A 55,231-nucleotide genomic window follows, 5' to 3' on the forward strand; every position below is an offset into this window, starting at 1 on the left:
CCACGCCGGGCGAGACCACCAGCTTGTCGTAGGCGATGGTGGCGCCGCGGGCCAGCGTGACGGTTTTCTTCGCGGTGTCTATGGCGCTGGCGTAGTCCTTCACCACGGTGATACCGTGGGCGCGCGACAGGCCCGCATAGGAAGTCGTGAGGTCGGCGATCTGCTTGCCGCCGCTGAGCACGAGATTGGAAATCGGGCAGGAGACAAAGGCGTCCTGCGGCTCGATCAGCACCACGTCGATCTGGTGGTCGGACAGCAGGCGCGCGTATTTGGCGGCGGTGGCGCCGCCGTAGCCGCCGCCTATCACCACCACCTTGGCCTTGGACGGAACGGCGGTGCTGGCGCAGCCGGCCAGGCCCAGCAGGCTTAGCGCGGCCGTGGACTGCAGGAAGGAGCGGCGCTTGAAGCCGGCCGGGGAAGCGGAGGGAGATTGGAGAAAGGTATTCATGGTGTTCTTTCGTCCTTACTTCTTTTGCGCGGCAAAGTAGCCGGCCAGCGACTCGATCTGCGCGTCGTTAAAGCCCTTGCTGATCTGGTGCATCACGGTGGCCGGCCGCGTGCCGGTCTTGAAGGCATTCATCTGCGCGACGATATAGCCCTTGTCCAGGCCCGCCAGCGAGGTGACCGTGGAGCCCTCCACCACTTTGCCGTTGGTGCCGTGGCAGTTGGCGCAGGTGGCGGCCAGGCTTTTGGTGTAGAGGGCTTCCTTGCTTTGCGCCTGGGCCAGGGGACTGAGCGCAAGGCAAAGCAGCGGCAAGGCGAGTCGTGGGATTTTCATGTGGGTCTCTCCTGCGGGTTGAACCGGCGGTGATATCTCTTGTTGAACTGACAATTTAACGCGGCGCCCCCGGCACCGAATAGGGAGTATCCAGTACTTTGGCGCGCCGCGTCATGCCGGCGTTACAAGCATTGCGCATGTGCTTAGAACCTGTTCACTGCTGGCGGCCTTGCAGTCAGAAAATCGCATCGGGCCGCGTCGCCAACCCGTCCTGCGTGGACAGCGCCGCCATGGGCCTGCCGTAGATCTCGAAGATGCGCGCCGCAAGCGGCGGGTGGCTGGCAAACCAGCGCCCCCTGTCGCTGGCATCGACCAGCAGCATGTGCTGCACCGCAGGGTGCAGGCTGCGCGCAGGTGCCATGCCTAGCTCTTCCTCGCCGGCCACCTTGCGCAGCACGCCGCCCAGGCCTTCGCGGCTGCGCGTGAACTGCACGGCGCGCGCGTCGGCCAGGAACTCGCGCTGGCGCGAGATCGCCGCCTTGAGCGCGCGCCCCGCCAGCCAGCCCAGCGAACCGCTGACTAGGATGGGAAAACCTGGCAAGGCGAGAAAAGAGCGCTGGCCGTTCGCGTCGGCGCTGCACATGCTGCGGCCCAGGTTGAAAATCATCTCGAGCCCGAAGACCATGCCCGCCAATCGCATGTTCAGTCGCGTGTCGCCTTCGCGCAGGTGGCTCAGTTCATGGGCCACCAGGCCTTGCAGTTCGTCGCGCGTGAGCTTGTCGAGCGCGCCCTGCGTGACGGCGATGACGGCGTCGTCCTCGCCCCAGCCCGCCGCGAAGGCATTGATCGCATCCAGGCGCGGCAGGACCATGGCCAGGGGCGGCTTCATGCTGGCGGCAATGGCCAGCTCGTCCATGATGTTGCAGAGCTTGTGTTCGGCCTCCCAGCTGGCGGGCCAGGCCTCGCGCGCGCCCACGCGGCGCGCCAGCGCTTCACCGCCGCTGCTGAGCGTGGAGGTCTCCAGCCACCAGCCGCCCAGCACAAACAGCAAGGTGACCGAGGTGTTGACGCTGAAGAAGTAAGCCGGGTAGCCGCTAAAGCCCGGCGTCACCAGCCGCCAGGCCAGGGCCAGCGCACCATTGACGCCCAGCAACAAGGCCACCAGGGTCAGGGCGAAGAGCAACAGTAGCCGCAGTGTCTGGGCACGGGCGGTTTCCTGCCGTTCAAAAAAACGCATCAGCGGCGGACCGGAAAAGAGCGGACCATCTGGCGGCCGCTACATTTGAATACGTACAGCCTGCCGCTCGGCATCATTCTCGGTCGCGCGCAGCATGGCCGAGGGCGCGAAGCCAAAAGTGCGCGCAATCAGTACGGCCGGGAACTGGCCCTGCGCATTGTTGTAGTCGAGCACGGCGTCGTTATAGGCCTGGCGCGCGAAGCCGACCTTGTTTTCGGTGCTCGTGAGTTCTTCGCTGAGTTCACGAATCGTCTGGTCGGCCTTGAGCTCGGGATAAGCCTCGGCCACCGCGAAAAGGCGTCCCAGGCTGCCATCGAGCGACTGCTCGGCGGCAGCCAGCGCGGTCACGGCGCCGGCGTTGGCGGGCCGGCTGCGCACGGCATCGCTGGCGCTGCGCGCCTGGTTGCGCGCCAGCATCACGGCCTCCAGCGTGCTTTGCTCGTGCTGCAGGTATTTCTTGGCGGCTTCCACCAGGTTGGGAATCAGGTCGTAGCGGCGCTTGAGCTGCACGTCAATCTGGCCGAAGGCATTGGCAATGATGTTTTTGTGCCGCACCAGCCGGTTGTAGGCGCCCACGGCCCAGAAGACCAGCAAGGCGAACACGACGATGGCGACAAGCGTACTGAGGGACATGGGGCTCCTTGGTGCGGGGATCCCGTAAACCGGGAAACGAGCGAACAGGCGAACAGGCCGGAAGGCTGCCGCGAGGTTAACTGCTTTTGGGCCGGATCGGCAAGCCGGCCGTCCACCCGGTGTGGCGCCCGCGCGGCAGGCGCCCAAAAAAAAGCCCCACACCTTTGCAGGGTGTGGGGCCGGGCGCCTTTCAGGGCGCCGCGAGCTTGCCGGCGGGCTTACTCGGAAGCGGCGCTGTCGCCACCGGTTTCAGCCGCGGCGGGCATGGCTTCCAGTTCGGCGGCTTCGGCTTCGGCGATGGCGCGGCGCTCGGCGTCGTCCATCTGGTCCTTGGCCTTGCGTGCCTCGTGGTAGGCCATGCCGGTGCCGGCAGGGATCAGACGGCCGACGATCACGTTCTCCTTGAGGCCGCGCAGCTCGTCGCGCTTGCCCATGATGGCAGCCTCGGTGAGCACGCGGGTGGTTTCCTGGAAGGAAGCCGCGGAGATGAACGAATCGGTCGACAGCGAAGCCTTGGTGATACCGAGCAGCAGGTTGCTGTAGGTAGCCGGGACCTTGCCTTCGGCGCGCAGGGCGTCGTTGCTGTCCAGCATGGCGGAACGCTCGACCTGCTCGCCGGCGATGTAGCTGGAGTCGCCGACGTTTTCAACGACCACTCGGCGCAGCATCTGGCGAACAATCACTTCGATGTGCTTGTCGTTGATCTTCACGCCCTGCAGGCGGTAAACGTCCTGCACTTCGTCGACGATGTAGCGGGCCAGCTCTTCCATGCCCAGCAGGCGCAGGATGTCTTGCGGGTCGGCCGGGCCGTCCACAATCGATTCGCCCTTGTTGACCACCTGGCCTTCGTGCACCAGGATGTTCTTTTCCTTGGGAACCAGGTCTTCCCAGACCTTGCCGTCAGGATCGGTGATCTGCAGGCGAACCTTGCCCTTGGTCTCCTTGCCGAAGGACACGGTGCCGGTCATCTCGGCCAGCGTACCCTTGTCTTTCGGCGTACGGGCTTCGAACAGCTCGGCCACACGCGGCAGACCGCCGGTAATGTCGCGGGTCTTCTGGCCTTCGATGGGGATACGGGCCAGCACTTCGCCGGGACCCACGTCCTGGCCGTCACGCACCTGGACCAGCGCGCCCACCTGGAAGCCGATGGTCACCGAGTGGTCGGTGCCGGGGATCTTGACTTCGTGGCCGGAAGCGTCGATCAGCTTGACCTGCGGACGGATCACCTTGGTGGCGCCGCGGCGTTTCGGGTCGATCACCACCAGGGTGGACAGGCCCGTCACATCGTCGACCTGCTTGGCCACCGTCACGCCTTCTTCCACATTCTCGAAGGCCACCTTGCCGGCGAACTCGGTAATGATGGGGCGCGTCAGCGGATCCCAGTTGGCCAGGATGGCGCCGGCCTTGATGGTCTGGTCGGCCTTGACGGTCAGCGTGGCGCCGTAAGGCACCTTGTGGCGCTCGCGCTCGCGGCCGTGCTCGTCGTGGATGATGATTTCGCCGGAGCGGGCGATCACGACCAGCTCGCCCTTGCTGTTGGTCACATAGCGCATGGGCGCGTTGAAACCGATCACGCCGTTGGACTTGGCCTCGACGCTGGAAGCGATGGCAGCGCGCGACGCGGCGCCGCCGATGTGGAAGGTCCGCATCGTCAGCTGGGTGCCGGGCTCGCCGATCGACTGGGCGGCGATGATACCGACCGCCTCACCGATGTTGATCAGGCCGCCGCGGCCCAGATCGCGGCCGTAGCACTTGGCGCACAGGCCGAAGCGGGTTTCGCAGGTCAGCGCGGTGCGCACCTTGACTTCGTCCACGCCGGCCGCTTCGAGCTCCTCGATCAGGTCTTCGTCCAGCATGACGCCGGCCTTGACCAGCACCGAGCGGTTCTCGGGGTGCAGCACGTCTTCGACCGAGGTGCGGCCGAGGATACGGTCGCGCAGCGATTCGATGACTTCACCGCCTTCGACGATGGCGCGCATGAGCGAGCCTTCCTGGGTGCCGCAATCCTCTTCGGTCACGACCAGGTCCTGCACCACGTCGCACAGGCGGCGCGTGAGGTAGCCGGAGTTGGCGGTTTTCAGCGCCGTGTCGGCCAGGCCCTTACGGGCGCCGTGGGTGGAGATGAAGTACTCCAGCACGTTCAGGCCTTCGCGGAAGTTGGCGGTGATCGGCGTTTCGATGATCGAGCCGTCGGGCTTGGCCATCAGACCGCGCATACCGGCCACCTGGCGAATCTGCGCGGCGGAGCCGCGGGCGCCCGAGTCGGCCATCATGTAGATGGAGTTGAAGGACTCCTGCTCGACTTCCTTGCCGTTGCGGTCGATGACCTTCTCTTTCGAGAGCTGGGACATCATCACCTTGGACACTTCGTCGCCGGACTTGCCCCAGATGTCCACCACCTTGTTGTAGCGCTCGCCGGAGGTCACCAGGCCCGAGACATACTGCTGCTCGATCTCTTTGACTTCCTTCTGGGCGCGCGCAATGATGGCGGGCTTTTCCTTGGGGATCAGCATGTCGTCGATGCAGATCGAGATGCCGGCCTTGGTCGCCAGGCGGAAGCCCGACTGCAGCAGCTTGTCGGCGAACACCACGGTCTCTTTCAGGCCGCACTTGCGGAAAGACACGTTGATGAGCTTGGAGATTTCCTTCTTCTTCAACGCCTTGTTGATGTTGGAGAAGGGCAGGCCCTTGGGCAGGATCTCGGAGAGCAGCGCGCGGCCGCCGGTGGTTTCCCACAACTTGGTCGAGGGCACGAACTCGCCGGTGGCCTTGTCCTTGGTGTACTCGGTCAGGCGCACGCTGATGCGGGCGTTCAGGTCAAGCTCGCCCGCGTCGAACGCGCGGCGGACTTCACCGGTGTCCGAGAACACCAGACCTTCGCCCTTGCCGTTGGTGCGGTCGCGGGTCGTGTAGTACAGGCCCAGCACAACGTCCTGCGAAGGAACGATGGAGGGCTCGCCGTTGGCGGGGAACAGGATGTTGTTCGAAGCCAGCATCAGGGTGCGGGCTTCCATCTGCGCTTCCACCGACAGCGGCACGTGGACGGCCATCTGGTCGCCGTCGAAGTCGGCATTGAAGGCCGAGCAGACCAGCGGGTGCAGCTGGATGGCCTTGCCTTCGATCAGGATGGGCTCAAAGGCCTGAATGCCCAAACGGTGCAGCGTAGGCGCACGGTTCAGCATCACGGGGTGCTCTTTGATGACCTCTTCCAGGATGTCCCACACCACCGGCGTGCCGGATTCGACTTCCTTCTTGGCTGCCTTGATGGTCGTGGCAATGCCGCGCGATTCGAGCTGCGCGAAGATGAAAGGCTTGAACAGTTCCAGCGCCATCAGCTTGGGCAAGCCGCACTGGTGCAGCTTGAGCGTCGGGCCCACGGTGATCACGGAACGGCCGGAGTAGTCGACGCGTTTGCCCAGCAAGTTCTGGCGGAAACGGCCCGACTTGCCCTTGATCATGTCGGCCAGCGACTTCAGCGCGCGCTTGTTGGCGCCCGTCATGGCCTTGCCGCGGCGGCCGTTGTCCAGCAGCGAGTCGACGGCTTCCTGCAGCATGCGCTTTTCGTTGCGCGCGATGATTTCAGGGGCCTTCAGCTCCAACAGGCGGCGCAGGCGGCTGTTGCGGTTGATGACGCGGCGGTACAGGTCGTTCAGGTCGGAGGTCGCGAAGCGGCCGCCGTCCAGCGGCACCAGCGGACGCAGGTCCGGCGGCAGCACGGGCAGCACGTCGAGCACCATCCAGCCCGGCTTGATGCCGGACTTCTTGAACGCTTCCATCAATTTCAAGCGCTTGGCGTTTTTCTTGATCTTGATTTCGGAGCCGGTCAGGTCGTTGCGCAGCTTCTCGATTTCGACGTCCAGGTCCAGCCCTTCGAGCAGGTCCTTGATGCCTTCGGCGCCCATCTTGGCGGTGTATTCATCACCGTATTCCTTGCGCTTGGCGTCGTAGTCGTCTTCCGACATGATGCTGAACTTCTTCAGCGGGGTCATGCCGGGGTCGGTCACCACGTATGCTTCAAAGTACAGCACGCGTTCGATGTCGCGCAGCGTCATGTCGAGCACCAGGCCCAGGCGCGACGGCAGCGACTTCAGGAACCAGATGTGCGCGCACGGCGCGGCCAGGTCGATGTGACCCATGCGCTCGCGGCGGACCTTGGTCTGCGTGACTTCAACGCCGCACTTCTCGCAGATGACACCGCGGTGCTTCAGGCGCTTGTACTTGCCGCACAGGCACTCGTAGTCCTTGATCGGGCCAAAGATCTTGGCGCAGAAAAGACCGTCGCGCTCGGGCTTGAAAGTGCGGTAGTTGATGGTTTCAGGCTTCTTGACTTCGCCGAAAGACCACGAACGGATCTTCTCGGGCGAGGCCATGCCGATCTTGATGGCATCGAAATGCTCATCCGGCGTGAATTGCTTGAACAGGTCGAGTAACGATTTCATGAGTTAAATCCTTTTCTTTCCTGTTGAATTAGCTGCGTTCCAGCTCGATGTCGATACCGAGCGAACGGATTTCCTTGACCAGCACGTTGAACGACTCGGGCATGCCCGCCGTGATCGCGTGCTCGCCCTTGACGATGCTCTCGTACACCTTGGTACGGCCTTGCACGTCGTCGGACTTGACGGTGAGCATTTCCTGCAGCGTGTAGGAGGCGCCATAGGCTTCCAGCGCCCAGACCTCCATCTCGCCGAAACGCTGTCCACCGAACTGCGCCTTGCCGCCCAGGGGCTGCTGCGTGACCAGGCTGTAGGGGCCGGTCGAGCGGGCGTGCATCTTGTCGTCCACCAGGTGGTGCAGCTTCAGGACGTGCATGTAGCCGACCGTCGTGGTGCGCTCGAACTGGTCGCCCGTGCGGCCGTCGTACAGCTGGGCCTGGGTGCGCGTCGCCGTCAGGCCCTTGGCCTTGGCGATCTCGTCCGGGTAGGCCAGCTTGAGCATGGTCATGATGTCTTCTTCCGAAGCGCCGTCGAACACCGGCGTCGCGAAGGGTACGCCGCTGGCCAGGTTGCCGGCCATCTCGAGCACGTCGGTATCCGACAGCTTGGCCAGGTCTTCCCCGCGGCCCGACTTGTTGTACAGCGTTTCCATGAACTTGCGCAGCTCGGCCACCTTGGCTTCGGCCTGCAGCATGTCGCCGATACGCTGGCCCAGGCCCTTGGCGGCCCAGCCCAGGTGGACTTCAAGCACCTGGCCCACGTTCATGCGCGAAGGCACGCCCAGCGGGTTCAGCACGATGTCGCACGGCGTGCCGTCGGCCATGTAGGGCATGTCTTCGACCGGAACGATCTTGGACACCACGCCCTTGTTGCCGTGGCGGCCGGCCATCTTGTCGCCGGGCTGCAGGCGGCGCTTGACGGCCAGGTAGACCTTGACCATCTTGAGCACGCCGGCCGGCAGTTCGTCGCCCTGCGTGAGCTTCTTGCGCTTTTCTTCAAAAGCCAGGTCGAAGCTGTGGCGCGTCTGCTCCATGGCGTTCTTCACGCTTTCGAGCTGCGAAGCCACTTCGTCGTCCGCCGGGCGGATGTCGAACCAGTGGTACTTCTCGACGTCGGCCAGGTAGGCCTTGTCGATCTTGCTGCCCTTGGCGAGCTTTTTCGGGCCGCCGTTGGCGACCTTGCCGACGAGCAGCTTTTCGATACGGTCGAACGCGTCGGCCTCGACGATGCGCAACTGGTCGTTCAGGTCCAGGCGGAAGCGCTTGAGTTCGTCGTCGATGATCTGCTGGGCGCGCTTGTCGCGAACAATGCCTTCACGGGTGAAGACCTGCACGTCGATCACGGTACCCTGCGAGCCCTGGCTCACGCGCAGCGAGGTGTCTTTCACGTCGCTGGCTTTTTCGCCGAAGATGGCGCGCAGCAGTTTTTCTTCCGGCGTCAGCGTGGTCTCGCCCTTGGGCGTGACCTTGCCGACCAGCGTGTCGCCCGGCTGGACTTCGGCGCCGACATAAATAATGCCGGACTCATCGAGGCGGTTGAGCTGCTGCTCGGACAGATTCGGAATGTCGCGCGTGATTTCTTCGGAGCCCAGCTTGGTGTCGCGGGCCATCACCACGAGTTCTTCGATGTGGATCGAGGTGTAGCGGTCTTCGGCCACCACGCGCTCGGAGATCAGGATCGAATCCTCGAAGTTGTAGCCGTTCCAGGGCATGAAAGCCACCAGCATGTTCTGGCCCAGGGCCAGCTCGCCGATGTCCGTCGATGCGCCGTCGGCGATCACGTCGCCCTTGGCCAGCTTGTCGCCCATCTTGACGATGGGGCGCTGGTGGATGTTGGTGTTCTGGTTGGAACGCTGGTACTTGATCAGGTTGTAGATGTCCACGCCGACTTCGCCGGCCAGGGCTTCCGCATCGTTGACACGCACCACGATGCGGGTGGCATCGACGTAATCGACCACGCCGCCGCGGTTGGCCGTCACCACGGTGCCGGAGTCGACCGCGGAAACGCGCTCGATACCGGTGCCGACGAAGGCCTTCTCGGGACGCAGCACAGGCACGGCCTGGCGCTGCATGTTGGCGCCCATCAGCGCGCGGTTGGCGTCATCGTGCTCCAGGAAGGGCACCAGCGATGCAGCGACCGAGACGATCTGCGCGGGCGACACGTCCATGTACTGGATGCGCTCGGCGCCGACCAGCACGGATTCGCCGTTTTCACGGGCGGACACCAGGTCACCGGTCAGCTTGCCGGATTCGTCCAGCGCGGCATTGGCCTGGGCGATCACGTACTTGCCTTCTTCGATGGCCGACAGGTAGTCGATCTGGTCGGTGATCTTGCTGTCCACCACGCGGCGGTACGGGGTTTCGATGAAACCGTACTCGTTGAGGCGGGCGTACAGGGCCAGCGAGTTGATCAGGCCGATGTTCGGGCCTTCGGGCGTTTCAATCGGGCAGACGCGGCCGTAATGGGTCACGTGCACGTCGCGCACTTCGAAACCTGCGCGTTCGCGGGTCAAACCGCCCGGGCCAAGGGCCGAAACACGGCGCTTGTGGGTGATCTCGGACAGCGGGTTGGTCTGGTCCATGAACTGCGACAGCTGCGATGCGCCGAAGAATTCCTTCAGGGCGGCGGAGATCGGCTTGCTGTTGATCAGGTCGTGCGGCATCAAGGGCTCTTGCTCTGCCTGGCCCAGACGCTCCTTCACGGCTTTTTCGATACGTGCCAGGCCGGTGCGGTACTGGTTCTCGGCGAGTTCGCCGACGCAGCGCACGCGGCGGTTGCCGAGGTGGTCGATGTCATCGACTTCGCCGTTGCCGTTGCGAAGGTCGACCAGGATCTTGACGACCGCGAGGATGTCCTCGTTGGTCATGACCATGGGGCCGGTGGAAGAATCGCGGCCGACGCGGGCGTTGAACTTCATGCGGCCCACGCGCGAGAGGTCGTAGGTGTCCGGGTTGTAGAACAGGCGCTGGAACAGGGCCTGCACCGCATCTTCCGTCGGCGGCTCGCCGGGGCGCATCATGCGGTAGATGGCGACACGGGCGGCGAACTCGTCGGCCGTTTCGTCGGCGCGCAAGGTTTGCGAGATGTACGCGCCCTGGTCGAGTTCGTTGGTGTACAGCACCTGCAGGTCCTGCACGCCGGCCGCGCGCAGCTTCTTGAGCAGCACTTCGGTCAGCTCGTCGTTGGCCTTGGCGATGATTTCACCGGTTTCGGCGTCAACAATGTTCTTGGCGACCACGCGGCCGACCAGGAAGTCTTCCGGCACGCTGATGGTGGTGGTGTTGCTTTGCTCGAGCTCACGCGTGTGGCGAACCGTGATGCGCTTGTCTTTCGCGACCACGACCTTGCCGTTCTTGTCGGTGATGTCGAAACGCGCCACTTCGCCGCGCATGCGCTCGGCGACGAATTCCATCTGCGCGCCGCTGTCCATCAGGCGGAAGTTGTCGAACACGAAGAAGTTCGCGAGGATGGATTCCGGGTTCAGGCCGATGGCCTTGAGCAGGATGGTGACCGGCATCTTGCGGCGGCGGTCGACGCGGAAATACAGCACGTCCTTCGGGTCGAACTCGAAGTCGAGCCAGGAGCCGCGGTAAGGGATGATGCGGGCGGAGAACAGCAGTTTGCCCGAGCTGTGGGTTTTACCCTTGTCATGCTCGAAAAACACGCCGGGCGAGCGATGCAACTGGGACACGATCACGCGTTCGGTCCCGTTGATCACGAAGGAGCCCTTGTCGGTCATCAGGGGCACTTCGCCCATGTAGACTTCCTGCTCTTTCACTTCCTTGACCACCTTGGACTGCGACGTGGAAGATTCGCGGTCGTAAATGATCAGCTGCACCTTGGCGCGCACGGCCGAGGCGAAGGTGAGTCCACGGGTCTGGCACTCGCGCACGTCGAAGGCGGGCTTGGCCAGGTTGTACTCGATGAATTTCATCTCGACAAAACCATTGTGCGAGACGATGGGGAATGCGTTGTCAAACGCCGCCTGCAGGCCTTCGATGGTGCGCTTCTGGGGCGCACGGTCGGCTTGCAGGAACGCTGTGTACGCGTCTTTCTGCATTTGCAGCAAATAGGGAACAGTCAACACGCTTTCGCGGTTGCCGAAGCTTTTGCGGATGCGTTTACGTTCGGTGTAGGAATAGGCCATGAGTTCTCCGCGTTGATGGGCTCTGGCGACTCTCGTGCCCGGATACACCACGTATCCAGGCAGCTTGGTGGTTGGCCACTACCAACCATGGCGGACGGCGACGCATTGCACGTCACCCGAACCAAGGCGTTTTCTGCAGTCGGGGTCAGAAAACACTGGAAAGCAGACGGTTCAAGTCTGCTTTCCAGTGTTTCTACAAAACACGGGTCAGGCGGTAGGCTTGCCAGGATTCGGAGAATCCTGACAGGCTGAAGGCCTGCCAGTTTTTGAAGAAAACCGATAGGCGGTATGCCTATAGGGGTTCGAAGAAAACTGAAAAAAGGACGGTTTAGATCCTCTTTTCAGTGTGCTCCTTGAAGCACGAAAGGCTGGAAGCCCGACTACGGTCTTCCAGCCTTCTCGAACACCAAGAATTACTTGAGTTCGACTTTCGCGCCGGCTTCTTCGAGCTTCTTCTTGGCGGCTTCTGCGTCGGCCTTGGGAGCGCCTTCCTTGACGTTCTTCGGAGCACCGTCCACCAGGTCCTTGGCTTCTTTCAGGCCCAGACCGGTGATTTCGCGCACGGCCTTGATGACCGACACCTTGTTCGCGCCGGCTTCAACCAGCACGACGTTGAAGTCGGTCTTCTCTTCAGCAGCAGCTGCACCGCCGCCACCGCCACCGCCGGCAGCGGGAGCAGCCATGGCGGCTGCGCTCACGCCAAATTTCTCTTCGATGGCTTTCACCAGGTCGTTGAGTTCGAGGACCGTCATGCTATCCAGCGCGGTCAGAAATGCGTCTTTATCGAATGCCATTTTGATTTCCTAAAAAAGTTGGGTAATTACGCTGCTACAGGTTCAGCTGCTGCGGGGGCTTCGGCTGCGCCGCCGCCCTTTTTCGCCGCCAGGGCGCCCAGCACAACGGCCGTACGCGACATGGGCGACATCAGCAAGCCACACACCTGGGCCAGCAACACTTCCTTGGAAGGGATGTTGGCCAGTTGCTTCACGCCGTTCACGTCCAGGGTCTTGCCACCGAATGCACCACCGCGAATGACCAGCTTGTCGTTGGTCTTGGCGAAGTCAGATACCACTTTCGCGGCAGCTACTGCATCTGTGGAAAAGCCGTAGATCAGCGGACCGGTCATCTGGTCGGACACGACTTCGAATGCGCTACCGGCCACGGCGCGGCGAGCCAGGGTGTTCTTCAGAACACTCAGGGTCACGCCTTTGTCGCGGGCTTGGCTGCGCAGACGGGTCATGTCGGCGACCGTGATACCACGGTATTCCGCCATCACGAGCGTTTGAGCTTTAGCGGCGAGGCCGGTCACTTCATCAATGACGGCTTGTTTCTCACTGCGGTTGAGACTCAAGGTCTACTCCTTAAAAATGTGCCGTCGGGTTCCGGCCGGCTTGCGCCGGCCTTCAACCCTTCAACACGCTCATGTTCAGCGACCAACTGTTTTCAGATTCTTTGCAAAACCATTCAAGCAGCGGGACCGCCATCTGCGTTGGCTGTCTTTCGATTAAGCGGCGAGCCCAAAAGCCTGCCGCGCCAACGGTCTTGGATGACCTGCCGGAGCGAACCCCGGCAGCCCACCACATCGGGCAGCCCTTGCGAGGCCGTCCAAATTTTCGCGATTACGCTGCGATGGTTTGCGTGTCGACGCGAACGCCCACACCCATCGTCGACGAAACCGCCACCTTCTTCAAATACACACCCTTGCTCGAAGCCGGCTTGGCTTTTTGCAGCGCATCGATCAGCGCGGCCAGGTTGCCCTGCAGCTTGGCCGTGTCGAACGAGCGGCGGCCGATGGTGCCGTGCACGATACCAGCCTTGTCGACGCGGAACTGGACCTGGCCGGCTTTCGCGTTCTTGACGGCGGTGGCGACGTCAGGCGTCACGGTGCCGACCTTGGGGTTGGGCATCAGGCCGCGGGGGCCGAGCACCTGGCCCAGGGTACCCACGATGCGCATCGCATCGGGGGAAGCGATCACCACGTCGAAGTCCATCTTGCCGGCCTTGATTTCGGCGGCCAGATCGTCCATACCGACGATGTCGGCACCGGCAGCTTTGGCTTCTTCAGCCTTGGCGCCTTGTGCGAACACGGCCACACGCTTGGTCTTGCCGGTGCCGTTAGGCAGAACAACCGCGCCGCGAACGACCTGGTCGGACTTCTTGGCGTCGATGCCGAGCTGCACAGCCACGTCGATGGACTCATCGAATTTGGCGACGGCGAACTCTTTCACAAGGCCCAGGGCCTCGGGCAGCGCGTACAGCTTGTTGCTGTCGATTTTGTCGCCAATGGTTTTTTGACGTTTGGTCAGCTTGCTCATACAACACCCTCCACCGACACACCCATGGAACGGGCCGTACCGGCAATCGTGCGAACTGCTGCGTCGAGGTCAGCAGCCGTCATGTCTTTCATTTTGGTCTTGGCGATTTCTTCCAGCTGTGCGCGGGAAATCTTGCCAACCTTCACCGTGTGCGGCGTGGACGAACCCTTGTCGAGCTTGATGGCCTTTTTGATCAGAACGCCTGCAGGAGGCGTCTTGATCACAAAGGTGAAGCTCTTGTCGGCAAATGCCGTGATCACCACGGGCAGTGGCAGACCTGGCTCGACACCCTGGGTCTGCGCATTGAATGCCTTGCAGAATTCCATGATGTTCAGGCCGCGCTGACCGAGCGCGGGGCCGATCGGGGGGGATGGGTTGGCCTTACCAGCTGGCACTTGCAGCTTGATGAAGCCGACGATTTTTTTCGCCATACTTTTCTCCTTGCGGGTCATAACGCCTGGGCGCCGCCATCAAGGCAGGCCCGGGCTCCCCGGGGGTTACACAACTCAAAAACAGTCCCTGGGGACCGTTTCGCGCCGAGTTGCAAGGCGCGAAATGACTTGCCCGATCGAAATTACGTTTTTTCGATCTGGCTGAATTCCAGTTCCACGGGCGTGGCGCGGCCGAAAATCGTGACCGACACACGCACCTTGTTCTTGTCGTAGTTGACCTCTTCCACCGTGCCATTGAAGTCGGTGAACGGGCCGTCCTTGACGCGCACATATTCGCCGGCCTCGAACTCCACCTTGTGGCGAGGCTTCTCGGTGCCGACCTGCATCTGGCTGACGATCTTCTGGACGTCTTCTTCAGAGATGGGCGCCGGGCGGTTCTTGGCGCCGCCGACAAAACCGGTCACCTTGTTGGTGTGCTTCACCAGGTGCCAGGTTTCGTCGTCCATGACCATTTCGACCAGGACGTAACCCGGGAAAAAGCGACGTTCCGTCGTCTTCTTCTGGCCGTTCTTGATTTCGACCACTTCTTCGGTGGGCACCAGGAAACGGCCGAACTTGGACTGCATGCCCGCGCGGTTGATGCGCTCGACGATATTGCGCTCGACCGCTTTTTCCATGCCGGAGTAGGCATGGACGACATACCACTGCATGCCTGGCGTCGGCGTGAGGGACGTACCCGCCGCCACTTCGCTGACTACCGTGCCATTCAGATCGCTCATTATCGTTTCCATCCCAGGATCAGGTCGTAAAACACCCACTCGAGCGTCTTGTCCGTAAACCACAAAAAGAGCGCCATGATCACCACAAAACCGAACACGTAGGCCGTCATTTGGATGGCCTCCCTGCGGGCGGGCCAGACAACCTTCCTGACTTCGCGCCAGGAATCACGGCCGAAAGCCACGAACTGTTTACCCGGCTCGGACAGCAGGAACACCGCCACGGCCGCCGCCAACCCGAGGACCAGAGCGCCCCACTGAACCACTTGGCCTTGTTTGGCCAGCAGGTAAAAGCCCGCCAACGAAACCAGCACCAGAGCAACGGCCGCGCCCAGCTTGGCCTTGTCGGCGCTGGTACTGACGGTTTCAACTTGAGAAGTGGCCATGGTCGGCGGATTTCCTGTTCAATCTTCGGGCGCCTTTTCAGACGCTTAAGCCCACCTGGAGTTTTAACTCCCGGCGGGCTTGCTTTTTAACTTTTCAAACCACCCTCAGCGCTGATACACATCAACCATCAGGTGGCAGGGGCAGTAGGAATCGAACCTACAACCTTCGGTTTTGGAGACCGACGCTCTGCCAATTGAGCTATACCCCTCCATCAAACCTCACAAATCAGGCAATGATCTTGGCCACGACGCCGGCGCCGACGGTCTTGCCGCCTTCACGGATGGCGAAGCGCAGGCCTTCTTCCATGGCGATCGGGTTGATCAGCTTGACGGTGATCGACACGTTGTCGCCTGGCATGACCATTTCCTTGCCTTCTGGCAACTCGATCGCACCGGTCACGTCCGTCGTGCGGAAGTAGAACTGGGGACGGTAGTTGTTGAAGAAAGGCGTGTGGCGGCCGCCCTCGTCCTTGCTCAGAACGTAGATCTCGCCGGTGAAGTGCGTGTGCGGCTTGATGGAGCCGGGCTTGCACAGCACCTGGCCGCGCTCGACGTCTTCGCGCTTGGTGCCGCGCAGCAGGATACCGACGTTGTCGCCGGCCTGGCCCTGGTCCAGCAGCTTGCGGAACATTTCCACGCCGGTGCAGGTGGTCTTTTGCGTGTCCTTGATACCGACGATTTCGATTTCCTCGCCGACCTTGATCACACCGCGCTCGACACGGCCGGTCACGACGGTGCCGCGGCCGGAGATCGAGAACACGTCTTCCACGGGCATCAGGAAGGCGCCGTCAACAGCGCGCTCTGGCAGGGGGATGTAGGTGTCCAGGGCTTCGGCGAGCTTGAAGATCGCGCCTTCGCCGAGTTCGCCCTTGTCGCCTTCCATGGCCAGCTTGGCCGAGCCGTGGATGATGGGGGTCTTGTCGCCGGGGAAGTCGTACTTGTCCAGCAGTTCGCGCACTTCCATTTCAACGAGCTCGAGCAGTTCGGCGTCGTCGACCATGTCGCACTTGTTCAGGAACACGATGATGTAAGGAACACCCACCTGGCGGGCCAGCAGGATGTGCTCACGGGTCTGGGGCATGGGGCCGTCAGCGGCCGAGCACACCAGGATAGCGCCGTCCATCTGGGCGGCGCCGGTGATCATGTTCTTCACATAGTCGGCGTGGCCTGGGCAGTCCACGTGGGCGTAGTGGCGATTGGCCGTTTCGTACTCGACGTGGGCGGTGTTGATCGTGATGCCGCGCGCTTTTTCTTCCGGTGCCGCGTCAATTTGGTCGTAGCCCTTGGCTTCGCCGCCGAACTTCGATGCCAGAACCGTCGTGATCGCCGCCGTCAGCGTCGTCTTGCCATGGTCCACGTGGCCAATCGTGCCTACGTTGACGTGCGGCTTGGTCCGCTCAAATTTGCCTTTTGCCATTTTTTCAACTCCAGAAATTTATAAAGAGTTACAAAACCAGTGAATCACTACCGCCGGCCGCAGCACCTTGCATGCTGCGCCGGCTCAAAATTGGTGCCCTTTGCGGGAATCGGACCCGCGACCTCTCCCTTACCAAGGGAGTGCTCTACCACTGAGCCAAAAGGGCTTAAATTCTTCAAAAAGTCAAACGACTTCAATCCCACCGCAATCCAACGCAAGACCAACCAACAGAGCCCGTAAACACCACAAAACCGCGGCTTTGTGGAGCGGGAGACGGGAATCGAACCCGCGTCATTAGCTTGGAAGGCTAGGGTTCTACCATTGAACTACTCCCGCGCAGCTCTGCCAATTCAACTCACATCAAACCACTCACAGCTCAAAACCCGCTTTTTGCGACTGCCTTGCACTGTCCGCTTGCCAAAAATCAACAAAAATCTGGTGGATGAGGCTGGATTCGAACCAGCGTAGGCGTTAGCCAACAGATTTACAGTCTGCCCCCTTTAGCCACTCGGGCACCCATCCTTCAAGCGAACCTCGGATTATGCCACGGTTTTATGTCGGACGGAATCCCCGGGTATCGCAAAAAGCATTAAAAATACCTCATGAGCACCCCGCCCCCAATCCCCTCGCCGCCCGACCCCTCCTCCCAGCGCCGGGTCAACCTGGCCTTGCAGGGCGGCGGCTCCCACGGCGCCTTCACCTGGGGCGTCCTGGACGCCCTGCTGCAGGACGAGCGCATCCAGTTCGACGGCATCAGCGGCGCCAGCGCGGGCGCGGTCAATGCCGTGGCGCTGGCGCACGGATTTGCCGTCGCCGCGCACAAAGACAGCGGAACGCCCAATCCCCGGGAGGCGGCCCGCGCCTCGCTGGCCCGGATCTGGCAGGGCGTGGCCGCCATGGGCAGCCTGGGCTCCATGGCCGACGGCATCAGCAAGATGCTTCTGGGGGGTTGGCCTTCCGATAAAGTGGGCGCTAACTTTTTTGGCAACGCCATGAGCCAATGGCTGTCGCCCTACCAGTCCAACCCGCTGGACATCAATCCCCTGCGCAAGCTGCTGCAGGCGGAAATCGACTTTCCCGCCGTCGCCGCCCTGCAACTGCCCAAGGCTTTTGTGTCCGCGACCCATGTCAACACAGGCCAGGCCGAAATCTTTTCGGGCAAACGCCTGACATTGCAGGCGGTGATGGCTTCCACCTGCCTGCCCACGCTGTTCCAGGCGGTGGAAATTGACGGCCAGTCTTATTGGGACGGTGGATTTTCCAGCAATCCCTCCCTGCTGCCCCTGATCAGCGAATGCAGCAGCCGCGACATCATCGTGGTGCAGATCAACCCGTTGCGGCGGCCCGAGGTGCCCCACACGCCGCTAGACATCATGGACCGGGTGAACGAGCTGACCTTTAACGCCAGCCTGCTGTCCCAGATGCGCACCATCGATTTCATCAACCGCCTGCTGGCGGACGGGCGCCTGCAGGAAGGCGTGAAGTACAAAAGCCTGCTGCTGCACCGCATCGACGGCGGCGAGGCCCTGGAAAACCTGCCCTCGTCGAGCAAGATGTCGGCCGACGGCGCCATGATCGAAAAACTGTTTGAAATGGGCCAGGGCGCGGCCAAACGCTGGCTGCGCCGCCACTTTGAAGCGCTGGGCCAACAAAGCACGGTCAATATCCGGCGCGACTATGTCGGCAGCCTCCCCCAGGAGTTCTAGGGCGCCCGCTCACAGCCCCTTATTAAATTAGTGCTTGCCGTCCAACGCTAGGGTTTCGGGTGCGCGTCGCGCCATTCCCGCGCCTGCGAGAAATGGCCGCAACCGATAAAAGGCAAGGGCGGGCGCAGGGCCGACAGCGGCGAAGGGTGGTTGGCCACCAGCACCTTGTGGCGCTTGGCGTCAATCAGGGCCCGCTTGCTCTGGGCATGGGAGCCCCACAGCATAAAAACCACCGGGTGGTCGCCGTCGGCGACCTGGCGGATCAGCGTGTCGGTCAACACTTCCCAGCCTTTGCCTGAATGGCTGGCCGGCTGGCTTTCTTCCACCGTGAGGCAGGTATTGAGCAGCAGCACACCGTGCGTGGCCCATTTCACCAGGCTGCCGCCGGGCACCGGGAACTTGGGCGGCGGCGTGCCCAGGTCGCGCTGCAGTTCCTTGAAGATGTTGCGCAGCGAAGGCGGCAAGGCCACGCCGGGCGCGACGGAAAAGGCCAGCCCCTCGGCCTGGCCCCGGCCGTGGTAGGGGTCCTGGCCCAGGATCACGACGCGCACCTCTTCGGGCGGCGTAAGTTCCAGCGCGCGCAGCGGCTGGGGCGGAAAGATCACCGCGCCTTGCGCGAGCCGGCCCTGCAGGAAATCCAGCAGCTTGCCGCCGGTGGGGGACGCGAAGAAGGCCTCGGTGGTGGGACGCCAGCCGGGTGCCACCGGCCAGTCCGCGGGGTCCGCGCTCAGCAGCTGGTCCGGAGAGTTCATCTGCACCGCCTCCTGGTTTACTTGCCGCTAAACAGCTGCGCCAGCGCCAGGCCCGGCTCATCGGCGCGCATAAAGGCCTCGCCGACCAGGAAGGCGTTGATGCCGGCGTCGCGCATGCGTTTTACGTCGGCCGGCGTGGCGATGCCGGACTCGGTGACCAGCAAGCGGTCCGCGGGAACCTGGCCCAGCATGCCCAGCGTGGTGTCCAGCGAGACCTCGAAGGTTTTCAGGTTGCGGTTGTTGATGCCGATCAGCGGCGTTTTGAGCTTGAGCGCGCGTTCCAGTTCAGCCTTGTCGTGCACCTCGACCAGCACCGCCATGTCCAGCGACATGGCCAGCGCCTCCAGCGACTTCATCTGCGCATCGTCCAGGCAGGCGGCGATCAGCAGGATGCAGTCGGCGCCCATGACACGCGCCTCATAGACCTGGTAAGGGTCGACCATGAAGTCCTTGCGCAGCACCGGCAGGCTGCACGAAGCCCTGGCCTGCTTGAGGTAGTCGACGCTGCCCTGGAAGAACTGCTTGTCGGTCAGCACCGAGAGGCATGCCGCGCTGAGCGTGCCGTCGCCCTCGGCATAACTTTGCGCGATGTCGGCCGGGATGAAGTCGGCGCGCAGCACGCCCTTGGACGGGCTGGCTTTTTTGACTTCGGCGATCACCGCGGGCTGGCCCGCCGCGATCTTGGCGCGCAGCGCGCCCACGAAGTCGCGCGTCAGCACGCGCGATTCGGCGTCTTCACGCATCACGGCCAAGGGTTTCTTGCGAATCGCCTCGGCGATTTCCTGGCGCTTGACGGCGATGATTTTGTCGAGGATGTCGGACATGGTGTTCAGGCCGCAAGTTGTTGGGTGGTGGAAACCAGCTGCTGCAGGCGCGCCTTGGCCGCGCCCGAGGCCAGCGCCTCGCGAGCCAGGCCTATGCCGGCCTTCATGGAGTCGGCCACATTGGCGGCGTACAGCGCCGCGCCGGCATTGAGGATCACGATGTCGCGCGCCGCGCCGGGCTGGTTGTCCAGCACGCCCAGCAGCATGGCCTTGGACTGCTCGGGCGTTTCCACGCGCAGCGCGCGGTTGCTGGCCATGGGCATGTCGAAGTCTTCGGGGTGGATTTCGTATTCGGTGATTTCACCATTTTTGAGTTCACCGACAACGGTGGCCGCGCCCAGGCTGACCTCATCCATGCCGTCCTTGCCGTAGACCACCACCGCATGCTCGGCACCCAGGCGCTGCAGGGCGCGCACCTGTATGCCCACCAGGTCGGAATGGAACACGCCCATGAGGATGTTGGGCGCGCCGGCCGGGTTGGTCAGCGGGCCCAGGATGTTGAAGATGGTGCGCACGCCCAGTTCCTTGCGGATGGGGGCGACGTTTTTCATCGCCGGGTGGTGGTTGGGCGCGAACATAAAACCCACGCCGACCTGTTCTATGCACTTGGCGATGGCCTCGGGCTTCAGGCCAATATGGATGCCCAGCGACTCGATCACGTCGGCGCTGCCCGACTTGCTGCTCACGCTGCGCCCGCCGTGCTTGCTGACCTTGGCGCCGGCCGCCGCCGCCACAAACATGGAGCAGGTGGAGATATTGAAGGTGTGCGAGCCGTCGCCACCGGTGCCGACGATGTCGACCAGGTGGGTTTTGTCGGCCACGTGAACCTTGGTGGAAAACTCGCGCATCACCTGCGCGGCGGCGGTGATCTCGCCTATGGTCTCTTTCTTGACGCGCAGGCCGGTGATCAGCGCGGCCATCATCACGGGCGACATCTCGCCGCTCATGATGAGCCGCATGATATGCAGCATCTCGTCGTGGAAGATCTCGCGGTGTTCGATGGTGCGCTGCAGCGCTTCCTGCGGGGTGATTTTGTGGGTATGGGGCATGGCGTGTCTCGCTTGTTTGTTCCGAGGCTGGAGTAAGGCTCAATTCGCGGGATTATCGGTAAAGGCAAGCTTGAGGCCAAACGCGATGAACATGGCGCCGGCCGCACGGTCCAGCCAGTGCATGCCGCGCTGCACGGCGTCGCGCCTGGCCATCCAGGCGGCCGCCACGGCCCAGCCCGAATTGACCGGAATGGCGTTCAGGTTGAACAGCATGCCCAGCAGCACAAAGGCCAGCGCCTTGTTTTCAGTGCCCGGTGCGATGAACTGCGGCACAAAGGCGAGGAAAAAAATCGCCACCTTGGGATTGAGCACATTGGTCCAGAAGCCGCCCATAAAAATCGCCTTCAGGGGCTTGGGCGCTTCGGCGGCGGCGACCGCGGCGAGGTCGGTCGTGGCCTGCGGCGCCCTGGACAGCAGGATCTTCGCGCCTATCCACAGCAGGTAGGCCGCGCCTATCCACTTGAGCACGGTAAAGGCGATGGCCGATGTGGCCAGCAATGCGCCCACGCCCACGGCCGCCGCGAAGATGTGGACAAAGCAGCCCGCGGTGATGCCCAGGCCGGCCACGATGCCGGCGCGCGCGCCCGAGCGCAGCGAGTGGGTCACGATGTAAAGCACGTCGGGGCCCGGCGTCAGGTTGAGCAGCCAGCCGGCCGCGATAAACAGCAACAGGTGTTGGAAATCTGGCATGGCGGCTCCTCAGCGACGAAAGAATTCCCGGATGGCGGCCGCCGCGCGGTCCACGCCGGCGGCATCCACATCCAGGTGAGTGACAAAACGCAGGCGGTACAGGCCCGTGGCCTGTATGCCCCTGCCAGCCAGGTGCTCGAGCAGGGCCGCGGACTGCTCGCGCGCCGCGCCCGTCAGGTCGACAAACACGATGTTAGTCTGCGGCGCTTCAACCTGCAGGCCTTCAATGCCGGCCAGGCCGTCAGCCAGCTGCCTGGCCAGCGCGTGGTCCTGGGCCAGGCGCCCCACATGATGGTCCAGCGCAAACGAAGCCGCCGCCGCCAGCATGCCGGCCTGGCGCATGCCGCCGCCCGCCATCTTGCGGATGCGGTGCGCCCGCGCGATGAACTCGCGCGAACCGCACAACGCCGAACCGACAGGCGCGCCCAGGCCCTTGCTGAAGCAGACAGAGACGCTGTCAAAGCATCCGGCGATGCGTTTGGCCTCGGCCAGCGCGCTGCCGCCTGTTTGCGCGGCCTGCGCGACGGCGGCATTGAACAGCCGCGCGCCGTCCAGGTGGCGGCCCAGGCCGTGCTTTTCCGCGAGCGCGGTGGCCCGCTGCACATAGTCAAAAGGCAGCAGCTTGCCGCCCAGGGTGTTTTCCAGCGCCAGCAGGCGTGTGCGCGCGAAATGCGCGTCGTCGGGCTTGATGGACGCCTCGATCTCGGCCAGGGCCAGCGTGCCGTCGCTATGGTGGTTCAGCGGCTGCGGCTGCACGCTGCCGAACACCGCCGCACCGCCGCCTTCCCAGCGGTAGCAATGCGCCATCTGGCCGACGATGTACTCGTCGCCGCGCTGGCAATGGCTCAGGATGGCGCAGAGATTGCTCTGCGTGCCGGTAGGCACAAACAGCGCGGCCTCAAAGCCCAGCAGGCCCGCGATTTTCTCCTGCAGCCCATTGACGGCGGGATCGTCGCCGAACACGTCGTCGCCCAGCGGCGCGGCCAGCATGGCCTCGCGCATGGCGGCGGTCGGCCGGGTCACGGTGTCGCTGCGTAAATCCACAAACGCCTGGCTCATGCGCTTTGCTCCAGGAAGTTTTTCAGCATGGCGTGGCCGTGCTCGGTCAGTATCGATTCGGGGTGGAACTGCACGCCCTGGATGGGCAGCTCCTTGTGGCGCACGCCCATGATCTCGCCGTCGTCCGTCCAGGCCGTGACGGCCAGGGCCTTGGGGCAGGACGATTTTTCAATCGCCAGCGAGTGGTAACGGTTAACGACGAACTGCTCGGGCAAATTGGCGAACACGCCCTCTTGCGTGGTGGTGATCACGCTGGTCTTGCCGTGCATGAGCTGCTGCGCACGGATGATGTTGCCGCCGAAGGCCGCGCCTATGCTCTGGTGGCCCAGGCAGACGCCCAGGATGGGCAGCTTGCCGGCGAAATGCTGGATCGCCGCGACCGAGATGCCGGCCTCGGCCGGCGAGCACGGCCCGGGCGAGACCACCAGCAGGTCGGGCGCGCGGGCGGCGATGTCCGCCACGCTGATTTCGTCATTGCGAAACACCTCGACCTCCGCGCCCAGTTCACCGAAGTACTGGACGATGTTGTAGGTAAAGCTGTCGTAGTTGTCGATCATCAAGAGTTTGCTGCGCTTCATGTTCAGGCCTCCTGGCGCAGGCGTTGGAATTCGCCGCGCTCAAAATCAATGGATGCGGCGATCATGGCGCGGTAGGCCGCTTCCAGGACAGCCTCGGGGGCGCCGGCCGCGCGGGCCTGGGCGCGCACGCGGTCCACGATGAATTCGATGCGCGCGTTGTCGACGATCTCGCCGGCGCTTTGTTTGATGCGCGCGGCCTGCGCGACGTAAGCGCTGCGCTCGGCGACCAGCGCCACGATGCGGTCGTCAAGCGCGTCGATGTTGCGGCGCACGTCGGCCATGGTATGGCAGTGCTCCACGGTTGGGCGGATGGTCGTGCTCATTCCAGGCCCTCCTCGACAAGCTCGGACGCCCGCAGCAGCGCGCGCGCCTTGGCTTCGGTTTCCTTCCATTCGAGCTCGGGCACCGAGTCGGCCACCACGCCAGCCGCCGCCTGCACATACAGCGTCTGGTCCTTGATGATGCCGGTGCGTATGGCAATCGCCACGTCCATGTCGCCGGCATAGCTGAGGTAGCCGCAGGCGCCGCCGTAGAGGCCGCGTTTGGTGGGTTCGAGCTGGTCGATGATTTCCATGGCGTGGACCTTGGGCGCGCCGGTCAGCGTGCCGGCCGGGAAAGTAGCTTTGAGCACGTCCATGCTGGTCATCCCATCCAGCAGCACGCCCTCGACGTTGCTCACGATGTGCATCACATGGCTGTAGCGCTCGACCGCGAAGGCCTCGGTGACCTTCACCGTGCCGGTCTTGGCGATACGGCCTATGTCGTTGCGCGCCAGGTCAATCAGCATGACGTGCTCGGCGCGCTCCTTGGGGTCGTTGACCAGTTCCTGCTCGACGGCCTTGTCGGCCTCGGGCGAGGAAGCGCGCGGGCGGGTGCCGGCCAGGGGCCTGATGGTGATCTTCTGCCCCTCACTGACTTGTTCCTGCCGCACCAGAATTTCGGGGGAAGCCCCCACCACATGGAAGTCGCCGAAGTGGTAGTAATACATGTAGGGCGAGGGGTTGAGCGAGCGCAGCGCGCGGTACAGGCTCAGCGGCGACTCGGTGTAGCGTTTCTTGATGCGCTGGCCGACCTGCACCTGCATGAAGTCGCCGGCTTCGATCAGGCGCTTGGCCTTCTCCACGGCGGCGATGTAGTCGGCCTTGGCGAAGTCGCGCTCGGCCGGATAGCTTTGCGAGGGTTTGACCACCGGGGCGCTGACCGAGTACTTGAGTTTTTCCCTGAGTTCGCGCAAGCGCTTCTTGGCGTTGGCATAGGCTTCGGGCTGGGCCGGGTCGGCATAGACGATCAGGTAGAGCTTGCCCGAGAGGTTGTCGATCACCGCCAGCTCTTCGCACTGCAACAGCAGGATGTCGGGGCAGCCCAGGGTGTCGGGCGGACAGCTGGCTTCGAGTTTTTTCTCGATGTGGCGCACCGCGTCGTAGCCGAAATAGCCGGCCAGGCCGCCGCAAAACCGCGGCAGGCCCGGCCGCAGCGCGACCTTGAAGCGCTTTTGGTAGTCAGCGATGAAGTCCAGCGGGTTGGCCGCCGAGGTTTCCACGACGCGGCCGTCCGTCACCACCTCGGTGACCCGGTCGGCGCCAAAGCCCGAGGCGCGCACCAGCGTGCGGGCCGGCAGGCCGATGAAGCTATAGCGGCCGAAGCGCTCGCCGCCGACGACGGACTCCAGCAGAAAGCTGAATTTGCCGCCGTCCTTGGAATGCGCGAGCTTGAGGTAGAGGGAAAGCGGCGTTTCAAGGTCGGCAAACGCCTCCGCCATCAGGGGAATGCGGTTGTAGCCCTGGCCGGCCAGGCTTTTAAATTCGAGTTCAGTGATCACGGTAAATCCTTCGCTGGGAGGCAAAGCGCAAAGAGGCGCCGCCGCCGGTCATTCAAAACGCCCCGAGGACCGGGGCCGGGATGCACCTCTCGGGAGGGCATCGATGAGAAAGGGGGGTGTCGCAGAACCTGCGGCAGTTGCGCGGGCCGATGGCAGCGTGGTAACGCGCCGGCCCGCATGCGCCTCAGGCGTGCGAGAAATGACAGGTACGCCAGGGCCAGGCTCCCCGGTCGCCACAACCTGTTTGAATGATGCGATGAATGAACATGTAGGGCAAAGTGTAGCAAAGACCGGGACCGGCCCGCACCGGGCAAGCATGGCCGGGACAAACTAGTACTAATGCTTATCTCGCAAACCCTCTTGCGAGAGGCCGCCCCTGAACTCGAGAATGGTGACATAAAAAAAGAACGCTCGTTCTATTTCAACCCTTCTTTGGAGACAGCCCATGACTTTGACAGCGCGATGCATCGCGGGCCTGACCAGCCTGTTGCTCTCATTCGGCATTCTTGCCGCACCTATGGAAGTGGCGGGCGTCAAACTCGACGACCCGGTGGAGCTTCACGGCACCAAGCTCCAGCTCAATGGCGCGGGCATTCGCTACAAGGCCGTTTTCAAAGTCTACGTGGCGGGCATGTACCTGCCCAAAAAGGCCTCCACCCCCGAAGAGGTCTACACCATGGCCGGCCCCAAGCGCATCAGCATCACCCTGCTGCGCGAGATTGACTCCAACGAACTGGGCAAAAGCTTTACCACCGCCTTCACCGAAAACGCGCCCAAGGCGGAAATGTCCAAGCTGATCCCCGGCCTGATCAGGATGGGCCAGCTTTTTGCCGACCAGAAGAAACTGGTGGCCGGCGAAGGCTTCACCATCGACTGGATTCCCGGCACCGGCACCGTGATTTCCGTCAAAGGCAAACCGCAAGGCGAGCCCTTCAAGGAAGCCGAGTTTTTCAACGCCCTGGTGCGCATCTGGCTGGGCCCGCAGCCCGCTGACTGGAAACTCAAGGACGCGCTGCTCGGTAAATAAGGCCTGCGGCTTTCGGATGATCAACGGGGCGCAAGCCCCGTTGCCGTTTTCACCGCCCCAGTGCTATTTCTGGAAGCGCAGTTCGGCCAGCGAGTCGACAAAGCCGTCGGCATCGACCTCGCGCACCGGCTCGCCGTGGTTGTAGCCGTAGGTCACCAGCAGCACCGGGCAGCCCGCCGCCCGCGCGGCCCGCGCGTCGTTGCTGGAGTCGCCGATCATCAGGGTGCGCGCGGGCGCACTGCCCAGCGCCTCGCAGGTCTTGAGCAGCGGCAGAGGGTCGGGCTTTTTGCGCGCGAAGGAGTCGCCGCCAAAGACCTCGCTGAAAAAACCGTCCAGGCCCTTGAGTTTGAGCAGCTGGCGCGCCATGGCCAATGGCTTGTTGGTCAGGCAGGCCAGCTTGAGCCCGGCCTGCTGCAGGGCGCGCAAGCCTTCCAGCCCTCCGGGATACACCGCCGAGTGCAAGCCGTTGATGGCGGCGTAATGCCGCTGGTAGCTCGCCATCGCTTCGGCGTAGCGCGCCGGCAGGTCCTCACCGGCATGCGCCAGCACCGTCCTCACCAGATTCTCGGAGCCCTTGCCGACCATGCGGCCCACGGTCGCCGCATCCAGCGCCTGCGCCTGGCCCGGCCTGCCCAGTTCGGCCAGCATGGCGTTCACGGCGGCCACGAAATCTCCCAGGGTGTCCACCAGCGTGCCGTCCAGGTCCACCATGGCGGCGTCGAAATGGGTGAGCGTCAGAACAGCAGGATTCATGCAAAACAGCCGGTGAAAGGTGGCAAGCGGAGCGGCGATCATGCCAGAACCCACTGCCTGGCGCCCGGCTTTCTGCGCTACGCTAGGCCTGCGCTTTTTCAATTGCCGCCACCGACCTTCCAGGAATGCCATGAATGCTTTTTCTCAAGACCGATGCCGCAACAAAGCACTGCGGCGGCTGGCCGCGGCCTGTGCCGCACTGTTTGCCGCGGCGACGCCGGGGCCCACGCTGACCCAGCCTGCACCTGCACCTGCACCTGCACCTGCACCTGCACCTGCACCTGCACCTGCACCGCTTGCCGCGGTGCCGCCCGGCGCCAACACCTTTGAACGGCTGGCGACAGGGGCCGGGATCACCAGCTGCTCCAAGGCCCTGCGCACCCTGGGCCCGGTGCTGACCGGGCCCGAGGGCGGCTATGCCGTGATGCTGATGGCCAACCGCGTGGCGCCGGCCGCCTCGGCCTTCTCGGCCTCGATTGAAAAAAGCGGGCCCGCGGGCACCACCTTTGTCAGCGCGTTTTTCAGTCCCGGCCTGATGGGCGGCTGCGACGTCGGCTATGACACCGTCAGCACCTGGAACAAGTCCTGCCAGGACGTTGCCCTGCAAGACTTCCGCTATGCGCAGCCGCTCAACGTGATAGGGCGCAATATCAGCGTGCTGCCGTATTCGCCCACCCACCATGTGTACCTGATCCGCATGCCAGGCGGCTGCATCAGCATCAACAAGGAAATGCTCTACCCCTGAACGGCGCTCAAGAGGCGGCGCGGCGCCTGGCCTGGATCGCGCGGTCCAGGCTGCCCAGCAAGCGCTGCTCGTCGAGGGGTTTTTCCAGCCAGCCCGAGATCCCCAGCGTCTGGCTGCCGGGCTGCTGCCGCGCCTCCGCGGCGGTGACCGATAACACCAGCACCGGCAGGCGCGCGGTGCGCTTGTTCGCCCGCAACTCGCGTATCAGCGAGAACCCGCTCTCATAGGGCTGCCTGACGTCCACCGTCATCGCCGCGTAGGACTCCATCTTGAGGTGGTCGCGCGCCTGCTCGGTGGTGTGCGCCATGTCCACGGCATAGCCGCCGTTGTCCAGCATCATGCCGATGAGCTGGGCCACGTCGGGATCGTCTTCGTACACCAGCACGCGCGGGCGCGCCACACCGTCAAGCTCCATGGGCGCCGTGACCGGCGGCGCTTCCCGCCATACGGGCAGCTCGAAAAAGAAGGTCGTACCCACCCGGCTTTCCGTGCTGAAGCCTATGTTTCCGTCCATACGCTCGATGATGGCCTTGGAGATGCTCAGGCCCAGGCCGGTTCCGCCTTTTTGCCGCGTGTCGGATGAGTCGGCCTGCGAAAACTTCTGGAAGATGCGCTGGCGGAATTCATCCGGAATGCCGGGGCCGCTGTCGGTAATCTCCACGCGCGCGCGCGCCGCGTCCGTGCGCAGCGACACCTGCACGGCGCCTCCCGGCGGCGAGAACTTGATGGCGTTGGACAGCAGGTTGGTCACCACCTGGATCAACCGGTCGCTGTCGACGCAGACCTGCACGGGCGCCTCCATCCTGCCCAACGCCAGCGTCACGCCGTGCTGCTCCGCGAAGCCTTCATTGGCGGCCAGGGCCTGCTCCAGCAAGGGCTCCAGCTCCATGGGCCGCAGCTCAAAACTCATCTTGCCGGATTCGATTTTTTCGCTGTCGAGAATGTCGTTGATGAGCCGGATCAGCCGCTCGCAGTTGCTCTTGGCGATGCCCACCAGGTTTTTGGCCTGCGCCGGCAGCTCACCGGTCACACCGCCCCAGACCAGCCCGAGTGAGCCGCGTATCGAGGTCAGCGGCGTGCGCAGCTCATGACTGACGGTGGAGACGAACTCACTCTTCATGCGGTCTATGCGCTTGAGCTCGGTCACGTCATTGCCCAGCGAGGAAAAACCGATGACCGTGCCCTGCTCGTCCCCTTCGCCGTAGCGCGGAAAATGGCTCATGACATACTCGCGCCGCTCACCGCCGGGCGTCACCTGCACGCACTCGTAGCGAACCGAATAGCCCGCCAGCGCCTCCTGAACATGGCCCTTGACCTGCTCGTACAGCTGCGGCCCCATGACCTCGAACAGGGTCCGGTTCTGTATCTGTTCGGACACAAGGCCGAAGGCCTCTTCATAGGCCCGGTTGTGGAACCGGAAGCGCTCCTCCCTGTCGACATAGGCGATCAAGGCCGGAACGGCGTCGGTCAGCTCGCGCAGCTGGGCTTCGCTGCTGCGCAGGGCGTCGCTGATGCGGTTGCTTTCGGTGATGTCGTGGATGATCGCGGTGAACAGGCGGCGGCCGCCGACATTGACGTCGCCGAAGGACGCGTTCACCGGGAACTCGGTGCCGTCGTGGCGCAGGCCCAGGACCTTGACGTCCCATTCGCGAAAGCCGCGCTGGCGCCCGCCCAGGCTCGCGAAGAAGGCCTGAAAGCCCATGCGGTAACGCGTGGGCAGCAGCATGGTCACTTCCCGGCCCACCAGGTCGTCGAGCCGGTAGCCGAAGAGATGGCGGGCGGCGCTGTTGGCGTTGACAATGATGCCCTCCTGGGTGGCCGTCACCAGCCCTTCGGCCATGCTCTCGGTCACGGCCCGGCTCATGGCCTCGCTGTCGGAAAGCCTGGCCTCGATGCGGCGGCGCTTTTCCTGCGCCCTGACAATCATCTGGATGGCCCAGCCGAAAACACTCAGGCACAGCATGCCGCCCAGCAAGATCAATTGCTTGACGGTCTGCGCGGTCCGGCGCGTTTCCTCCTTGGAGTGCTCCAAGGTCTGGGTTTCAGCCACCTTGATGCGGGCCACCAGCGACTCTATTTCGTCATGAAGCCGGCGATTGGGCGCGTTGCCGACGATGGCCGCCGCCGCGTCCAGCCCAGCCTGCTGCCGGGCGGCGATGGCCAGCTCCATGAGATCGAAGCGGCGCGTCATGGCCTCGCTCAGGGCGCGCCAATCCTGGCTTGTGGCGGCCTGCGCATGCACGCGCTGCAGCGCCTGCTGGCTCAGCGAACGGCCCCGCTGGTAGGCGGCGAGGTCGCCGGGCACGTTGGTCAGCAGGTAGCGCCGCTGCGAAGACTCCGCCGCCTGGAACTCCGAGACGACCTGCTCCAGCAGCAGCACCGTTTCGCGGGCCTCGGTTTCGCTCTGCGTGCCGCTGATCAGTGAATTGATCGTGAAATAGGAAGCCGCGATGCTCAGGATGATCAGGATCATCCCGGCGCCCAGCGCGACGTTGATGGTGGCGCGAAAAGGCAGCCTCATGGCACTTGAGCCGGCAGGCCTGGTTGACCAGAAAAGCGGCTCATCTCGCCATGCTCGCGCGCTACTGCGAGCCCAGCACGGTGCGAACCGCCTGGATCAGCGATTCGGTCTCCACGGGCTTGGTAATGTAGCCGTCGGCGCCGCTGGCCAGACCCTTGAGCACCGCCTCGCGCGTTGCCTTCGCCGTGAGCATGATCACGGGAATGTCCTTGAGCTGGGGGTGCGAGCGGATGCGCAGCAGGATGTCAAAACCGTCGGCATCGGGCAGCATCACGTCCAGCAGCACCAGGTCGGGAATCGGCGCCTTGCGGAACTCGGCTACCACTTCCGCGCGCGAGCCCGCCACCCGCACGTCGAAGCCCTCGAAGGTCAAGTAGTGGTTCAGGAACTTGGCCAAGTGCTCATCGTCGTCCACGATGATGGCTGACTGGCGCTCGCCGGGCGCGCGCTGGCGCGGCGAGCCGCGCTTGCGGGCAATGCGGACGTAGTAGTTGGATTTCTTGAGCGTGGCCGCGCAGAGATCGGCTTCGGCGCCCGCCTCCGTGAGCGCCGCCGGGCTCAGCTGGAACTGCAGCGAAGCGGCGAACGGGTCCGGCGCGACCTGCGTCACTAGCCCCTTGGCCAGCAGCAGTTTCAAGGTGTGGTCCAGCGTGGCGCTCACGGCATCTCCCACACTCTGGCGTATTTGGGCCATGGACAGGATGCCGTCGAGCCGCACCAGCAACTCCACCTCGGGCGGTGAAATCGTGGTGGCGGCGCTTCGCAGCTCCTGCTGGCCTTTGGGCGTAACTGCGTAGATGTCGTTGTACTGCACGGTGTAGCTCCTCTCTGTGGGTAAGGGGCATGACATGCGCCTGGGCGCCCTGCCTGATGATTCTAAGGGTCCAGGGCCGGCCCGAATGGCGTACGCCCGCAGTAGGAAGATACACCAAGCGGGACGGCCCGGGTGCTCACGGCGGTTTCACGGGATCGGGCGGCGGCAAGGCCGAGCGCAGCGCCTCCATCAGTTCACCGAGCGACTCCTCCATGCGCAGCAGCAGCTCGTCGATGCCCTCACGCGGCGCGTTGTCGCGCAGCGCCTGCTCCAGCGCCTCGGCGTCCTGCGGCAGTTGCGTGGCGCCTATCTGCGCCGAGACGCCGCGCAGCGAGTGGCTCAGCAACTCCGCCGCCTTCGGGTCGCCGGCCGCCAGGGCCTCGCGTATGCGTGCCGGCGTGTCCGCGCGGCCGTCCATGAAGCGGCGCAGCATCGAGATGTAAAAGCCCTTCATGTTCATCGCCCGGCTCAATCCCACCGGCAGGTTGATGCCGGCAATGCTGTCCGGCAGCGTTTCATCGCCGGCTCCCGCCGCATCCGCCGCCTGCACGGCGGCAAGGCGGGAGGCCTGCGTGCCGGCATCGGCCGCGGGTGCGGGTGCGGGTGCGGGTGCGGGTGCGGCGGCGCTCGCGACGGCCTGCGGCGCGGGCTCCAGGCTGTCCAGCGCCCTGCGCAGCTCGGCGGCGGCGTCCGCGCGCTGCGCGGGCGTGAGGCGGCCCGGGTCCAGTTCCAGGCGCAGGCCGGGCCGGTCGCACTGGATCACCCCCGCCGCCGCGGCCGGCGGGACCGGGGTCTTGCGGACCGCGTAAACCGTGATGGGCTCGGAAAACCCTTTGGCGATCACCGGCTCGCGTTCCTCGACCTCAATGTCGCCCTGCACCAGGTCGTGGGTGTCCCTGGAAATCAGGATGCCGCCGGGCTCGGCGGCCTGCTCCAGCCGGGCAGCGAGGTTCACCTCCCGGCCGATGATGGTGTAGTCCATGCGCAGGTTGCTGCCGAAGTTACCGACGTCGCAAAATCCCGAGTTGATGCCTATGCGTATCTCGAAAGCCTTGGGGATGCCCATGGCCTTCCAGCGCTGCCGCAGCTCGGCCATGCGCTGCTGCATGGCGACGGCCATCCTGACGCACTGCACCGCGTCCTGGCGCGGGCCCAGGGTGTGGGGGTCGCCGAAAAAGATGACAATGGCGTCGCCGATGAACTTGTCCAGGGTTGCGCCGTACTCGGCGGCGATCTGCGACATCTCTTCAAAGTAACTGTTGAGCAAAAACGTAACTTCCTCGGGCTGCCACTGCGCCGTGGAAGCGGTGAAGTTCTTGATGTCCGAGAAAAACACCGTGAGCCGCTTGCGCTGGGTCTGGATCTCTGCCTGGCGGGATCCATCAAACAGCGACTGGTAGACCTGCGGCGCAAGATAGCGCGACAGCTGCTCGGACAGGGTCTTCAGGCGCTTGGCATTGGCGCTGCGCTCCAGGTGCAGCCTCACGCGCGCCAGCAGCACGGGCGGGCTGATCGGTTTGGTGATGTAGTCGGTGGCGCCCAGGTCCAGCCCGAACTGCTCTTCCTCCACACTGCTCAGCGCCGTGAGGAAGATGACGGGAATGTCGGCCGTGCGCGGGTCGCGCGCCAGTCGCCGCATGACTTCGTAGCCGTCCATGCCGGGCATCATCACATCCAGCAGGATGATTTCAGGGCGCCGCTCGGACAGCGCCACCTGCAGGCCCTCTTCGCCCGACTCGGCGGCCTCCACCTCATAGTCGTCGCGCAGCAGGGCGACCAGGAAAAACCGGACGTCCGCCGTGTCGTCCACCACCAGGATGCGGGCTCGGCGCGCGGGGCGCTGCCCGTCTTGCTGGCTTACAGCTTCAGTCATGCGGCTCCTCCATGTGTGGCGGGGGGCCGGCGTCCGGCCTGGCCGGTTACCGGGGTTGGCGCGCGGGTCGGCGTCGTCGCGTGCCGGCCTATTTCACCAGTTCCGCCCGCATGGCGTCAATGACCGCCTTGTAGTCGGGTTTCCCGAAAATGGCGCTTCCGGCCACAAAGGTGTCGGCGCCGGCAGCGGCCACGCGCGCGATGTTGTCGGCCTTGATGCCGCCGTCGACTTCGAGGCGGATATCCTTGCCCGAGGCTTCGATGCGCTTGCGCGCCTGTTCGACCTTGCGCAGCGCCGAGTCGATGAAGCTTTGCCCGCCGAAGCCGGGGTTGACGCTCATGATCAGGATCAGGTCGATATCCTCGATCATCCAGTCCAGCACATCCAGCGGCGTGGCCGGGTTGAACACCAGCCCGGCCTTGCAACCCTTGGCCTTGATGGCCTGCACGCTGCGGTGCACGTGGCCGGAGGCCTCGGGGTGAAAGCTGATCAGGTCGGCGCCGGCGTCGGCAAAAGCCGCGGCCAGCGCGTCGACGGGCTGCACCATCAAGTGCACGTCCACGGGCACCGGGGTGCCGTCGGCCTTTTTGGCGTGCGGCTTGAGCGCCTGGCAAATCATGGGCCCGAAAGTCAGGTTGGGCACATAGTGGTTGTCCATCACGTCGAAGTGGATCCAGTCGGCGCCGGCGGCGATGACGGCCTTGACCTCATCGCCCAGGCGGGCGAAATCGGCGGACAGGATGGAAGGGGCGATCCGGTAGGTGGGCGGCTGGTTTTTAGGCATGGCAGGATTGTCGCAGCAAGCCGCGGCCCCCGCGTGCCCTTGGTGTTGCCCGCTGTTTCGCCGGGCCAACAGCAACGGCAGGCGGTTAACATGGTCGCCAACAGTTCCAGCCATGCCCAAATACCAATTTTCCTGCGAAGTCGTCCCCCAGTACCTGCCCGAACAATCGGCGCCGGAAGACCATGTCTACGGGTTTTCCTATACCGTCACGGTCACCAACACCGGCGAAGTGACGGCCCAGCTGATCTCGCGCCACTGGGTCATCAGCGACGCCAACGGGCACAACGAGGAGGTCAAGGGCCTGGGCGTGGTCGGCCACCAGCCGCTGCTCAAGCCGGGCGAATCCTTCCAGTACACCAGCGGGTCGCGCCTGCGCACGCCCAGCGGCACCATGCACGGCAGCTATTTTTGCGTCGCCGAGGACGGCGAACGCTTCGAGGCACCCATCCCCATGTTCGTGCTGGAGGCGCACAACGGCAATGGCAGCGTCCCGCCCGGCCGCGTCCTGCATTAGGCCCCCGGTCCTGACCGCCCGATGAAAGACCTGGCATCCCTGCTCAAGGCGCTGGATCCGGACGCCGGCCTGGCCCAGCGCCATGTCTGGCTGATCAAGCTCTTCGAATGGATACGCGGCGATGAGACGTCCGTCCCGGCCGCGGTGGCGCGGGTGCAGGCCTTCATCGATGCCGTCGAGATGCAGCCCGAGCTGCGCGCGCGCCTGCAGGCCTGGTGGCAGACGCTGATCCAGACAGTCGACATCACCACCTTGCTGGCCGATTTCGGCTTCGCGCCGCGCACGGCCTTCGTCAGTGAACTGGCCGAGCGCCTGCGCCGCAAATGGCTGCCCGGCACGCCCGAGACCGTCGACGCCTCCGAGCTGTTTCCCTTAGTGGCGCCCACCCGCTTTGACGCGCAGTGGATGGGCGCGCTCGAGGAGCCCCAAATCGCCCGGCTCACCCTGCTGCTGTCGGCCAGCCCCGACATGGACACGCTGCACTGGCATTACAGCCTGATGGACGCGCTGGCCTATTGCACGGCGCAGATCCGCGCCACCGGTTTCGCCCCCGAGCTGCGCCTGCGCATGAACCGCGCCACCCCGCACGCGCGCGCCTTTCATGCGCTGCCGGCCGACATCGATGGGCTGCGCAACGCTTTCTTCAAGCCCGAACGGGACGAGGCGCAATTGCAGGCTGCGATCGCGCAATACCGCGAGCGGCTGGACGCCTGCCGCCAGGCCGTCAACAGCATCTACACGCACCTGGAGGAAAACGGCATTTCGGTCGGCATGGTGTTTCGCCTGCGCCAGCTGCGCGAGCGCATGCTGCGCGTGCGCGAGCTGCTCGACAGCCTGGTCTCGCCCAAGCCGGCCATGGCGGCCGTCAAGCTGCTGGGGCGCCGCGTCATCACCGCGCAAGAGGGCAAAAGCATCAGCGCGCTGATCAGCGCCAACTCCACGCTGCTGTCGGCCAAGGTGGCCGAGCGCAGCGCCGAGACCGGCGAGACCTACATCACCCGCACGCGCGGCGAATACCGTGAAATGCTGGGCAAGGCCATGGGCGGCGGCGCCGTCACGGCCCTCACCACGCTGCTCAAGTTCATGATCGTCGCGGTGGGGCTTTCGGCCTTCTGGGGCGGCTTCTGGTCCGGCCTCATGTATGCCGCCAGCTTCATCCTGATCCAGCTGCTGCATTTCACGCTGGCCACCAAGCAGCCGGCCATGACGGCGCCGGCCATGGCGGCCAAGCTCAAGGACCTCGGCTCGGCCGATGCCGCCAGCACCATCGAAGCTTTTGTCGACGAGGTCACGCACCTGGTGCGCTCGCAGGTGGCGGCGGTCTTCGGCAACGTGTTCATGGTGGTGCCCGCGGTGCTGCTGGTCAACACGCTGGTGCTGTTGCTGCTGGGCCGGCCCATGATCAGCCCCACCGAGGCCGAGCATGTGCTGGGCACGCTGACCTTGCTGGGCCCCACGCTGATGTGGGCGGGCTTTACCGGCGGCATCCTGTTCGCGGCCAGCATGATCGCGGGCTGGACCGAAAACTGGTTCGTGCTGCACCGCCTGGACTCGGCCATGCGCCACAACCCGCGCATCACCGCCGTGCTGGGCAGCGAGCGCGCGGCCCGCTGGTCAAGCTTCATGCGCGACAACATCTCGGGCTTCGCCTCCAACATCGCGCTGGGCTTCATGCTGGGGCTGATCCCGGCCTTCACCGGCTTCTTCGGCGTGGAACTCCAGGCACGCCACGTCACGCTGTCCACCGGCCAACTGGCCGCGGCCGGCGCCTCGCTGGGCCTGGAGGCCTTCAAGCACCCCACCATCTGGTGGTGCGTCGCGGCCATTCCGCTGATAGGCGCGCTCAACCTCGGCGTGAGTTTTTACCTCGCGTTCCGACTGGCCCTGCAGGCGCACAACGTGAGCAATGTGGACCGCGCCCGCATTCGCGCCGCGATCTGGGCGCGCTGGCGCAGCCATCCGCGCAGCTTCTTCATGCCTGGATAGGCTCACCCCTGTCCAGGCTCACTGCGTGTAGCCTGTTCTCCCCTCGAGGGGACGGCGCCTGCGGTCTGGCAAAGCCAGTCCCGCGGCCCCCGATGGTGACACCCCCATTTGGTTTGCGCCGTTGAACTCTTCACCCAACACGCATCGGGCGGCATTTCCGGCCTTGTCCTACAGGCCTGCACCGGAGGCCCCTGTAAATTAATGCAACAAGTTTCGTTTCGCGCAAACCCACCGGGCCCCAGGCCGTAAAGGCCGGCCGACCAACGCGCAACAGGCCGCCTCCAGGGGCCTGTCTGCAGAAGTTCCCATCAGAGTGGAGACCCATCCCCCATGAATGACATCCTGGCCATCTGGGCCGAATGGATCAAACCTTCGGCAGGCTTGCCGACCGTGCAGTGGTCCATCCTTCTCGCTGTGGCCACCGCCGCGGGCCACCTGCTGAACCGCTACACCGGCCTGCCCAAGGTGGTCGGCTATTCGCTGGTCGGCGGCGTTGCCGGCCTGGCCGGTTTCACAGGCGCGGTCTGGCCGCTGCAGGGCACGGGACTGTTCCTGCTGGAACTGGGCGTGGCCGTGGTGCTGTTCGAGGCCGGCGGGCGCATCCCGCTGCGCTGGTTTCGCCACAACCCCATGGTGCTGGTGCAAAGCCTGGCCGAATCGGCGCTGACCTTTATCCTGGTGTACTGGGCCCTGGGCGCGATGAGCGTGCGCGTCGCCGTGGCCGAACCGCTGGCCCTGCTGGCCATGGCCGCTTCGCCGGCCGTGCTGTCGCGCGTGGCCATAGACACGCGCGCGGCCGGCCCGGTCACCGAACGCGCGCTGGTGCTGTCCACGCTGGGCACGCTCTATGCCCTCACGCTGTGCAGCGCCCGCGCCGGCATGATGCACCGCCCCGAATCGGGTGTGGCCAGCGTGCTCAGCACGCTCTACCCGGTGCTGGTGGTGCTGGGACTGTCGGTGGTGGTGGGCGCGGTGCTGGCCCTCACGCTGCGCACCGCGCTGCGCGTGATGAGCCCCACCAGCGAAAACACCGCCATCCTGCTGCTGGCCCTGATCGCCGCGGGCGCCGCGCTGGCGGCCCATTTCGGCGGCTCGGCGCCGCTGGCGGCGCTGCTGGGCGGCATGCTGCTCAAGCAGCTCAACCCGCGTCCCTGGTCATGGCCGCGGCAGATGGGAACGGCCTCCGCCATGCTGACCATGCTGATGTTTGTGCTGGTCTCGGTGGTGGCGGCGCAGGCCGACTGGAGCGGCCCGGTAGCCGGCCTGGTCATCGCCATGGTCCTGGCGCGCATGGCGGCCAAGATCATCGGTGTCGCCATCGGCAACGCGGGCAGCGGCGCCAGCTGGAAACAAGCGCTGTGGGTGGGCTGCGCGATGTCGCCGATGTCCTCGGTCGCGTTGCTGCTGGTGTCGCAGTTCGCCACGGCCTCGGGCGCCCTGGGCCGGCAGATCGCCAGCGTGGCCCTGCCCGCCATCCTGCTGATGGAAGTGCTGGGCGCGGTGCTGGCCACCGTGGCCATTTACCGCGCCGGCGAAAGTTCCAAACCCTGGGCGCCGCTCACGCGCGGCCCCGCATCCGGACCCGTCCATGAGCCTTGAACCTTTTCACAAATCGGCCGCGCTGTCGCTGGGCGTGGAGCTTGAGCTGCAGCTGGTGAACACGCACGACTACGACCTCGCGCCCTATGCCGAGGACATGCTGCGCCTGATGTCCAAAATCCCGCTGCCCGGCGCCGTGGTGCCCGAGATGACCTCCAGCATGATTGAAGTCTCGACCGGCATCTGCCACAACGCATCGGAAGTGCTGGGCCAGCTTTCGCAGATCCGCGACGCGCTGGTCAAGAGCGCCGACAAGCTCAACATCGCCGTGGTCGGCGGCGGCACCCACCCCTTCCAGCAGTGGCATGAGCGCCGCATTTACGACAAGCCGCGCTTTCGCGAGCTGTCCGAGCTCTACGGCTATCTTTCCAAGCAGTTCACCATCTTCGGCCAGCATGTGCATGTGGGCTGCCCCGACGCAGACAGCGCGCTGCTCACGCTGCACCGGATGTCGCGCTACATCCCGCACTTCATCGCGCTGTCGGCCTCCTCGCCCTATGTGCAGGGCCAGGACACGGCCTTCGACTCGGCGCGGCTCAACTCGGTGTTCGCCTTCCCGCTCTCGGGCCGCGCGCCCTTCGCGCTGACCTGGGACGATTTCACCGTGTACTTCGACAAGATGACGCGCACCGGCGTGGTCAAGAGCATGAAGGACTTTTACTGGGACATCCGGCCCAAGCCGGAGTTCGGCACCATCGAGATCCGCGTGTTCGACACGCCGCTCACGGTGGAGCGCGCCACCGCGCTGGCGGGCTTTGTCCAGTCGCTGGCCTCCTGGTTCATGCACGAGCAGCCCTTTGTGCCCACCGAGGACGACTACCTGGTCTACACCTACAACCGCTTCCAGGCCTGCCGCTTCGGCCTGGACGCGGTTTACGTGGACCCGGCCACCGGCGGCCACATGCCGCTGCGCGAACACATCCTGCAGACCATGGCGCGGATCGAGCGCCACGCCACCGCCATGGGCGCGGGCGCCTCGCTGCACCTGCTGCGCAACAGTGTGGAGCGCGGCGACAACGACGCCCGCTGGCTGCGCGAAAGGCAGGGCGAGGAGCACCTGCTGGCCGAAGTCATACGCCAGGCGTCGGAACGTTTTCGCGGCGGCGTGACGCACCAGCAGAATTCCTGAAATCCCCGCCGGTGCAGCCTGTATGCTCTGCGCCATGGGTGAATTCGACTTGATTGCGCGCTACTTCACGCGCCCCGCCGCGCGCGCGGCGCTGGGCGTGGGCGACGACTGCGCGCTGCTGCAGCCCGCGCCCGGCACGCAGCTGGCGATTTCCAGCGACATGCTGGTCGAGGGCCGGCACTTTTTCGTGGACGTGGACCCCCTCACGCTGGGCCACAAAGCGCTGGCCGTCAATTTGAGCGACCTGGCCGCTTGCGGCGCCAAACCCCTGGCCTTCACGCTGGCCCTGGCCCTGCCGCGGGTCGACGAAGCCTGGCTGGCCGCATTTTCCCAAGGCCTGCTGGCGCTGGCCGATGCGCACGGCTGCGAACTGGTGGGCGGCGACACCACGCAGGGGCCGCTCAATATCTGCATCACCGTGTTCGGCGAAGTGACCGTGCTGAACGGCAAAAGCCAGGCGCTGCTGCGCTCGGGCGCAAAAGCCGGCGACGATGTGTACGTCAGCGGCACGCTGGGCGACGCGCGGCTCGCGCTGGACGCGCTGCGCGGCACCGTGCCCTTGCCGCCCGGCTTGCTGGCCCAGGCCAGGCGCCGGCTGGAGCAACCCACACCGCGCGTGGCCTTGGGCCAGGCGCTGCGCGGCATCGCCTCGGCGGCCATTGACGTGAGCGACGGCCTGATCGGCGATCTGCTGCACATATTGCGCGCCTCAGGCGTGGGCGCCACACTCGAGACGGCGCTCGCCGCCCAATTGGTGGCCGCTTGCGCCCACCCGGATTGGCCCGGAACCGGCATTGGCGCGGACAAGCAGCTGGAGTTCGCACTGGCCGGCGGCGACGACTACGAGCTCGCCTTCACCGCGCCGGTCTACGCCCGCGAAGCCGTGCAGGCAGCGGCAAGACAGGCGCAAACGCCCGTCAGCCGCATAGGCCGCATCGACACGGCCCCCGGCCTGCGCCTGCTGGACGCGGCCGGCGTGCTGGTGGAGCGGCGCTACGCCTCTTTCGATCACTTCGCCTGAGGGCGAATGCCGGCGCCTGGGCGCGCTGCGTGCACCAGGCCGCGCGCGAGGCGGCCCAGCACCGACCAGAACTGGGCCGGTGCCAGGGCACGCAAATGCCGGGCCTCGGCCATCGCGGCGGCGGCCAGGCGGTTTTCTTCGGATGCGATGTAGGCGGAATTCATGAGAGCGTCCTTTCAGTTGGGGTACGGCTCCACTGTGCGCAAAACCGCCGCCGCCGGAAACCACCCGCGGCGCAAATGCGTCTTGCACCAGGCGCAAAACAAAAAGCCCGGCGATGGGTAATATGGCCGGCATGCGGAACCTGAACTTTGACGACATGCACCTGTTCGCACGCGTGGCCGAGCTGGGCAGCTTCTCGGCCGCGGCCCGCGCGCGCGGCGTGCCTGTCAGCCAGGTGTCCCGCGCCATCGCCCGCATTGAAAAAACCTGCAATGCGCGGCTGGTGCAGCGCAGCACGCATGCGCTGACCCTCACGCCCGAGGGGGAGACTTTTCTCGGCTACTGCCGGCGCATGACACACACACTGGACGACCTGGAAGGCGAGTTCGCCAGCCAGAGCGGCGAGGCCAGCGGCTGGGTGCGGGTGGCGGCCAGCACGGTGATGGCCGAATACCTGCTGGTGCCCAGCCTCGAAGGGCTGAGCCAGCGCCATCCGCAGGTTCGTGTGGAACTGAAGGTGGACGACCGCCTGGTGGACATGGTGCGCGACGGTGTCGACATCGCGATCCGCAGCGGAACGCACACCAATGAGAACACGGTAATGCGCCAGATCGGCACGCATGGGCGCAGGCTATACGCCACGCCGAGCTATCTGGAGGCCCACGGCACGCCCGAGCACCCCGACGACCTGGGCCGGCACCGCCTGATCAGCAACAGCGGCGCGACCACGCTCAACCGCTGGCCCTTCATCATCGACGGCCAGCCCGTGGTGATCACGGCAGACGGCCATTGGCGCGCCGACTCCACCGGCACCACCAGCCAGCTGGCCCTTCAGGGCCTGGGCATAGCGCGCTTTGCCATGCTGGCGGCCGAGCCCCTGGTGCGGCGTGGCCTGCTGGTGCCGGTACTGCCGGGCTTTGTCGACGAGCAGCCCGTGCCCATCCATGCCGTGACGCTGGGCGGGCGCCATCGGCTGCCGAAAATCCGTGCCTGCATAGACTATTGGGCCGAGTGGTTCAGCCACGAAGGAGACTTGATCCGCTGACCCCCTGCCGGTTGATCCGGCCACGTTATCTGGCCTATTTGGCTTCAACCAGCGCGCGAATGTCCAGCAGGGTCAGTTCGTTGGCATCGGGCTTGCCGATTTCACGGCCCGATGAATACGGAAAATTGTTGTCGTTGACCAGCACGACGTGGGTCGCATCCACTATCGCCAGGCCCTCAGGGCCCAGGTGCGGCAGCGAAAACACCGCTTCATTGGGCCCCAGCTTCGCGAGGCGCTGCGGGTTGGCGATGCGGGTCAGGTCGATATAAGCCACTTTGCGCACAAAACCATCGGCATCGGCGGCCGCCAAGTCTATCTTGTAGACGCGCTTGAAACGCGCGGGCCGCGTGAAGCAATCGGTGCGCGCTTCGCCCGGGCAGGCCGGCGCCTGGCCTTCGGTGCTGTCGTCGCGCTCTATCACCAGGCCGGTGGTGGCGTCCAGCAGCTGGAAGTCGGCCGCGACATTGCCCACTTCCTCGAGCAGGTACTTCCACTGCTTGCCGGTGTAGCTGCCCGAGGCCGCGTCCACCTCGTTGATGCGTACATAGGTCTTGTCACCGGATTTTTCGACGCTTTTGGCCGTGGTGTCGAACAGCGGGCCTTCAAACATGGGATAAAGCTTGCTGCCGTCGGGTGACTTGGCCATGCCCTCAAAACCGTTGGAGCGGCGCACCTCGAACAAGGCTTCGCCGGGCAGGTTGGGCAGGCGGCCCTGCATGTAGTGGTCGGGCGAGGCCAGCAGCTTGCCCTTGATGACGGTTTCGATCACGCCCAGCACCCGGCCCTGGAAGTCGGTGCGCAGCAGGTAGGGGCCGTATTCGTCGCCTATCCACCATTCATTGCCCACCACCTGCAGGGATTCGGGGTCGAAATCGATGCCCGTGAGGTAGCGCCGCGAGGTGTTTTCGTTCTGGATGTGGAAAGGAATACGCTTATGGGGGTCGCTCAGGAAGGTCGTGCCGCGGCGCAGGACCCGGCCCTTGCCCCAGTCCACGGACAACCGGTGCACCATCAGCAGCGCGTCCTGCGAGTTGACCTTGTTGCCGAAGCCGTTGTCGGTCAGCGCCAGGAACTCCCCCTTGCCCAGCGAGACGATGCCCGAAAAACCCTGCACCGACTGGCCCTTCATGGGCAGCGCGCCGCCGGAGGCGCGCGGGTATTTGGGGTCGCCGACAAAGGTGTTGGCGTTTTCGCTGCCGAGCTGCTCGTTGCGCTGGCGTTTGGCATTGGCGAATTTGCCCGCCGTGGCGAAAAAAGGCCCCGCATCGCGCGGCGCCGCCACCGAAGCATCGGCGGCCAGGGACGCATGGCCCGCCAGCACGGCCTCCACGGCCGGCGCCGTCTGGGCGCGGCCGCTGCCGGCCGCCAGGCACAGCGCGCAGGCGGCGGCCAAGGTCAAGGCGTTCATCTTGTTCAAAACCTGTTTGTGCTTGCTCATCCCGAATTCCCTCTTGTCTGCTGAATCGCAGGACTGTGCCGGCCGCGTGTGAAACCGCTGTGACAAAATCAGCCACTGCCCCGGGCATTCGCCGCCCACCCCCACACATGACCGACACCACGCCGCCGCCCGCCTTCCGGCCTACCGCGAAATTCCTGCTGACGCATCCCGCGCACTTCATTGCCCTGGGCTTTGGCGCCGGCCTGAGCCCGGTCGCGCCCGGCACGGCCGGCACGCTCTGGGCCTGGCTGGCCTTCCTGGTGCTGCAGCAGTGGCTCACGCCGGCCGAGATGGGCTGGCTGATCGCCGCCTCCACGCTGGCCGGCTGGTGGGCCTGCACCGTGACGGCCAAGGCCATGAAGGTGCTGGACCCAGGCAGCATCGTCTGGGACGAAGTCGTGGCCTTCTGGCTGGTGCTGTGGCTGGTGATGCCCGCGGACTTCGGGGCCCAGCTGGCCGCGTTCGGGCTGTTCCGCTTTTTTGACGCCGTCAAGCCCGGCCCCGTGGCCTGGGCCGACCAAGCCTTCAAGGGCTTTAATTGGCGCGGTGGCTTTGGCATCCTGTTTGACGACTTCGTGGCGGCGTTTTGCACGCTGCTGGTGATCGCGCTCTGGAGGTTCTGGTGAACGGCGTAGCCGGGCTGGCCGGACAGCTCGCCGGCCTGCTGCAGGCCCAGGGCCGCATGCTGGCCACCGCCGAAAGCTGCACCGGCGGCATGATTTCCGCGGCCTGCACCGACCTGGCCGGCTCCAGCAACTGGTTTGAGCGCGGCTTTGTCACCTATTCCAACGAAGCCAAGACGGATTTGCTGGGCGTCCCGTCCCCGCTGATCGCCCGCCACGGCGCGGTCAGCGAGGAAGTGGCGCGTGCCATGGCCGCCGGCGCCATCAGCCACTCACGCGCGCAGGTGTCCGTGGCGGTCACCGGGGTGGCTGGCCCGACGGGCGGTAGCGCCGCCAAACCCGTGGGTACGGTATGGTTTGGCTTCGCGCTGCCGGGGCGGCTGGTGTCGGAAGTCAGGCGCTTTGACGGCGACCGGGCCGCGGTGCGCGGCGCCACGGTGGCGCACGCGCTGCGGCGGCTGCTGCAATTGCTGCAAGAGCCGGAGGCGCCGGAAGCGCCGCAAGAAGCCGGCTGACGCCTGAGTGACGCCCGCCCCGCGCCGGCCGCTATAGAGTTCGCGGACCCGATCCTCACCGACATCCCCGACCAGGAGACAGCATGCATCCCAACCAGATCACCCTCGAGAATTTCTACGCCTCCTTCGCCCGCCTCGACTCGGACGCCATGGCCGCCTGCTACGCGCCCGACGCCCAGTTCGACGACGAGGCCTTCTCGCTGCGCGGCCACAAGGAGGTCACCGGCATGTGGCACATGCTCTGCGATGTGACCAAGGCCAAGGGCGCCGACGTCTGGAAGCTGAAATGGAGCGGTATCGAGGCCGGCGCGCAGACCGGCAAGGCGCACTGGGAGGCCGACTACCGCTTCAGCGCCACCGGGCGCATGGTGCATAACGTGATCGACGGCCAGTTCGAGTTCAACGAACAGGGGCTCATCAGCCGCCACCGCGACCGCTTCGATTTCTGGGCCTGGTCGCGCCAGGCGCTGGGCACGCCCGGCCTGCTGCTGGGCTGGACGCCTTTTCTGCGTAACAAAGTGCGGGCCCAGGCGGCCGCGAATCTGCAAAAATATCTGGCGTCGCGTCCCGCATGAGACGGGGCATGCGGAATGTGACGCTAGCCCAACGCAAGAGTTGAATCTCACCGGGAGGCTCCATGAGCTGGTTTGACGGGTTTGAGCTGCGCAACTTCGAAGTGAACGGCGCATCCATCAATGCGCGGGTTTCCCGTGTGGTGCCCGGCGACCCGGTACGCCCGGCCCTGTTGCTGCTGCACGGCTTTCCGCAGTCGCATGTGATGTGGCACCGCGTGGCCCAGCGCCTGGCCGCCGACTATTTCCTGGTGATGCCCGACCTGCGCGGCTACGGCGACTCCTCCAAGACGGCGGGCCTGCCCGACCACAGCAATTACAGCAAGCGCAACATGGCGCACGACATGATTGGCGTCATGGATGCGCTGGGCGTGAACCGCTTCTTCCTGTGCGGCCACGACCGCGGCGGGCGTGTGGCGCATCGGCTGGCACTGGACCACGCGGCGCGCGTGCCCAAGCTCTGCATCATCGACATTGCGCCCACACTCGACATGTACGAGGGCCGCAGCATGACCGAACCCTATATGGCCTTTGCCCGCGCCTATTACCACTGGTTCCATATGCTGCAGCCCGCGCCGCTGCCCGAGATCATGATGGGCGCCAACCACCCGGAAACCGCCAAGGCCTACCTGCACGCCAAGCTGGGCGGCTGGGGCAGCGCCGGGCTGAACTACATCGAGCCGCGGGCGCTGGCCGAATACGAGCGCAGCTTTTGCAACGCCGAGGCACTGCACACCGCCTGCGAGGACTACCGCGCCAGCGCCGGCATAGACCTGGAGCATGACCGCGACGGGCGCGCGCAGGGCCTGAAGCTGGCCTGCGCGCTGCTGGTGCTGTGGGGCGAGCGAGGTGTGGTGCACCGCCTGTTCGACCCGCTGGCGCTGTGGCAGGCGCAGTGCAGCGGCGAAGTCAGCGGCCAGGCCATGGCGGCCGGGCATTTCATTCCCGAAGAGCAGCCCGAGGCCACCGCGCGGGCGCTGCGCAACTTCTTCCACTGATCCACTCCGGGCCTAGCAACATGTCGCACTACACCGCACAAACCTTGTGGGAACGCAAGGACGCCAATTTCCTGGACAACCGCTACAGCCGCCGCCACCTGCTGCGATTTGACGGCGGCCTGGAGGTGCCGGGCTCGTCCTCGCCCAGCGTCGTGCCGCTGCCCATGTCCGACGCGTCGGCGCTGGACCCGGAAGAAGCTTTTGTGTCCGCGCTGTCAAGCTGCCACATGCTGTGGTTCCTGACCATGGCCGTCAAACGCAAGTTCCGCGTGGACCGCTACTTCGACGCGGCGGTCGGCGTCATGGAAAAGAACGCGCAAGGCAAGGTCGCCATGACCGTGGTCACGCTGCATCCCGAGGTGGCGTTTTCCGGCGAGCACCGGCCCAGCCGCGAAGAGCTGGCCAAGATGCACCACGACGCGCACGAGGCCTGCTTCATCGCCAACTCGGTGAAGACCGAGGTGCGCTGCGAGCCGGTCTACAGCGACGCATGAGCGGCCGCGGCGCGGCGGCTACTTCAGCCAGCCGCGTTTCCTGAAGTACCACATGGGCACGACGGCGCTGGCCACCATCAGCAAGATGGCGTACGGGTAGCCCAGCGACCAGTCCAGCTCGGGCATGAGCTTGAAGTTCATGCCGTAGACGCTGGCGATCAGCGTGGGCGGCAGCAGCGCGACGCTGGCCACCGAGAAAATCTTGATGATCTTGTTCTGGTTGATGTTGATGAAACCGACCGTCGCATCCATCAGGAAGTTGATCTTGTCGAACAGGAAGGCGGTGTGCGAGTCCAGCGAGTCGATGTCGCGCAGGATCTGCCGCGCCTCCTCGAACTGCTCGGCATTGAGCATCTTGCTGCGCATCATGAAGCTGACGGCGCGGCGCGTGTCCATCATGTTGCGGCGTATGCGGCCGTTCAAGTCTTCGTGGCGGGCGATGCTGCCCAGCACTTCGCCGGCCAGCGCATCGGTCACGTCACCCGACAGCACCTGGGTGCTGACTTTCTCGAGCTCGACGTAAATGCCTTCCAGCGTGTCGGCCGAGTATTCGGCGTCGGCGTCGAACAGCTTGAGCAGCACTTCCTTGGCATCCTCGATCAGGCCGGGGGCGCGGCGCGCGCGCATGCGCAGCAGCCGGAACACCGGCACGTCCTCGTCGTGGATGGAGAACAGCACGCCCTTGCTCTTGAGGTCGTCGTTGACCAGGTTCAGGATGAAGGCCACGCGCACGGTGCGCGGCTCGGCGTCGTCGGCGATCAGGAAGTCCGAGCGTATGTGCAACTCGCCGTTGTCTTCCTCGTAAAAGCGCGCAGACTCCTCGATGTCCTCGTCCATCGCGTCTTCCGGGATGGACAAGCCGTAGTACTGCTTGATCCAACGTTTTTCTTCGAGGGTTGGAGATTCCAGGTCCACCCAGATGGGCTGGAACCGGGAGAGTTCTTCCAGGGATTCGATTTCTTCCTGGAAAAGCCGGCCGTTGGCGAGCGTGAAAATATTGAGCATGACTGACTGCCTATCGGTTCAGGGGGCTGCACACAAGGCCTGCGCTCGGGCCTTGCGCAAAGCGCGGTAAAGGGGCGGTGGGATGGTGCATCGCTTTCAACCCCCTTTTGAACGTGAGCCTTTGTCGGGCTTGCGTCAGTCTGCGGTGTTGAAAGCTAGCGACTAGGGCTGCTTTCCAAGGATTTCTCCGTAATTGAACAGCGGCGATTATGGCATTTCAGGTCCGGCTTAGGCTACATAAAAAAGGCGATGAGCTCGTCCTTGCGCGCATAGGCATCGCGCTCGCCCAGCGCCATCAACGCCTTCACAAAGCCCGGCTCGAACAGCAGGTAGCTGGCCAGCGCCGCGCCGCCGGGGCTGCCCTTGGCGCCCAGCGCGCCCAGGCCCGCCAGGGCGTTGTAGGTCGCCGCGGGCAGTTCGGACGCATGGGCCTGCGCCAGCGCGTCCAGCGATTGCGAGGGCGCGATCGCCAGGATGTCCACCGGCCGGTAGGGCATGATGGCCGCGATTTCGCGCGGCATCTGGCGCACGGTCTTGCTGACACGCTGCGCCTGCTCCACGTCGGCCTGCAGCGTGTCCTGGAAAACGCTGGCCATGGCATGGCCGGCAATCGCGCCCAGCGAAGGCCGGCCGGTGACGCTGGCGCCGTTGCCGCCGCCCACAAAGCCGGCGCGTTCGGGCTGGCCCACGCCTATCACCAGCACCTTGCCGGCGCCCAGGTGCAGCGCGGGCGACAGCGGCGAGCTCTGGCGCATGGAGCCGTCGCCGAAGAACTCGGGATGGCCGTCCACCCACAGCGGCGTGGCCGGAAACAGGAAGGGGATGGCGCTGGAAGCCATCAGGTGCTCGATGGTGATGGGCTGGAATTCAGCGCGGCGCCCCGGGCGGCTCCACAGGTCGGACTGCCGGCCCGCCGCCATCTGGCAGAAGGTCCAGTGCACGCCGCTGCTGTAACTTGAAGCCGTGACGGCCACGGCGCGCAGCGTCCTGTCCTGCAGGGCCTGCTCGATGCGGCCCAGCGAGATGGTGCGGTGCAAGGTGTCCACCAGCGGCGTGTTGTCCAGCAGCGCCTGCTGCGCCCGCACCTGTTGCGACAGAAACAGCGCCGCGGCGATGCGGCTCGAGCGTATCCAGGCCGGCACCTTGAGTTTGTAGACATGCGAGGACCGCAGCGTGGTCCAGAAGGCCGCCAGCTGGGCAAAGGCCTGCAGGCCTTCGCCGGCGCGGCTGGCCAGGAAAGCGGCATTGAGCGCGCCGGCCGAGGTGCCCACCAGGATGCTGAATGGAAAACGCTCGCCGGCCGCGCCGCCCTGCAGGCTCAGCATGGTTGACAGCGCATGCAGCACGCCAGCCTGGTAGGCGGTGCGGGCTCCGCCGCCCATGAGCACCAGGGCATTGCGCTCCTCGTCGGGCCGGGTCAATGCGGAGGAAATAATGGTCTCAAGCGACATGGCCGGGCCTGGTCGGAGGCGAACAAGGGAAGAGCAGGCGGTGCATGGTCGTGAAGAGGCCTGTTGTTATGGTTTTCCTACAGCCGGGCACACAGCGGCCCGGTCCTGGATGGGCCTTGTTTCGGCCCCGGAGCAGCCAGCGTGAACCTTGTCCGCATGATGCCGCCCATGCGGATTTCCCGCAAGCCTGGCACCCGCGCTCGGATGGCGCCGGCCGCAAAAAGCCTGCGAAATCAAGCGCTTGCCGCGCCCGCAGGGGCGGCGCCCCGGCCGGCTTCGCGGAGGCGGCGCCATACCGGTCAAGTGGATTTTCAGAAGGTTTCATTATTTATTGCAAGCCCGGTTGCAATTGACGGCCTTCGGGCGCATAGTAAATCCAAGAGCGTTGTCCCCGTCTGCCGCCCTCCCCTCACGGGCCGGGTGGTGTTTTCAACCCCAGCTCCAACTTTGGAAAAGGAGTCTCTTTATGAACTTGACGATCAGCGGTCACCATCTTGAAGTCACCCCCGCGCTGCGCGGCTATGTGACCAGCAAGCTGGATCGGATTACCCGGCATTTCGACCAGGTAGTGGACGTAAAAGTCCTGTTGACAGTGGACAACATGAAAGAAAAGGAAAGACGCCAGCGGGCCGAGTGCAATGTGCATGTCAAGGGCCGCGACCTGTTCGCCGAGAGTTCCCACGCTGATCTTTACGCCGCCGTAGACGAGTTGACCGACAAGCTGGACCGCCAGGTCGGACGCTACAAAACCAGAACCCAGGACCACCACCACGTTGCCGCCAAGCGCCAGGCCTGAAGGGCCTACCCGTTTTTTGCCCGAGCCGGTGCGCCGCCCCGCCAAGGGTGCGCGCTGTTCCCGACGCGGCTCGATTGGAGAGACCGCCTTGGCGACCGGCACCGGGTTTGCGCAAGTTGCATGAAAAAAGCCGCTTGAAGGCTCAAGCGGCTTTTTTATGCCTCTTTTCCCAGCAAACCCGCTGCAAAGTGCATAATTCGGCGACTAAAAGATTGTTATGAACCGTCTTTCGCAAATTTTGCCCCCCTCCCAAGTGCTGGTCAGCGTCGAAGCGACCAGCAAAAAGCGTGCTTTTGAAGAAGCCGGGCTGCTGTTCGAGAACCAGCACGGCCTGAACCGGGCGCTGATCACCGACAGCCTGTTCGCCCGTGAACGCCTGGGCTCAACCGGCCTCGGCCATGGGGTGGCGATTCCGCACGGCCGCATCAAAGGGCTCAAAGCCCCCATGGCGGCGGTGTTCCTGCTGCAGTCGCCGATCGGCTTTGACGCGCCGGACGAACAGGCCGTGGGCCTGCTGATCTTCCTGCTGGTGCCCGAAGCCGCCACGCAAAAACACCTCGAGATCCTCTCGGAAATCGCCGAACTGCTCAGCGACAGCACCTTGCGCGAGCAGCTCAAGACCAGCACCGATGCCGCTGGACTGCACCACCTGATCGCTTCCTGGCACTCGGTCCACGAAGTCAGCTCCTAGCCCGCACCGGGCTCTTTTCCCGTACCACAGGCCGGCATGAAGCCCACCGTTGTCAGCGCCGACGTTTTATTTGAAGACCACCGCGCCTCCCTGAAATGGGAATGGGTCGCCGGCCTGGGCGCCTCCGAGCGGCGCTTCGACGAAGTCGCCGTGCGGGCCGCCCGCTCCGGCGCCGACCTGGTCGGCTACCTCAACTACATCCACCCCTACCGCGTGCAGATTCTGGGCGAGCGCGAGGTCGCCTACCTGACCAACGCCAGCCCCGAGGACTGCGCCCGCCGCATCTCCCGCATCATCACACTGGAGCCGCCGGTGCTGGTCGTGGCCGACGGCCAGGTGGCGCCCGACACGCTGCTGTCCATGTGCGAGCGCGCGCAGCTGCCGATGTTTTCCACGCCGGAGTCGGCCGCCTTCGTGATCGATGTGCTCAGGGCCTACCTGTCCAAACATTTCGCCGACCGCACCTCCATGCACGGCGTGTTCATGGACATCCTGGGCATGGGCGTGATGATCACCGGCGAGTCGGGCCTGGGTAAAAGCGAGCTGGGCCTGGAGCTGATTTCGCGCGGCCACGGCCTGGTGGCCGACGACGCGGTGGACCTGTACCGCATCAACCAGACCACGATCGAGGGGCGCTGCCCCGAGCTGCTGCAAAACCTGCTTGAAGTGCGCGGCATAGGCCTGCTCGACATCAAGGCGATTTTTGGCGAGACGGCGGTGCGCCGCAAGATGCGCCTCAAGCTGATCGTGCACCTGGTGCGCCGCGAGACGCTGGAGCGCGACTACGAACGCATTCCCTATGAACCGCTGACGCAGGACGTGCTGGGCATACCGGTGCGCAAGGTCATCATCCAGGTGGAGGCCGGCCGCAACATCGCCGTGCTGGTCGAGGCCGCGGTGCGCAACGCGATTTTGCAGCTGCGCGGCATCAATACTTACCAGGAATTCGTCGAAAGGCACCGACGAGCCATGGAACAGGATGATTAGAAGGCGCGAATAAACCTTCTGCGCTTTGCCGGATTACCCCCGAACCCCTCAAGAATGGTGGTGCCTGACCGGCGTGCCAGTGCTGCGGTTGGGGCATTTGTCCTTGGTGCAGTTGGCGTAAATGGACAGGGAGTGGTCGGCGATGGCGAAGCCCTTGGTTTTGGCGACCAGCTGCTGGCGTTTTTCGATCTCGGCGTCGTAGAACTCCTCGACCTTGCCGCAGTCCAGGCACACCAGGTGGTCGTGGTGCTGGCCTTCGTTGATCTCGTAAACCGCCTTGCCGGACTCGAAGTTGCTGCGATTGAGCAGGCCGGCCTGCTCGAACTGGGTCAGCACCCGGTAAACGGTGGCCAGGCCGATATCCGAGCGTTCTTCGAGCAGGACCCGGAACACGTCTTCGGCCGTCATGTGGCGCTGTTTGCCCGCCTGAAAAATTTCCAGGATCTTCAGGCGCGGCAGCGTGGCCTTCAAACCCGTGTTTTTCAGCTCGTCAATGTTGCTCATGGGAAAACTCTCTGGGTAAAACCGGTGTAAAGCGGCAATGCGGCCCGTCCGGGCAGATGCCGGCCGGGAGCCCCCAGCCGCTACAATGAACAATCATATCGCTACACCCCCTTACTATGTCAGCCATGCCTGCAAATCATCGTTACGGCGCCCGAACCGCTTTCCTGCTCCTGGCTTGCACGGTGCTGGCGTCCTGCAGCAGCCTGAGCGGCATGAGCGCCAGCTCCGCCAACCCGATCAACTGGGTCACACCCTACAAGGTCGACGTGATCCAGGGCAACTTCGTGTCCAAGGAGCAGGTCGAGCAGCTCAAAGCCGGCATGACGCGCGACCAGGTCAAGGCCACGCTGGGCACGCCGCTGATGGCCAGCCTGTTCCACGCCGACCGCTGGGACTACGTCTTTACGCTCAAGCGCCAGGGCGTGGAACCCCAGTCCTACAAATACACCGTGTTCTTCAAGAACGACCAGCTGGAACGTTTTGAAGGCGACGCCATGCCGAGCGAAACCGAATTCATCGCCAAGCTGGGCAACCGGCGCAAACTGGGCGAGGTGCCCGTGCTTGAAGCCACCGAAGAGCAGCTGGTCAAGGCCGCCGGAAAATCCAAGCCGGCTGCGGACAGCACCGCCGCAACGTCCGCGAACGTGCCCGCCGGCGCGCCGGCCGCCAGCTACCCTCCCCTCGAAAGCCCGAAACAGTGAGCGGGGCGGTTGCCAACCAGGCCCGCCGCCACCGGGTCGCGGTGGCGGGTGCCAGCGGCCGCATGGGCCAGATGCTGATCGAGGCGATCAACGCCAGCACCGACTGCCAGCTGACCGGCGCGCTTGACCTGGCCTCCAGCCCGGCTATAGGCGCCGACGCCGCCGCGTTCACCGGCCGCGCCAGCGGCGTGGCCATCAGCGCCGATATCCGCCAGGGGCTGAAAGACTCCCGCGTGCTGATCGACTTCACCCGCCCCGAAGGCACGCTGGCCCACCTGGCGGCCTGCCGCGAGATGGGCGTCAAGCTGGTCATAGGCACCACCGGCTTCTCCGATGCGCAGAAAGCCGAAATCACCGCCGCCGCCAAGGATATCGCCATCGTCATGGCGCCCAACATGAGCGTGGGCGTCAACGTCACGTTCAAGCTGCTCGAGATGGCGGCCCAGGCACTTTCGACCGGCTACGACATCGAGATCGTCGAAGCCCACCACCGCCACAAGGTCGACGCGCCTTCGGGCACCGCGCTCAAGATGGGCGAGGTCATCGCCGGCGCGCTGGGCCGCGACTTGAAGGACTGCGCCGTCTATGCCCGTGAAGGCGTGACCGGCGAGCGCGACCCGCTGTCCATCGGCTTTTCCGCCGTGCGCGGCGGCGACGTGGTGGGCGACCACACCGTGATGTTCCTGGGCACCGGCGAACGCATCGAGATCAGCCACAAGTCGTCCAGCCGCAGCAACTACGCCCAGGGCAGCCTGCGCGCCACCCGTTTCCTGGACGGGCACGCCACCGGGCTTTTCGACATGTTCGACGTGCTGGGCCTGAAAAAATAAGCGCGGCCCGGGCCGCGGCAACTCAAAGGTGTGACCCACATGGATTTCCTGAGCCTCATGACCCAAGGCGGCATCGTCAGCCAGCTGGTGGCCATCCTGCTGCTGGCCATGTCGGTGGCGAGCTGGGTCGTGATCCTCTGGAAAACCTGGCTGCTTCAGCGCGCCGCCGGCGACGTGGCGCGCAGCACCGCGGCCTTCTGGCAATCGGCCTCGATGGAACAGGCCGCTGAAAAAGTCGCCGCCTTCGACCGCGAAGCGCTGGTGCTGCCGCTGATCGCCGCGACCAAACTCCCGGCCGCCGGCACGCTGGCCACGGCGGGCGACAAGTCCCAGCAACTGACCCGCGTGCTGCGCGACGCGCTGCACGCCGTGCTGCACAAGCTGCAATTCGGCCAGGTGCTGCTGGCCACCGTCGGCTCCACCGCGCCTTTCGTGGGGCTGCTGGGCACGGTCTGGGGTATTTACCACGCGCTGGTCGGCATCGCCTCGGCCGGCCAGATCACCATCGACAAGGTCTCGGGCCCCGTCGGCGAGGCCCTCATCATGACGGCCGCCGGCCTGGCCGTGGCCATCCCGGCCGTGCTGGCCTACAACATCTTCGGCCGCTCCATAGGCCGCATCGAAGCCGACCTGGAAGGCTTCGCGCGCGATTTGCGTGAACTTGTGGCACACAAGGCCTGACGACCATGGCTTTTGGACGCCTTGAACGCACCCAGGGCCCGCAGCCCATGAGCGAGATCAACGTCACGCCGCTGGTGGACGTGATGCTGGTGCTGGTGGTCATCTTCATCATCACTGCGCCCCTGCTGGCCAGCAGCATACGGCTGGACCTGCCCAAGAGCGACGCCGCCAAGCCGGCCGACACCCCGAAATTCGTCACGCTGGTGGTCGACAAATCCGGCCAGGCTTTCCTGAACGACAAACCCCTGAACACCGACGAACTCGCGGGCCGGCTGCGTGAGACCGCCGCCCAGGACCCCGAGACCGAGGTCCAGCTGCGGGCCGACGAGGGTGTGCCCTATGGCAAGGTGGTGCAGGTGATGGGCCTGGCGCAAAAAGCCGGGCTCAACCGCATAGGCTTTGTGGCCGACAACCCTTCCGCCTCGGCCCCGAACCGCTAAACCACGCCGGTACGGCCCAGCCCCTAAAATCGGGGATTCCCGGCAACGGCCCGCGCCGCCCGGCCTTTTTCCTGTTTCCTGTTCCGCTTTCCGCCTTCCCGGTTCTCCATGCAAGACAAATACAACCATCTCGACGTTGAGCGCGACGCTCAAGCCCACTGGACCGCCGCCGACGCCTACCGCGTGACGGAGGATGCCGGCCGCAAGAAATACTACGCCTGCTCCATGCTGCCCTACCCCAGCGGCAAGCTGCACATGGGCCATGTGCGCAACTACACCATCAACGACATGCTCACGCGCCACCTGCGCATGAAGGGCTACAACGTGCTGATGCCCATGGGCTGGGACGCCTTCGGCCTGCCGGCCGAAAACGCCGCCATGAAAAACGGCGTGCCGCCGGCCCGCTGGACCTACGACAACATCGCCTACATGAAAAAGCAGATGCAGGCGATGGGGCTGGCCATCGACTGGAGCCGCGAGGTCGCCACCTGCGACCCGGACTACTACAAGTGGAACCAGTGGCTGTTCCTGAAGATGCTGGAAAAAGGCATTGCCTATCGCAAGACCCAGGTCGTGAACTGGGACCCGGTCGACCAGACCGTGCTGGCCAACGAACAGGTCATTGACGGCAAGGGCTGGCGCACCGGCGCCACCGTGGAAAAGCGCGAAATCCCGGGCTATTACCTCAAGATCACGGCCTACGCCGAAGAGCTGCTCGACAGCGTCAGCCACGAGCTGCCCGGCTGGCCCGAGCGCGTCAAGCTGATGCAGGAAAACTGGATAGGCAAAAGCGAAGGCGTGCGCTTTGCCTTCACGCACGACATCCAGGATGCCTCCGGCACGCTGATCGGCGACGGCAAGATGTACGTCTTCACCACGCGCGCCGACACCATCATGGGCGTGACCTTCTGCGCCGTGGCGCCCGAGCACCCGCTGGCCCTGCATGCCGCCGCCGCCAGCCCCAAGGTCGCGGCCTTCATCGAGGAAAGCAAGGCCGGCGGCACGACCGAAGCCGAACTCGCCACGCAGGAAAAGAAAGGCGTGCCCACGGGCCTTTTTGTCACGCACCCGCTCACCGGCGGCAAGGTCGAAATCTGGGTCGGCAACTATGTGCTGATGAGCTACGGCGACGGTGCCGTCATGGGCGTGCCGGCGCACGACGAGCGCGACTTCGAGTTCGCCAAAAAATACGGCCTGCCCATCAAGCAGGTGGTCGACGTCAAGGGCCAGGCCTACAGCCTGGAGGCCTGGGCCGACTGGTACGGCGACAAGCAGCAGGGCATCACCATCAATTCCGGCAAATACGACGGCTTGTCCTTCAAGGCGGCCGTGGAGGCCGTCGCGGCCGACCTCGCGGCCAAGGGCCTGGGCGAGAAAAAGACCACCTGGCGCCTGCGCGACTGGGGCGTGAGCCGCCAGCGCTACTGGGGCACGCCGATTCCCATCATCCACTGCGAAGAGCACGGCGCCGTGCCGGTGCCGGAAAAAGACCTGCCCGTGGTGCTGCCGCAAGACTGCGTGCCCGACGGATCCGGCAACCCGCTGCACAAACACGCGGGCTTTCATGCCGGCGTGGTCTGCCCCGTCTGCGGCAAGCCCGG

53 protein-coding genes and 4 tRNA genes (2 of these 57 cut by a window edge) are annotated in these 55,231 nt (G+C 64.8%); 22 read left to right on the forward strand and 35 right to left on the reverse strand.

Going from position 1 to position 55,231, the window contains the following annotated elements:
• From ACEN9P_RS09045 to ACEN9P_RS09125, 17 genes are all read right to left on the reverse strand, one after another.
• Nucleotides 1–448, reverse strand: the 5' portion of a protein-coding gene (locus ACEN9P_RS09045; RefSeq protein WP_495621765.1) for an FCSD flavin-binding domain-containing protein. Its footprint begins 869 nt before the window's first position; 448 of the gene's 1,317 nt are visible here — the first part of the coding sequence; the start codon lies at nt 446–448; its stop codon lies beyond the left edge, outside the window.
• A 15-nt stretch (nt 449–463) separates the two neighbouring features.
• Nucleotides 464–778 (reverse strand): c-type cytochrome, encoded by a 315-nt coding sequence (locus ACEN9P_RS09050; RefSeq protein WP_495621766.1) that lies wholly within the window; start codon nt 776–778, stop codon nt 464–466.
• 175 nt (nt 779–953) lie between these two features.
• Nucleotides 954–1,955: a M48 family metalloprotease gene (locus ACEN9P_RS09055; RefSeq protein ID WP_495621767.1), complete on the reverse strand. Its 1,002-nt coding sequence runs from the start codon at nt 1,953–1,955 to the stop codon at nt 954–956.
• 39 nt (nt 1,956–1,994) lie between these two features.
• A complete protein-coding gene (locus ACEN9P_RS09060; protein ID WP_477664154.1) occupies nt 1,995–2,588 on the reverse strand; it encodes a LemA family protein in 594 nt (197 codons plus the stop codon).
• A 218-nt stretch (nt 2,589–2,806) separates the two neighbouring features.
• The gene (rpoC, locus tag ACEN9P_RS09065; protein ID WP_477664155.1) at nt 2,807–7,027 is read right to left on the reverse strand and encodes a DNA-directed RNA polymerase subunit beta'; all 4,221 of its coding nucleotides are present in this window, start codon (nt 7,025–7,027) and stop codon (nt 2,807–2,809) included.
• A gap of 28 nt (nt 7,028–7,055) precedes the next feature.
• Nucleotides 7,056–11,168, reverse strand: coding sequence for a DNA-directed RNA polymerase subunit beta (rpoB, locus tag ACEN9P_RS09070; RefSeq protein ID WP_477664156.1), 4,113 nt, complete (start codon nt 11,166–11,168; stop codon nt 7,056–7,058).
• Between the two features lie 413 nt (nt 11,169–11,581).
• A complete protein-coding gene (gene rplL, locus ACEN9P_RS09075; RefSeq protein WP_074580066.1) occupies nt 11,582–11,962 on the reverse strand; it encodes a 50S ribosomal protein L7/L12 in 381 nt (126 codons plus the stop codon).
• A gap of 26 nt (nt 11,963–11,988) precedes the next feature.
• Entirely contained in the window at nt 11,989–12,519 is a 531-nt protein-coding gene (gene rplJ / locus ACEN9P_RS09080; protein WP_413331069.1) for a 50S ribosomal protein L10, read from the reverse strand.
• 268 nt (nt 12,520–12,787) lie between these two features.
• Nucleotides 12,788–13,483, reverse strand: a complete 696-nt coding sequence (gene rplA, locus ACEN9P_RS09085; RefSeq protein WP_074580068.1) for a 50S ribosomal protein L1 — start codon at nt 13,481–13,483, stop codon at nt 12,788–12,790.
• On the reverse strand, nt 13,480–13,914 hold the full coding sequence (gene rplK / locus ACEN9P_RS09090) for a 50S ribosomal protein L11 (RefSeq protein ID WP_007871338.1): 435 nt from the start codon (nt 13,912–13,914) through the stop codon (nt 13,480–13,482). Before rplK ends, rplA begins: the two co-directional genes overlap by 4 nt.
• A gap of 143 nt (nt 13,915–14,057) precedes the next feature.
• The gene (nusG, locus tag ACEN9P_RS09095) at nt 14,058–14,585 is read right to left on the reverse strand and encodes a transcription termination/antitermination protein NusG (protein ID WP_369751959.1); all 528 of its coding nucleotides are present in this window, start codon (nt 14,583–14,585) and stop codon (nt 14,058–14,060) included.
• A 68-nt stretch (nt 14,586–14,653) separates the two neighbouring features.
• Nucleotides 14,654–15,037: a preprotein translocase subunit SecE gene (gene secE / locus ACEN9P_RS09100; RefSeq protein WP_477664157.1), complete on the reverse strand. Its 384-nt coding sequence runs from the start codon at nt 15,035–15,037 to the stop codon at nt 14,654–14,656.
• Nucleotides 15,038–15,170: 133 nt separating this feature from the next.
• A tRNA-Trp gene (locus ACEN9P_RS09105) sits at nt 15,171–15,246 on the reverse strand.
• Nucleotides 15,247–15,263: 17 nt separating this feature from the next.
• Complete coding sequence (gene tuf, locus ACEN9P_RS09110; RefSeq protein ID WP_036840184.1) at nt 15,264–16,454, reverse strand: elongation factor Tu; 1,191 nt, start codon at nt 16,452–16,454, stop codon at nt 15,264–15,266.
• A gap of 91 nt (nt 16,455–16,545) precedes the next feature.
• Nucleotides 16,546–16,620 (reverse strand) — tRNA-Thr (locus ACEN9P_RS09115).
• A 96-nt stretch (nt 16,621–16,716) separates the two neighbouring features.
• A tRNA-Gly gene (locus tag ACEN9P_RS09120) sits at nt 16,717–16,790 on the reverse strand.
• Between the two features lie 100 nt (nt 16,791–16,890).
• Nucleotides 16,891–16,976, reverse strand: a tRNA-Tyr gene (locus tag ACEN9P_RS09125).
• 80 nt (nt 16,977–17,056) lie between these two features.
• On the opposite strand from ACEN9P_RS09125, the gene ACEN9P_RS09130 reads away from it, so the two are divergent.
• Nucleotides 17,057–18,160 carry a patatin-like phospholipase family protein gene (locus tag ACEN9P_RS09130; protein WP_495621768.1) on the forward strand — a complete coding sequence of 368 codons (1,104 nt, stop codon included), beginning with the start codon at nt 17,057–17,059 and terminating at the stop codon, nt 18,158–18,160.
• A gap of 47 nt (nt 18,161–18,207) precedes the next feature.
• On the opposite strand, the gene ACEN9P_RS09135 is transcribed toward ACEN9P_RS09130, so the two are convergent.
• From ACEN9P_RS09135 to trpE, 8 genes are read right to left on the reverse strand one after another with little or no spacing between them, the layout of a single operon-like run.
• Nucleotides 18,208–18,912 carry a uracil-DNA glycosylase gene (locus tag ACEN9P_RS09135; RefSeq protein ID WP_495621769.1) on the reverse strand — a complete coding sequence of 235 codons (705 nt, stop codon included), beginning with the start codon at nt 18,910–18,912 and terminating at the stop codon, nt 18,208–18,210.
• Nucleotides 18,913–18,929: 17 nt separating this feature from the next.
• Complete coding sequence (gene trpC / locus ACEN9P_RS09140; RefSeq protein WP_495621770.1) at nt 18,930–19,736, reverse strand: indole-3-glycerol phosphate synthase TrpC; 807 nt, start codon at nt 19,734–19,736, stop codon at nt 18,930–18,932.
• Between the two features lie 5 nt (nt 19,737–19,741).
• Complete coding sequence (trpD, locus tag ACEN9P_RS09145; protein ID WP_074578877.1) at nt 19,742–20,785, reverse strand: anthranilate phosphoribosyltransferase; 1,044 nt, start codon at nt 20,783–20,785, stop codon at nt 19,742–19,744.
• A 39-nt stretch (nt 20,786–20,824) separates the two neighbouring features.
• Nucleotides 20,825–21,475 (reverse strand): LysE family translocator, encoded by a 651-nt coding sequence (locus ACEN9P_RS09150; RefSeq protein WP_495621771.1) that lies wholly within the window; start codon nt 21,473–21,475, stop codon nt 20,825–20,827.
• 9 nt (nt 21,476–21,484) lie between these two features.
• Complete coding sequence (ltaE, locus tag ACEN9P_RS09155) at nt 21,485–22,534, reverse strand: low-specificity L-threonine aldolase (protein WP_495621772.1); 1,050 nt, start codon at nt 22,532–22,534, stop codon at nt 21,485–21,487.
• On the reverse strand, nt 22,531–23,112 hold the full coding sequence (locus ACEN9P_RS09160; protein ID WP_074578871.1) for an aminodeoxychorismate/anthranilate synthase component II: 582 nt from the start codon (nt 23,110–23,112) through the stop codon (nt 22,531–22,533). The genes ltaE and ACEN9P_RS09160 overlap by 4 nt, the downstream gene beginning before the upstream one ends.
• A gap of 2 nt (nt 23,113–23,114) precedes the next feature.
• Nucleotides 23,115–23,435: a chorismate mutase gene (locus ACEN9P_RS09165; RefSeq protein WP_477664755.1), complete on the reverse strand. Its 321-nt coding sequence runs from the start codon at nt 23,433–23,435 to the stop codon at nt 23,115–23,117.
• The gene (trpE, locus tag ACEN9P_RS09170; RefSeq protein WP_413328546.1) at nt 23,432–24,931 is read right to left on the reverse strand and encodes an anthranilate synthase component I; all 1,500 of its coding nucleotides are present in this window, start codon (nt 24,929–24,931) and stop codon (nt 23,432–23,434) included. Before trpE ends, ACEN9P_RS09165 begins: the two co-directional genes overlap by 4 nt.
• Before the next feature lie 445 nt (nt 24,932–25,376).
• On the opposite strand from trpE, the gene ACEN9P_RS09175 reads away from it, so the two are divergent.
• Complete coding sequence (locus ACEN9P_RS09175; protein ID WP_477664756.1) at nt 25,377–25,958, forward strand: chalcone isomerase family protein; 582 nt, start codon at nt 25,377–25,379, stop codon at nt 25,956–25,958.
• A 63-nt stretch (nt 25,959–26,021) separates the two neighbouring features.
• Here ACEN9P_RS09175 and gph read toward each other — a convergent pair whose 3' ends face one another.
• Nucleotides 26,022–26,711 (reverse strand): phosphoglycolate phosphatase, encoded by a 690-nt coding sequence (gph, locus tag ACEN9P_RS09180; protein ID WP_477664757.1) that lies wholly within the window; start codon nt 26,709–26,711, stop codon nt 26,022–26,024.
• 130 nt (nt 26,712–26,841) lie between these two features.
• Here gph and ACEN9P_RS09185 point away from each other — a divergent pair, with 130 nt between their 5' ends.
• Nucleotides 26,842–27,456 carry a hypothetical protein gene (locus ACEN9P_RS09185; RefSeq protein ID WP_495621773.1) on the forward strand — a complete coding sequence of 205 codons (615 nt, stop codon included), beginning with the start codon at nt 26,842–26,844 and terminating at the stop codon, nt 27,454–27,456.
• 7 nt (nt 27,457–27,463) lie between these two features.
• On the opposite strand, the gene ACEN9P_RS09190 is transcribed toward ACEN9P_RS09185, so the two are convergent.
• The 4 genes from ACEN9P_RS09190 to rpe all read right to left on the reverse strand — a co-directional run bounded on the left by ACEN9P_RS09190 (nt 27,464) and on the right by rpe (nt 33,448).
• The gene (locus ACEN9P_RS09190; RefSeq protein ID WP_495621774.1) at nt 27,464–29,977 is read right to left on the reverse strand and encodes a PAS domain S-box protein; all 2,514 of its coding nucleotides are present in this window, start codon (nt 29,975–29,977) and stop codon (nt 27,464–27,466) included.
• Between the two features lie 61 nt (nt 29,978–30,038).
• Complete coding sequence (locus ACEN9P_RS09195) at nt 30,039–30,791, reverse strand: response regulator transcription factor (RefSeq protein ID WP_495621775.1); 753 nt, start codon at nt 30,789–30,791, stop codon at nt 30,039–30,041.
• A gap of 136 nt (nt 30,792–30,927) precedes the next feature.
• Nucleotides 30,928–32,664 (reverse strand): adenylate/guanylate cyclase domain-containing protein, encoded by a 1,737-nt coding sequence (locus ACEN9P_RS09200; protein WP_495621776.1) that lies wholly within the window; start codon nt 32,662–32,664, stop codon nt 30,928–30,930.
• 88 nt (nt 32,665–32,752) lie between these two features.
• Nucleotides 32,753–33,448, reverse strand: a complete 696-nt coding sequence (gene rpe / locus ACEN9P_RS09205; RefSeq protein WP_495621777.1) for a ribulose-phosphate 3-epimerase — start codon at nt 33,446–33,448, stop codon at nt 32,753–32,755.
• A gap of 112 nt (nt 33,449–33,560) precedes the next feature.
• On the opposite strand from rpe, the gene apaG reads away from it, so the two are divergent.
• The 5 genes from apaG (at nt 33,561) to thiL (ending at nt 39,697) form a co-directional block, all read left to right on the forward strand.
• Complete coding sequence (apaG, locus tag ACEN9P_RS09210) at nt 33,561–33,962, forward strand: Co2+/Mg2+ efflux facilitator ApaG/CorD (RefSeq protein ID WP_007874098.1); 402 nt, start codon at nt 33,561–33,563, stop codon at nt 33,960–33,962.
• Between the two features lie 21 nt (nt 33,963–33,983).
• A complete protein-coding gene (gene tlpB, locus ACEN9P_RS09215) occupies nt 33,984–35,948 on the forward strand; it encodes a transporter-like protein TlpB (RefSeq protein WP_495621778.1) in 1,965 nt (654 codons plus the stop codon).
• Between the two features lie 330 nt (nt 35,949–36,278).
• Entirely contained in the window at nt 36,279–37,547 is a 1,269-nt protein-coding gene (locus tag ACEN9P_RS09220; protein ID WP_495621779.1) for a cation:proton antiporter, read from the forward strand.
• Nucleotides 37,537–38,676, forward strand: coding sequence for a YbdK family carboxylate-amine ligase (locus tag ACEN9P_RS09225; RefSeq protein ID WP_477664546.1), 1,140 nt, complete (start codon nt 37,537–37,539; stop codon nt 38,674–38,676). Before ACEN9P_RS09220 ends, ACEN9P_RS09225 begins: the two co-directional genes overlap by 11 nt.
• 34 nt (nt 38,677–38,710) lie before the next feature.
• On the forward strand, nt 38,711–39,697 hold the full coding sequence (gene thiL / locus ACEN9P_RS09230; protein WP_495621780.1) for a thiamine-phosphate kinase: 987 nt from the start codon (nt 38,711–38,713) through the stop codon (nt 39,695–39,697).
• On the opposite strand, the gene ACEN9P_RS09235 is transcribed toward thiL, so the two are convergent.
• Entirely contained in the window at nt 39,685–39,861 is a 177-nt protein-coding gene (locus ACEN9P_RS09235) for a hypothetical protein (protein ID WP_495621781.1), read from the reverse strand. The two genes, thiL and ACEN9P_RS09235, sit on opposite strands and share 13 nt — an antisense overlap.
• Before the next feature lie 113 nt (nt 39,862–39,974).
• Here ACEN9P_RS09235 and ACEN9P_RS09240 point away from each other — a divergent pair, with 113 nt between their 5' ends.
• Entirely contained in the window at nt 39,975–40,904 is a 930-nt protein-coding gene (locus ACEN9P_RS09240) for a LysR family transcriptional regulator (protein WP_477664543.1), read from the forward strand.
• A gap of 34 nt (nt 40,905–40,938) precedes the next feature.
• Here ACEN9P_RS09240 and ACEN9P_RS09245 read toward each other — a convergent pair whose 3' ends face one another.
• Nucleotides 40,939–42,342 carry an esterase-like activity of phytase family protein gene (locus ACEN9P_RS09245; protein WP_495621782.1) on the reverse strand — a complete coding sequence of 468 codons (1,404 nt, stop codon included), beginning with the start codon at nt 42,340–42,342 and terminating at the stop codon, nt 40,939–40,941.
• Nucleotides 42,343–42,449: 107 nt separating this feature from the next.
• On the opposite strand from ACEN9P_RS09245, the gene ACEN9P_RS09250 reads away from it, so the two are divergent.
• The 5 genes from ACEN9P_RS09250 to ACEN9P_RS09270 all read left to right on the forward strand — a co-directional run bounded on the left by ACEN9P_RS09250 (nt 42,450) and on the right by ACEN9P_RS09270 (nt 45,544).
• Nucleotides 42,450–42,968, forward strand: a complete 519-nt coding sequence (locus ACEN9P_RS09250; protein ID WP_477664541.1) for a phosphatidylglycerophosphatase A family protein — start codon at nt 42,450–42,452, stop codon at nt 42,966–42,968.
• Nucleotides 42,969–43,024: 56 nt separating this feature from the next.
• Entirely contained in the window at nt 43,025–43,480 is a 456-nt protein-coding gene (locus ACEN9P_RS09255) for a CinA family protein (RefSeq protein WP_477664550.1), read from the forward strand.
• 83 nt (nt 43,481–43,563) lie between these two features.
• Complete coding sequence (locus ACEN9P_RS09260; protein WP_495621783.1) at nt 43,564–44,055, forward strand: nuclear transport factor 2 family protein; 492 nt, start codon at nt 43,564–43,566, stop codon at nt 44,053–44,055.
• A gap of 62 nt (nt 44,056–44,117) precedes the next feature.
• Nucleotides 44,118–45,050 (forward strand): alpha/beta fold hydrolase, encoded by a 933-nt coding sequence (locus tag ACEN9P_RS09265; protein ID WP_495621784.1) that lies wholly within the window; start codon nt 44,118–44,120, stop codon nt 45,048–45,050.
• 20 nt (nt 45,051–45,070) lie between these two features.
• The gene (locus ACEN9P_RS09270; protein ID WP_495621785.1) at nt 45,071–45,544 is read left to right on the forward strand and encodes an OsmC family protein; all 474 of its coding nucleotides are present in this window, start codon (nt 45,071–45,073) and stop codon (nt 45,542–45,544) included.
• Between the two features lie 18 nt (nt 45,545–45,562).
• On the opposite strand, the gene corA is transcribed toward ACEN9P_RS09270, so the two are convergent.
• Nucleotides 45,563–46,549, reverse strand: a complete 987-nt coding sequence (corA, locus tag ACEN9P_RS09275; RefSeq protein WP_007872834.1) for a magnesium/cobalt transporter CorA — start codon at nt 46,547–46,549, stop codon at nt 45,563–45,565.
• A gap of 233 nt (nt 46,550–46,782) precedes the next feature.
• Nucleotides 46,783–48,000, reverse strand: a complete 1,218-nt coding sequence (locus ACEN9P_RS09280; RefSeq protein WP_477664537.1) for a patatin-like phospholipase family protein — start codon at nt 47,998–48,000, stop codon at nt 46,783–46,785.
• Nucleotides 48,001–48,466: 466 nt separating this feature from the next.
• Here ACEN9P_RS09280 and hpf point away from each other — a divergent pair, with 466 nt between their 5' ends.
• The 3 genes from hpf (at nt 48,467) to hprK (ending at nt 50,474) form a co-directional block, all read left to right on the forward strand.
• Nucleotides 48,467–48,796, forward strand: coding sequence for a ribosome hibernation-promoting factor, HPF/YfiA family (gene hpf, locus ACEN9P_RS09285; protein WP_007872838.1), 330 nt, complete (start codon nt 48,467–48,469; stop codon nt 48,794–48,796).
• 217 nt (nt 48,797–49,013) lie between these two features.
• Nucleotides 49,014–49,487, forward strand: a complete 474-nt coding sequence (locus ACEN9P_RS09290; protein WP_477656096.1) for a PTS sugar transporter subunit IIA — start codon at nt 49,014–49,016, stop codon at nt 49,485–49,487.
• Nucleotides 49,488–49,523: 36 nt separating this feature from the next.
• Nucleotides 49,524–50,474 carry an HPr(Ser) kinase/phosphatase gene (hprK, locus tag ACEN9P_RS09295; RefSeq protein ID WP_007872844.1) on the forward strand — a complete coding sequence of 317 codons (951 nt, stop codon included), beginning with the start codon at nt 49,524–49,526 and terminating at the stop codon, nt 50,472–50,474.
• A gap of 48 nt (nt 50,475–50,522) precedes the next feature.
• Here hprK and fur read toward each other — a convergent pair whose 3' ends face one another.
• Nucleotides 50,523–50,978, reverse strand: coding sequence for a ferric iron uptake transcriptional regulator (gene fur / locus ACEN9P_RS09300; protein WP_477664536.1), 456 nt, complete (start codon nt 50,976–50,978; stop codon nt 50,523–50,525).
• Between the two features lie 125 nt (nt 50,979–51,103).
• On the opposite strand from fur, the gene ACEN9P_RS09305 reads away from it, so the two are divergent.
• The 5 genes from ACEN9P_RS09305 to leuS all read left to right on the forward strand — a co-directional run.
• The gene (locus ACEN9P_RS09305; RefSeq protein ID WP_477664535.1) at nt 51,104–51,679 is read left to right on the forward strand and encodes an outer membrane protein assembly factor BamE; all 576 of its coding nucleotides are present in this window, start codon (nt 51,104–51,106) and stop codon (nt 51,677–51,679) included.
• Between the two features lie 62 nt (nt 51,680–51,741).
• The gene (gene dapB, locus ACEN9P_RS09310) at nt 51,742–52,509 is read left to right on the forward strand and encodes a 4-hydroxy-tetrahydrodipicolinate reductase (RefSeq protein ID WP_495622156.1); all 768 of its coding nucleotides are present in this window, start codon (nt 51,742–51,744) and stop codon (nt 52,507–52,509) included.
• A gap of 39 nt (nt 52,510–52,548) precedes the next feature.
• A complete protein-coding gene (locus ACEN9P_RS09315) occupies nt 52,549–53,190 on the forward strand; it encodes a MotA/TolQ/ExbB proton channel family protein (RefSeq protein WP_495621786.1) in 642 nt (213 codons plus the stop codon).
• A 5-nt stretch (nt 53,191–53,195) separates the two neighbouring features.
• Entirely contained in the window at nt 53,196–53,630 is a 435-nt protein-coding gene (locus ACEN9P_RS09320) for an ExbD/TolR family protein (RefSeq protein WP_477664532.1), read from the forward strand.
• 108 nt (nt 53,631–53,738) lie between these two features.
• On the forward strand, nt 53,739–55,231 hold the 5' portion of the coding sequence (gene leuS, locus ACEN9P_RS09325) for a leucine--tRNA ligase (RefSeq protein WP_495621787.1). 1,132 nt of this gene lie beyond the right edge of the window; 1,493 of the gene's 2,625 nt are visible here — the first part of the coding sequence; it begins with the start codon at nt 53,739–53,741; its stop codon lies off the right edge, out of view.

It is taken from the genome of Polaromonas sp. Polasp52, assembly GCF_059491565.1.

What these genes read in the sequence shown, in the direction of transcription:
- ACEN9P_RS09050 (WP_495621766.1), bottom strand. Translation starts at nt 778, where the DNA reads ATGAAAATCCCACGACTCGCCTTGCCGCTGCTTTGCCTTGCGCTCAGT.
- ACEN9P_RS09055 (WP_495621767.1), bottom strand. Translation starts at nt 1,955, where the DNA reads ATGCGTTTTTTTGAACGGCAGGAAACCGCCCGTGCCCAGACACTGCGG.
- ACEN9P_RS09060 (WP_477664154.1), bottom strand. Translation starts at nt 2,588, where the DNA reads ATGTCCCTCAGTACGCTTGTCGCCATCGTCGTGTTCGCCTTGCTGGTC.
- rpoC (WP_477664155.1), bottom strand. Translation starts at nt 7,027, where the DNA reads ATGAAATCGTTACTCGACCTGTTCAAGCAATTCACGCCGGATGAGCAT.
- rpoB (WP_477664156.1), bottom strand. Translation starts at nt 11,168, where the DNA reads ATGGCCTATTCCTACACCGAACGTAAACGCATCCGCAAAAGCTTCGGC.
- rplL (WP_074580066.1), bottom strand. Translation starts at nt 11,962, where the DNA reads ATGGCATTCGATAAAGACGCATTTCTGACCGCGCTGGATAGCATGACG.
- rplA (WP_074580068.1), bottom strand. Translation starts at nt 13,483, where the DNA reads ATGAGCAAGCTGACCAAACGTCAAAAAACCATTGGCGACAAAATCGAC.
- rplK (WP_007871338.1), bottom strand. Translation starts at nt 13,914, where the DNA reads ATGGCGAAAAAAATCGTCGGCTTCATCAAGCTGCAAGTGCCAGCTGGT.
- nusG (WP_369751959.1), bottom strand. Translation starts at nt 14,585, where the DNA reads ATGCAGTGGTATGTCGTCCATGCCTACTCCGGCATGGAAAAAGCGGTC.
- secE (WP_477664157.1), bottom strand. Translation starts at nt 15,037, where the DNA reads ATGGCCACTTCTCAAGTTGAAACCGTCAGTACCAGCGCCGACAAGGCC.
- tuf (WP_036840184.1), bottom strand. Translation starts at nt 16,454, where the DNA reads ATGGCAAAAGGCAAATTTGAGCGGACCAAGCCGCACGTCAACGTAGGC.
- ACEN9P_RS09130 (WP_495621768.1), top strand. Translation starts at nt 17,057, where the DNA reads ATGAGCACCCCGCCCCCAATCCCCTCGCCGCCCGACCCCTCCTCCCAG.
- ACEN9P_RS09135 (WP_495621769.1), bottom strand. Translation starts at nt 18,912, where the DNA reads ATGAACTCTCCGGACCAGCTGCTGAGCGCGGACCCCGCGGACTGGCCG.
- trpC (WP_495621770.1), bottom strand. Translation starts at nt 19,736, where the DNA reads ATGTCCGACATCCTCGACAAAATCATCGCCGTCAAGCGCCAGGAAATC.
- trpD (WP_074578877.1), bottom strand. Translation starts at nt 20,785, where the DNA reads ATGCCCCATACCCACAAAATCACCCCGCAGGAAGCGCTGCAGCGCACC.
- ACEN9P_RS09150 (WP_495621771.1), bottom strand. Translation starts at nt 21,475, where the DNA reads ATGCCAGATTTCCAACACCTGTTGCTGTTTATCGCGGCCGGCTGGCTG.
- ltaE (WP_495621772.1), bottom strand. Translation starts at nt 22,534, where the DNA reads ATGAGCCAGGCGTTTGTGGATTTACGCAGCGACACCGTGACCCGGCCG.
- ACEN9P_RS09160 (WP_074578871.1), bottom strand. Translation starts at nt 23,112, where the DNA reads ATGAAGCGCAGCAAACTCTTGATGATCGACAACTACGACAGCTTTACC.
- ACEN9P_RS09165 (WP_477664755.1), bottom strand. Translation starts at nt 23,435, where the DNA reads ATGAGCACGACCATCCGCCCAACCGTGGAGCACTGCCATACCATGGCC.
- ACEN9P_RS09175 (WP_477664756.1), top strand. Translation starts at nt 25,377, where the DNA reads ATGACTTTGACAGCGCGATGCATCGCGGGCCTGACCAGCCTGTTGCTC.
- gph (WP_477664757.1), bottom strand. Translation starts at nt 26,711, where the DNA reads ATGAATCCTGCTGTTCTGACGCTCACCCATTTCGACGCCGCCATGGTG.
- ACEN9P_RS09185 (WP_495621773.1), top strand. Translation starts at nt 26,842, where the DNA reads ATGAATGCTTTTTCTCAAGACCGATGCCGCAACAAAGCACTGCGGCGG.
- ACEN9P_RS09190 (WP_495621774.1), bottom strand. Translation starts at nt 29,977, where the DNA reads ATGAGGCTGCCTTTTCGCGCCACCATCAACGTCGCGCTGGGCGCCGGG.
- ACEN9P_RS09200 (WP_495621776.1), bottom strand. Translation starts at nt 32,664, where the DNA reads ATGACTGAAGCTGTAAGCCAGCAAGACGGGCAGCGCCCCGCGCGCCGA.
- rpe (WP_495621777.1), bottom strand. Translation starts at nt 33,448, where the DNA reads ATGCCTAAAAACCAGCCGCCCACCTACCGGATCGCCCCTTCCATCCTG.
- apaG (WP_007874098.1), top strand. Translation starts at nt 33,561, where the DNA reads ATGCCCAAATACCAATTTTCCTGCGAAGTCGTCCCCCAGTACCTGCCC.
- tlpB (WP_495621778.1), top strand. Translation starts at nt 33,984, where the DNA reads ATGAAAGACCTGGCATCCCTGCTCAAGGCGCTGGATCCGGACGCCGGC.
- ACEN9P_RS09220 (WP_495621779.1), top strand. Translation starts at nt 36,279, where the DNA reads ATGAATGACATCCTGGCCATCTGGGCCGAATGGATCAAACCTTCGGCA.
- ACEN9P_RS09225 (WP_477664546.1), top strand. Translation starts at nt 37,537, where the DNA reads ATGAGCCTTGAACCTTTTCACAAATCGGCCGCGCTGTCGCTGGGCGTG.
- thiL (WP_495621780.1), top strand. Translation starts at nt 38,711, where the DNA reads ATGGGTGAATTCGACTTGATTGCGCGCTACTTCACGCGCCCCGCCGCG.
- ACEN9P_RS09235 (WP_495621781.1), bottom strand. Translation starts at nt 39,861, where the DNA reads ATGAATTCCGCCTACATCGCATCCGAAGAAAACCGCCTGGCCGCCGCC.
- ACEN9P_RS09240 (WP_477664543.1), top strand. Translation starts at nt 39,975, where the DNA reads ATGGGTAATATGGCCGGCATGCGGAACCTGAACTTTGACGACATGCAC.
- ACEN9P_RS09245 (WP_495621782.1), bottom strand. Translation starts at nt 42,342, where the DNA reads ATGAGCAAGCACAAACAGGTTTTGAACAAGATGAACGCCTTGACCTTG.
- ACEN9P_RS09250 (WP_477664541.1), top strand. Translation starts at nt 42,450, where the DNA reads ATGACCGACACCACGCCGCCGCCCGCCTTCCGGCCTACCGCGAAATTC.
- ACEN9P_RS09255 (WP_477664550.1), top strand. Translation starts at nt 43,025, where the DNA reads ATGCTGGCCACCGCCGAAAGCTGCACCGGCGGCATGATTTCCGCGGCC.
- ACEN9P_RS09260 (WP_495621783.1), top strand. Translation starts at nt 43,564, where the DNA reads ATGCATCCCAACCAGATCACCCTCGAGAATTTCTACGCCTCCTTCGCC.
- ACEN9P_RS09265 (WP_495621784.1), top strand. Translation starts at nt 44,118, where the DNA reads ATGAGCTGGTTTGACGGGTTTGAGCTGCGCAACTTCGAAGTGAACGGC.
- ACEN9P_RS09270 (WP_495621785.1), top strand. Translation starts at nt 45,071, where the DNA reads ATGTCGCACTACACCGCACAAACCTTGTGGGAACGCAAGGACGCCAAT.
- corA (WP_007872834.1), bottom strand. Translation starts at nt 46,549, where the DNA reads ATGCTCAATATTTTCACGCTCGCCAACGGCCGGCTTTTCCAGGAAGAA.
- ACEN9P_RS09280 (WP_477664537.1), bottom strand. Translation starts at nt 48,000, where the DNA reads ATGTCGCTTGAGACCATTATTTCCTCCGCATTGACCCGGCCCGACGAG.
- hpf (WP_007872838.1), top strand. Translation starts at nt 48,467, where the DNA reads ATGAACTTGACGATCAGCGGTCACCATCTTGAAGTCACCCCCGCGCTG.
- ACEN9P_RS09290 (WP_477656096.1), top strand. Translation starts at nt 49,014, where the DNA reads ATGAACCGTCTTTCGCAAATTTTGCCCCCCTCCCAAGTGCTGGTCAGC.
- hprK (WP_007872844.1), top strand. Translation starts at nt 49,524, where the DNA reads ATGAAGCCCACCGTTGTCAGCGCCGACGTTTTATTTGAAGACCACCGC.
- fur (WP_477664536.1), bottom strand. Translation starts at nt 50,978, where the DNA reads ATGAGCAACATTGACGAGCTGAAAAACACGGGTTTGAAGGCCACGCTG.
- ACEN9P_RS09305 (WP_477664535.1), top strand. Translation starts at nt 51,104, where the DNA reads ATGCCTGCAAATCATCGTTACGGCGCCCGAACCGCTTTCCTGCTCCTG.
- dapB (WP_495622156.1), top strand. Translation starts at nt 51,742, where the DNA reads ATGGGCCAGATGCTGATCGAGGCGATCAACGCCAGCACCGACTGCCAG.
- ACEN9P_RS09315 (WP_495621786.1), top strand. Translation starts at nt 52,549, where the DNA reads ATGGATTTCCTGAGCCTCATGACCCAAGGCGGCATCGTCAGCCAGCTG.
- ACEN9P_RS09320 (WP_477664532.1), top strand. Translation starts at nt 53,196, where the DNA reads ATGGCTTTTGGACGCCTTGAACGCACCCAGGGCCCGCAGCCCATGAGC.